Here is a 57,671-nt window from a genome sequence, read left to right as displayed (position 1 = left end):
AAGCGCTACTCAAATGCATAGTATAATAAGAAAAAATCTTAGTGTTAGTTTATTCTTTTCCTATAAATTAACTGCCTTAGTCACCCTACTAGTCTCTCTAGTTAACATACTCTTTTGGCTTAACCATGACTTTAAAAATATTTTTTCGGGCTATACTATAAATCCTAATGCGACAATGAAAGTTATAACCAGTATTAGCTTTCTAATACTTGGAACTATTTATTTCATTAAAAAAAGGTATCTAATAAAAATTCTAATTTTTTCAGGCCTATTTATCCAACTCATTCAACTTTCTTTGATATACTTTGATTTTGTAGATCCTATTGATTGGAAACTAAGCTCAACAATTACTGTTATAATGTTTGTCTTAGCCTTTTTAGCTTTATATTTCATAAAGGTCAGAAGGTTTAAAGTTGTGTTTTTAATGGTAAATGGATTGTTATATATACTTTCCTCTTTTGCCGTCTTTTATTATTTGTTAGACATGCAAGAGCTTAATGCTATTAGCGGTTTTGAAACTTTAAGTTGGAATACGGCTATGATATTTTTTATGAATTCCATATCACTTTTTGAATTAAAATTAATAAAGAGAATAAGCCCTATTAAGTTAGACCAAATTACATCTAAAAACACGCATCCTTATAATTATTTTCCATACTTCTTTTTAATACCAATACTATTTATAGTAATAACATCTGCATTAGCTTACCATAATATTATTACAGTAATACAAGCTGCCTTTTTTATAATATTATTTCTGAACACGTCCTCCTTTATAAATATGTTTTTTTACTCATATAATTTTATCATATTTTATATAGAAATAACAAAAAAATCCTCCAAATTAAGAAACAACAACAGAAAGTTAAATGCCATGAATGCAGAGCTTGTAGAGCTCAATCAAAAATTAAAGAAGAAAAACTCTTATCTAGAAGACTTTGCTACACTTACTTCTCATAATTTAAGAGAACCTATTATAGCTTTAGAAGAACTCCAAAAAGTATCGGAACAAATAACTTCAGACGAAGGTTTTACTAACGAAGAAGTACAAACTATGTTCAACACTTCTATCCAAAGACTTAATCAAGGTATAAACTCTTTGGTGCAATATCACAATTTTATTAAAAATGAAGATTTAATTGAAGACAAAAAGATATCCATAAAGGCTGGTATAGAATATATTTATTCCAATTTAGAAAAATCCATACCCAAAAATACATCCTTAACTATTTCCATAAAAGACGATGTTATTTTATCTAAAAATTGTATCGATACTGTGTTTAGAAATTTATTGAGCAATTCCTTTAAATACAAGCGAGAGAATGTTGATTTAAAAATCACAATTTCAGCCTACAAAGTAAATAACACATACAATATTCTATACAAGGACAACGGATCTGGTATTAACTTAATTTTCTTCAAAAAACATTTATTTAGAAAACGAAAAAGGTTTCATAAAAGAAGTCATAACTCGAATGGCTATGGACTTTACTTTACAGAGCTTTGTATTAAAAAGTTAAACGGTAAAATGGATATATTTAGCACACCTAGCAAAGGCACTGCTTTTAGAATTAAAATAAAACTTCCCCATTTATATGAATAAAACAGCAATCATTGATGACAACATGATTTTTAGGAAAGTAACAAAGGTGCTCTTACTAAAAACAGGTATTAAAGAAGAAAATATTCTACTATTTGATAATGGAAAAGAAATGTTTGATTTTATGGAAAATCAATCGGAAGACATACATTTTCTACCTGAAATAATTTTTTTAGACCTAAACATGCCTGTAATGGACGGATGGGATTTTTTGAGCGCTCTTAAAGCTTTTAGACAAAAATACAATTACAATCCTAAAATCTACATTTTAACTTCATCCGTTGATGATAAAGACTATCAAGAAGTGATTAAAATTACATCTGTTGAAGATTATCTTATAAAACCTATAGATCAAAATACCCTAACAAAAATCTATCATAAATAATTTTTCTTAAAAACTACCCTAACTCCCTATTTTATTTAACTTTATCTATTGAACCAACACTGTTTTCATGGATAAAATAACATTATTGATCCACTGTAAGGACCAACCTAATATTATCGCCTCAGTTTCTAATTTTATAGCTAATAATAGAGGAAACATCGTTTATTTAGATCAGCATGTAGATAGAGAACAAGACATCTTTTTTATGCGTTTGGAATGTGAATTTTCTTCAAGTTCATTCTCTTTAGAAGATTTTAAAATGGATTTCAAAAATGGTCTTGTAAAAACATTTCATCTAAAGTGGAGAATCTACTCTTCAGAAAAGAAACCAAAAATGGCTGTTTTTGTTTCTAAATATGACCATTGTCTGTATGACATTTTAGGTCGTTATAATTCTGGTGAATTAAATTTAGAAATTCCTTTCCTCCTCAGTAACCATAAGGATTTAAAACCGATTGCAGATAATTTTAAAATTCCGTTTTACCATGTCCCTGTAACTAGAAATAACAAAGCAGAAGCTGAAAAGAAACAACTAGCATTATTAGAATCTCATGATGTAGATTTTGTTGTTTTAGCTAGATACATGCAAATTGTGTCTAGCACAATTATTGATAAGTATCCTAATAAAATTATTAATATTCATCATTCTTTTTTACCTGTTTTTGTTGGCGCAAAACCATACCATTCAGCATTTAAGCGTGGTGTAAAAATTATAGGTGCTACAAGTCATTACATTACAGAAGAATTAGATGCTGGTCCAATTATAGCACAAGATGTTGCTCACATATCCCACACCTACACTATAAACGATCTAATAGCAAAAGGGCGTGATTTAGAAAAAATAGTACTTTCTAATGCTATAAAACTTCACGCTAATAGAAAGGTAATGGTTTTCAATAATAAGACTGTTATTTTTTCTTGATGCAGATTTTTAGCGTTTTAAAACTATACTTGTTTAATCAATTGAGTTATCTTTGATTACTCAAAAATCATTATATATCATGAAGAAAATATTCTTACTACTTACTGTTTTCTCACTTATTTCTTGTGCTGAATTGCAAGATGTTGTTAACCAATTACCACAATCTGGTGGAGTTTTAAGTAATGCTGATATTGCATCTGGACTGAGACAAGCTTTAGATCTTGGTATAGACAAACAAGTTACAAAACTGACACAAACCGATGGCTTTTATAAAAATGAACTCGTAAAAATCTTGCTTCCTGAAGAACTTCAAAAAGTAGACAAAGGACTTCGTGATATAGGACTTGGTAATCTTGCTGACGAAGGTTTAAAAGTATTAAATAGAGCTGCCGAAGATGCCGTAAAAGAAGCTACTCCTATTTTTGTTAACGCTGTTAAAGGTATCACTTTTGATGATGCAAAAAATATTCTCTTAGGTGAGGATAACGCAGCAACTCAATATTTAACCTCTAAAACGCAAACCGAACTTTACGACAAATTTCACCCTGTTATAAATAATTCATTTGCTAAAGTTGGTGCAGATCAAATTTGGTCTAACCTTATTAATAAATATAACGCCATACCTTTTACAAATGACGTTAACCCAGACTTAACGGATTATGTAACCCAAGAAGCTTTAAGTGGCGTATACACTATGATTGCTGTTGAAGAAAAGGAAATCAGAAATAAAGTGTCATCACGTACTACTGATTTGCTTAAAAAAGTATTCGCTTTACAAGACTAAGCAATTCTTAAAGCACTTATTTTACCTTTTTATACAAACCATCAAAAGCAACGGTTACTGAATTGTCATTGGTAATAGTTTCCCATAATTGCCTAACGGTTCCGTCGTCATTAGCAGTCCAAGTCACTCGATGGTAATAAGGTTGACCAGCTTTGTTTGTAGCAACATCCGATTTTAAAATCATTTGATTTCCTACCCTATTCCCTTTTAAGTGCAAACTCTGTCCTTGGTTATCAATCCAAAGTTGTTCCCATTGTTTGGTTGTAGTGTTATAAAAGTTATTGCTAGTACCTGTATACCCTTTTGTTGCACTTGTCCAGTTTTCTCGTAAAATACAATTGTCTTGTATTTTATCTATAACATTTGTGCCTGCAGGTGTTCCATCAGGTTTTATCACTTCCCAATTACCAATCCAAAAATCAAACTCTGTATGCTTTTCGGTACAGCAATTACACGCATTGTTTTGTGCGTTTATATAAACCGGAGAAAAGACAAGTATTAAAAAAAGCAGTAGTTGTTTCATAGTGAGAGTTTTAGTTCTTTTAAATTTATTAAATGATTCTTAATCCAAACCTAATATTAACATAACATTAGTCTTTAGATTAAGCCGCATCTTTGCAGTGTTAGCAAAAGAGAATATCCTTCACTAAAATTAAATTAGAAAAGTTAGTTTGAAAAATCGACCTGCTCCTAGGGTCGATTTTTTTTATTAACAATTTTAAGTTTTAAGTTGCCGAATAATTTTTTTTTGAATATATTTAACACTCTAAAGCTGTAGGAATGAAAGATTTATCCAAAATAAAAAAGCACCAGCTAAAGTTGCAAATTCGCTACAAGCAACTTATTGAACAAGCCTACAATTTACGTCAAACAGATTCTGCAACCAGTGACATTTCTGAATATAGAGCTATAAAATTACTTGATAAGCTCAATAAGTTGAAATATTTAAACAGATAATTCACTCCCACTTTTTACTATACTTATAAAAACATTAATTTTATAAGAACTCCCTATTTTATACTATCTATAATTAACAAATCAACTAATAAATAGTTAAAAAAATTACAGATACAAAAATCAATTATTATTTTTAGTTTTTATTTGGATTAATTCTAAATAGACTTAACTTTGCAGCGTTTTAACGCCTCAAACATAATAAATGACTCGTTTTTTTAGCTTTGTTTTCTTTTTATTTTCTGCTATAGTATACTCTCAAACCAGCACTATTACTGGCACAATAACTTTAAAAAATGGCGCTCCAGTAATTAATGCACATGTATATATAAAACAACTCAATAAGTTTAGCACCACAAATGATAATGGAGCTTTTGAATTTAGAAAAGTTCCTTATGGAGTTCATAAAATAGAAGTAACATCAATAGAGATTACAGACACAACATTTACAATTGAAGTAAACACCAAAAATAAAATTGTAAATTATACTGTAGAATCAAGTAAAGACGTAGAACTTTCAGAAGTTCTAGTTGTTGGTAAATCCAAAGAAAAAATTGTTGAGACACAAGGATTTGCTGTTGACGTAATTAAAACTAAAGAAGCTGGTATTAGAAACATACAAACAAACGAGCTTCTTAATCAAACCGTAGGTGTTAGAATACGACAAAATGGAGGTTTAGGTTCTGCTGTTAACTACAATATAAATGGATTGTCAGGTAATGCTGTACGTATTTTTATAGATGGTATTCCAATTTCAACCTACGGTTCTTCATTTGACTTAAATAGTATTCCTCCTTCTATCATTGAGCGAATTGAAGTTTATAAAGGTGTTGTACCAGGACATTTATCAAATGACGCATTAGGTGGAGCAATAAACGTTGTTCTAAAAAACAGTGTGAAAAATAGTTTGACCGCTTCAGCTTCTTATGGCTCGTTCAATACATCACAACTAAATTTCAACGGACTTTATCGTTTTAAAAATTCGGGCTTTACTATCAAAGCTTCTGGGTTTTTTAATTATTCAGATAATGATTATGAAGTTTGGGGATCAAATGTATACAACATACAACCCAATGGACAATTACAGTATGTTCGTGCCAAACGTTTTAATGATGCCTTTAGATCTTATGGCGGAATTATTGAAGCAGGTTTTACTGATGTTAAATGGGCTGATAAATTCTTAATTGGTTTTACAGGTTCAGACTCTTACAACGAAATACAACATGGTGCTTTTATGACCATTCCTTACAAAGGTCGTTTTACTGAAGCTGATGCAAGCATCGTAAGCTTAACATATTCTAAAAAAGACATCTTAACTAAAGGCTTAGACTTTAACTTACATGGACTTTATGGAGAACGAAATCGAGTTATCAATGACACCGTAAAATGGAACTATAATTGGTATGGCGAAAAAAGCTTAGACCTGAATGGTCAACCTATTTTAAGACCTCAAGGCGCTCAACAAGGCGAGCCAACTATTGCAAACATTAATAGAAAGGTTTCCTCTATACGAACTGGTCTTTCCTATAGTTTAAATAAAAACCATAAGTTTTTATTAAACCACCTATTCTCAGCTGTAGATAGAAAGGATGATGATGAAATACGCTCTGTTCTAGAAAGAAGGTTTATGGGTACTCGTTATTTACACAAAAATATAACCTCATTGAGTTATGAACTTAATGCATTCAACAACAAGCTAAAAGCTTCTGTTTTTGGAAAAAACTATCAACAACATATTGAAAGAACAAACCCAACAGTTGAAACTATTGATGACGAACCAACTTATGTTGAAGATGTTGTAAGTAACAACACCAGCATTCAAGGTTATGGTGTCGCTACATCCTACCAAATATCACCTTTAATTACAATTTTAGCTTCAGCAGAAAAGGCTGTACGACTCCCAACCGAAAACGAAGTATTTGGTGATGCTGGAGATAACATTATTGAAAACCCAAACATAAGACCTGAAACAAGCAACAATATTAACTTAGGCTTAAAACTTGGGACATTCACCATAAAAAAACACGACTTATCATTAGCTTCCAATGTATTTTACAGAAACATTAAAGATAGAATTGGCACACAAGTACAAACATCATTAAATAGCAATGTTCAAGTTTTACCTTTTGAAAATCAAGGTGATGTTATTTCAAAAGGAATAGATGCCGAGTTAAACTATATATACAACAACAATTTAAGAATAGTACTAAACGCTTCAAAATTAGATCTTACTTATAAGAATCAATTTAACGAACGAAAAGTACCAAACGAGCCAACATTTACAATTAACACAAACGCTCAGTACCAATTTAAAAACATTCTTCAAGAAAAAGCTGAGCTAAATGTATTTTACAATTTCATGTTTGTTGACACCTTTAATTACTTGCTAGAACCTTACGGAAACAATGCTGGAACAGATTTTTTTGATGTTCCTCAGCAATTTATTCATGATGCAGGAGTAAGCTACATGTTTCCAAGTAAAAAGGTAGTATTAAGCTTAGATATGAAAAACATATTCAACAAAAGAGCTTTTGACAATTTTGCAGTTCAAAAACCAGGAAGAGCCTTTTACATAAAATTAAATTATACAATCAATAACCTTTAATATATATACAATGAAAAGAAATAGCTTTAAACTTTTAACTTTTGCAGTAGCATTAAGTACGTTATTTTTCACGACTAGCTGTAGTAGTGACGATGATAATGGTGGCACTCCAGATGGTTCAGGTCAAACTGAAGACAGATGGATTACTGTTGCTGGAGCCATAATGGGAACAGATGATGGAACTCCAGGAGATGGTAATGGAGGTACTTTGGTATACTCTATAAGCAAACAAGATGCACAAGACCCAAATAAAACATTTGATGTTTTTGAAAACGGATATTTAGTTCAATCTGCTAGAACTGCACGTTTACAATCTTCAGTTGATGGTTCTACTTTTTTCAATATTGCTTATGGTGGTAGCAATGGTGGTGAGTTCCAAAAATATGTTGTTGGTGGCGGACAAGACTTTAGTCCTATTGGTGGTACTGTAAATATTTCACAATATGCAGGGACAAACCCAAGATGGGCAAAACTTTTTGATGGAGATCAAACAGGTGTTGCTGTTAATGTTACTTCACCACAAGTAAATTCAGACAATGATGGTAACTACCTATACACAAGAGGTACTGCAACTGTATTATCTTTAGATCTAGTTAACGCTTTAATCTCAGAAACTAAGTCTTATGAAATTCCTCTTTCTGCGGAAGAAGAAGCTTTAGGTCATTACATTTTTAGATTAGATTCACCAGTATTAAATGCAGCAGGCGACAAATTGATTATTGGTACTTGGATGCGTAAAACTAATCCTGAAACAGGAAATAGCGAATCAGATTATGAACGTTTAGGCTCTAAGTCAATTGTTGTTGATTATCCTTCTTTAGATAACCCAACAATTATTACTTCTACTGTAGGTTATGGAGATACTAGTGGGTACAGAAGTTTTAATGCTTTTGTTGCTGAAGATGGAAACGTTTACCAAGCGACTCAAAGAGATTCTGGAGGTTCTCACATTTTAAAAATAAACCAAAACAATGAGTATGATAACACATTTGTTTTCAGTCTTGACACTGCTTTAGGTGTAACTGGATCATATATTCAAAACTGGAGATATGCTGGAAATGGAATTGCTTTTGTTCATTATACTCATGATGGAGCACAAACATCATCACTTTCAAATCAACAACAAAGCTATTTAGCTCGTGTAGATTTGAACTCTGCAACCGCTCAACAAGTAGATTTACCTTACCATGTAGACTTATACGCTTTTCAATATCAAGGTTTTGTAGTTGATGGTAATGATGTGTATGTAACAGTTGCTCCTGTAGGTCAAGATGGAAACATCTACATCATCAATAGTATTACTGGTGAAGTAACTGAAGGTGCAAAACTAATTAACAAACCAGGAAATCACTTTATTGGTGCTTTCTAAAATTATTGCTTTTTAGCCTTAAAAAAATCCGTAGATAAATTTCTCTACGGATTTTTTTATTCAATAATTTTTCGTTCTTAATTTATATTTCACAATTATTTAACCTTTACCGCTAGTCTAAAAGGCTCATTGACTCGTATTTATATAAAAACAAGTTTATGAACACACATTTTTGTAAAGTAGGAAGAATTAGACCAAACCTTGGGAAGGTTTTGAATCTAAAAGAATTAGAAAGTACGTATTTAAACTTTATTGAGGAAGCGTATAACGTTACCCAAACCGACTCTGGCTTGAGCGACTTTTTATACCATGAAGCTTCTAAACTCAAGAAAAGAATATTGAGCTTAAAACGTTCTAATTCAAATACGCTTGATGCAGCTTTTTAAAGTAATCAAAAGCTTTAATGAGTCTTGAACCATACCACGAAAACAGTTCACCATCTACCAAAATCACTTTAATATTTGGGTACGATGCTTGGATAGCTATGGCATCACTTTCCTTAAAAGGATAAGGCTCTGTAGATAAAAAAACATATTCTACATCCTTAAACTTTTCATCTTTCAAATCCACTTCAGGATAACGCTGTAACGCGCCAAAAACATTATCAAAATTATTTATTGAAAGCATATAATCAATAAACGTTTGTTGTGCAGCTACCATCCAAGGGTTTTTCCAGATTAAATAAGCTACTTTAGGTTTAGGTTTATTATTTATAGTATTTAAAAAATCTGCTTTTTTTGTAGTTATCGTTTTAACCAATTCTTGTGCTTTTTGTTCTACAGCAAACAATTCACCATACATTATAATTAGCGCTAAGCAATCATCAATAGTGTAAATATCGCTTATGTGCACTTGAGCAACTATTGAACAGTTCTCAACAATATCTTGGGTATTTTCTTCTTTGTTACAAAGAATTATATCTGGTTTAAGCGCTTCTATTTTATCAATATGAACTTGTTTTGTTCCTCCTACTACAGCAACATTAGTTTTTATATGTTGAGGATGCACGCAAAACTTAGTAACACCTACAAGAGATGCTTCCAACCCTAAATCGCAAATTAACTCAGTAAGACTTGGCACCAAAGAAACTATTCGCTTTGGTACTGTATTAAACTGAAGTGCTCTATTGAGTTGGTCTTTATACATCATGATAAGATACTTAAATTAGAAATAAACTAACTTCTAATTTAAGATACTCTCCATTTGTTCTTGAAGTTCTTTAGCTTTTGCAGCAGAAGCCTGAGCAAAATCTTCTCCATTAGACGCATATATGATCCCTCGTGAAGAGTTTATAAGCAAACCTACATTGTTGGTCATTCCATAGTTACAAACCTCTTGTAAGCTTCCGCCTTGAGCACCAACTCCTGGCACTAAAAGAAAACTCTCAGGAATAATCTTGCGTATTTCAGCTAAATATTCAGCTTTTGTAGCACCAACCACATACATTAAGTTTTGGGAATTATTCCAAGTTTTTGAAGTTTCTAAAACATGTTTATATAACTCAACCTCATCAACCTTTTTGGTTTGAAAATCAAAAGCACCTGCATTAGAAGTTAACGCCAAAAGTATAGTGTGTTTATTTTCAAAAGCTAAAAATGGCTCCACAGAATCCTTTCCCATGTAAGGTGCTACGGTTACACTATCAAAAGCAAGGTCTTCAAAAAAAGCCTTAGCATACATGGTACTTGTATTACCAATATCACCACGTTTTGCATCAGCAATAGTAAAGATTTCAGGATGCTTTACGTTAAGATACATTATGGTTTTTTCAAGCGCTTTCCAACCTTTAAGTCCATAAGCCTCATAAAATGCTGTATTGGGTTTATAGGCAACACACAAATGGTGTGTAGCATCAATAATGGCTTTATTGAATGCAAAAATAGGATCTTCCTCTTGTAGTAAGTGTTGTGGTATTTTGTTTAAATCAACATCTAATCCTATACATAAAAAGGATTTCTTTTTTTTGATTTGCTCAGTGAGTTGGTGTGTTGTCATTTAAACTATTTTAATCATTATGCTCTTCAGCTCTAAATTTATTTTTAATGGATTCCGCATCGTAGTACGGAATGACAAAGCTATTTTAATTTTATAAAAAAAGCCTCAAAAAAAGAGGCTTGTTGTTATATGGTTTCGTCACTAGCTTTCAACTTTTCAGTGTTTTCAGCCAGCATTAATTCGTCTATTATTTTTTGGATATCTCCATTAACGATGTTCTGTAAATCGTAAAGTGTTAAACCAATTCTGTGGTCAGTAACACGTCCTTGTGGATAGTTGTAAGTTCTAATTTTAGCACTTCTATCTCCAGATGTTACCATACTACCACGTTTTGCTGCATCTTCTTCTTGCTTTTTCGCAAGCTCTAAGTCATACAAACGCGAACGTAATACTTTAAAGGCTTTTTCCTTGTTTTTGTGCTGTGACTTTTGGTCTTGACATTGCGCTACCAAGCCTGTTGGGATATGCGTTAAACGTACAGCTGAATAGGTAGTGTTTACCGATTGCCCTCCTGGTCCTGACGAACAGAAATAATCAATACGTACATCTTTTGGGTCTATCTCCACATCAAATTCTTCGGCTTCTGGGAATACCATAACCGTTGCAGCGCTTGTGTGTACTCTACCTTGTGTTTCGGTTTGTGGCACACGTTGCACACGATGTACACCTGCTTCAAATTTTAAAGTTCCGTAAACATCTTCACCAGACACTTCAAACTGGATTTCCTTAAACCCACCATTTGTTCCTTCGCTAAAATCAACAGTACTTACATTCCACCCTTTTCCTTCGCAGTATTTAGTATACATTCTAAATAAATCTCCTGCAAAAATACTAGCCTCATCTCCTCCAGTTCCTGCACGTAATTCAACCACAGCATTTTTAGCATCTTCAGGATCTTTTGGTATTAGTAAGAATTTAATTTCGTCTTCTAAAACAGGTATTCTTGCTTTAGCTTCATCATACTGCATTTTAGCCATTTCAACCATTTCTTGGTCACTTCCATCAGAAATGATTTCTTCAGCTTCAGTTATATTATTTACAAGCTCTTGATACTCATCACGCTTATCAACAAGCACTTTAAGATCTTTGTATTCTTTATTGAGAGCAACATAGCGTTTTTGGTCTGAAATAATATCAGGTTGAATGATTAGGTCACTAACCTCATCAAAACGCTGTTTTACTATTTGTAATTTATCTAACATTTATCTTCTTAAAATTGTGCCGCAAAAATACGATAATTTATGAATTTAAAATGTTTAAATCTGCTCGATATACATTGCTAGATAACTCTATCCTTTTCACTCACGCTTTTTGCTATATATTTTTTTGAATATATTATAGTAAAACAAAGTCCCATAGTATAGAAAAAACGCTCAAAGTAAGACAAATTATCATAACCAAGATAGTACCCAAAGGATGAAAATATGTCTGAAAAAAGAAACAAAGCTAAAAGAAATGCAAAATACTTAGCACCTTTAAAATCAGTACTATTATACCTAAAAGCTATAATCAGAACAATCATTAAACATAAACCATGAATATAAAACAATAGGCTTAGACCTGCTTCTAGATTTTGTTCAATAGAATCAATAAGTAATTTAATTATACCGAATCCTAAAAAAGACACAAATATATAAGACAACCAATCTAAGCGGGTTATTTTGACATTTCTCTGAAGCGGAATTACATGCCACATTAACACAACATAAAAGAGAAGTTTAAATATGTTAACCAAAAAAGAAAACACAATGTTTTCATAATATATAAGTGAAATATTGGCTAATAATGCCAATACAAATGCCAGAGATAGTTTAAAATTTAAGTAGCATTTGTTATACAAAAACACTACAAATAAAAGAAACACAACAATACAATTAGTTTCATCAAAATATTTTAATCCGAATTTATATATAGATAAAAAATTGAATAAAATTAAGATGATGGTAGCTATAAATACTCCTAAATTTGTTTTAAGCATTATAAAAATAGTATGAAAAAATTACTGTAACCTTTCTTACTTAAAAGAAACTTTAAACATACAACACTTACTCTTTTATCCAAGTGTTTTTTAATAAAAAAAATCTTTAAATTGTATTTACGCTGATTTATGAATCCTTAAATTTTAATATGCACTATTAGCTACGAATACTGCTTCAAAATATTTTTATTAAAAATACGTTTTCTTAGTATTATGCAGCAATTTGGAGCTATACTTTCTTTTTACAGACCTTATTTTATTTGGTCTTTTCTTGTTAATATTGGCATTACTATATTTAACCCACACATTGTTCCTGCTGTAATTACTAAACTCTTCCTTACTGTGTTTTTGTGGTATTTAGTTACCGAAACTAATGCTAGACGAAAGCTTATTTTCTTCAAAAACTTAGGTATTTCATCTTTTAAACTTTTCTCGTCCCTTTTTATAATAGACATATCTATAATGATTGTTTATATTATACTCATTAAAGAGTTTATATGACGTTAGAGGTAGATAATGTTGAGCTTTATTTTAAAAACAAATGCATTTTAAACGGTATTTACTTAAAAGCCGAAACTGGAAAAGTCACAGGTGTACTTGGTAGTAATGGTTCAGGAAAAAGTTGCTTGTTAAACATTATTTTTGGCTCTTTACAATCAAAATATAAACTTATAAGAATTGACGGAAAGCCAATTACATCTGCTTTATATAAAACAAAACTCACAAGCTTTTTACCTCAATTTAATTTTACTCCAGATCGTGCTAAATTAAAAACTGTTTTCAAACTTTTAAAGATAGACTGGAATGATTTCGTAGCAGAATTTGAATCGTTTTCGTCTTACAAAGACAAAAGGCTCAATAGACTTTCAGGTGGAGAACGTCGTGTAATTGAAACTTACCTAACACTAAAAGGAAAAAACAAAATTGCTTTATTGGACGAACCGTTTTCGCACTTATCGCCTTTACATATTCAAAAAATTATAGGCTTAATTTCTGAAGAAAAGCACGAAAAGATAATTATCATAACAGATCACATGTTTAAAAATGTAATTAACACAAGTGATAACTTGTATCTAATAAAAAACAGATGCAGCAAACCTATTAACGATCTCAAAGAACTTGAGACCTATAACTATGTTAATACAGGAAATCTAAATTAAAAGTCTACAACAACGCCAACGCCTAAAAGTTGTTTCCATTGTACTCTAGCTCCTTTTTCAACAAACTCATCTTCTACTTCGGTTGGTTCAATGATTTTTACATCATTATCATATTTTAGATGAGACCCTAAAGTTGCTCTCACATAATTGTTTACTTTAAAATCGAAGACAACTTCCCAATCGACATCTACATTTCCAAAACTATTGAGATAGTCTGTGTAAAAACTCACTAAATTCACTATTGATATATTTTCCAGCAATGTCGTTTCGTAGGCATTAGTTATTAAAACTCCCATTTCGGTTCGTACTCGTTGACCAGGAATAAGTACATTACCTTCGTCATCAAATTCAGCAGGTGTAACACCAAAAGAACCAGCATTAGCTAAATCTTCATCCAGAACAAATGTTGATTTAAAGGTTAATGGCGATAAATACAAATTAAGCTTCTCCATATTTTTACCATACTCTGCTCCAACACCAAAAAACAAATAACCAGGTGCCATAAACTGAGAAATAGGATTATTTCTGTCAGGATAGTTATATCCATTGGTAATTTGTGTTTTAAAATTAAACCTTGCAGAATAAAACCAGTTATTTAGGGTATCTTTTCTATAGCCTAAATTAGACGCTAACTCAATAACATCTTCTGTTTTTCTTACTTTTTGACTCTCTTGCTTATTAATTCCGTAACGTACAGAACCAATACTCTTCCAAACAAAATTTTTATGTCTATAAGTTAAATTAGAAGTTACACCTACAAGTGCAGATATTGAGTTACTACCACCAGCACTCCAGTTTACAAATGCCACTTCACTTAAATCTAAACCTGCCCTATTTACCAATTCCCATTTGGGAGCAATCTCTTTAATTTTCTTCTTGAAAAACAATGAATCTGGTTGTGAGTATGAAAATTGAAATACTAATAAAAAGATAAGGTAAAAAAGGTTTTTCATTATATCATAGGGTTTAAGCGGATGTGAAAAATTTAGTAATTAAAGGTTCCGTATTCACTCTCAATAGTTAGTTTTTTAGTTGAAGACGCTTCAACTCTTCCAATAATTTGAGCGTTTACGTTAAATGATTTTGAAATTGTAATAATGTCTTGTGCAACTTCAGGAGACACATATAACTCCATTCTATGCCCACAATTAAACACTTGGTACATTTCTTTCCAGTCTGTATTTGATTGCTCTTGAATTAACTTAAACAACGGAGGAATTTCAAACATATTATCCTTAATTATGTGAAGGCTGTCTACAAAATGAAGGATTTTAGTTTGTGCTCCACCAGAGCAATGTACCATTCCGTGAATGGAATCACTATTGTATTTTGACAAAATATTCTTAATAATTGGAGCGTAAGTACGTGTTGGTGACAGCACTAATTTACCTGCATCAATTGGCGAATTTTCAACCGCATCAGTCAACTTCACATTACCAGAATATACTAAGTCTTTAGGCACAGAAGCATCAAAACTTTCAGGATATTTTTCAGCTAAATAATTATTAAAAACATCATGTCTAGCCGATGTTAAACCATTACTTCCCATTCCTCCATTGTACTCTTTTTCATAAGTTGCTTGACCAAAAGACTCCAAACCAACAATAACATCACCTGCTTTAATATTGGCATTATCAATAACATCTTCACGCTTCATTCGAGCAGTAACAGTAGAATCTACAATAATAGTTCTTACCAAATCACCAACATCAGCAGTTTCTCCACCTGTAGAATGAATGGTTACTCCAAAGTTTTTTAATTCAGAAATCAACTCTTCAGTTCCATTAATAATTGCCGAAATAACTTCTCCAGGAATTAAGTTTTTATTTCTCCCTATAGTTGAAGACAGCATGATATTATCAGTAGCTCCAACACATAGCAAGTCATCAATATTCATGATAAGTGCATCTTGCGCGATACCTTTCCATACTGAAACATCTCCTGTTTCTTTCCAATACATATAAGCTAAAGACGATTTTGTACCAGCTCCATCTGCATGCATAATCAAGCAATGGTCCTCATCGTTTGTTAAATAGTCTGGTACAATTTTACAGAATGCTTTAGGAAACAAGCCTTTATCAATATTCTTGATAGCGTTATGCACGTCTTCTTTAGAAGCTGAAACGCCTCTTTGCGCATATCTTTTACTTATATTTTGACTCATGGATTTGTTTTGAGCCACAAAAATAAGGATTGTAATTTATTTTTTACCCCAATTTTGTTTCTCAATTATAGAATTGGTGTTAATAACTGTTGGCAATTTGGCTAAAACCTTTTCTCTTTTCTTAGTTCCACCTAAATAAAAGTTAATTCCGAACCCAATTCTCCAGTATACATCATCAGCATCACCAAACTCAAAACCGTCAAGTTCATCTGTAAAAACATGATTATAGTCAGCGTAAATTTTTAGCCCCAAACCTTCAATAGCTATGTATTCTACGCCAAGTCCTGCTTGTGCCTTCATATCTGTACGTTCAAAATAATTAGCCGCATTATAACCTGCTCCTGCAAACACATAAGGTGTGAATTTTTCATAAGGTAGCATTGTGTACTCTAAGTTCAAATCGAAAGACATAAACCCTTCATTAAAAATATCTTTATATGCAAGATTGAACTTGTTGTACCCGAAATTGATATTTAAATAAGGAAAGATATAACGCTTATAACCAACATGAAAAAACACTTCAAATAACGGATCGGTAAAATAATCTCCATTCATTACTGAAGTTCCTCCTGCAATATCAATAACATTATCACTTCTGTAGTCATAAAATTTTAGCTTTTTAAAAGCTTTACTGTTATCAAGGCTTTCGCTTTCCTGACCAAAAGATATAGTCGCGTAGAAAGTTAGGAATATTAAGACAAGCGTCTTAATACATTTGAATTTTGCTATCATCAATTTAGTATTAATTAAACGTTCTTTAATTAATAACAAAAGAGATTTAAAGTTCTAATTATGAGGCAATAAGGAGCGCAATATAACAAAATAAAATTCAAAGAATCAACTTATTAGGTATTTCTGAAACAAAAAAAGACAGATGATTTTAAAATCACCTGTCTTTTTCCTATTAAATGAGTGTGAAACCCATTTAATAAAACAGTTAAGTATTTACGAAAGAATATTATGACTCTTTCGTTATTTTCATTTCTGTCTTAACAACACTTGTGTCATGTGTTAATTCGTCATTCTCTACATTAGAATCATCTTGAGAAAATAATAATGTAGCAAACATCAAAGCAGCCACACTTAATAGTAACTTCTTCATTTTACAAATAATTGATTAATAGCGTCACAAACTTACTAAATTAAGTAGCTGACCTGACTATGTTTAACCAAATAATCGATTATTAGTAAAATTTAGCGTTGAAATGCTATTCTACTCATTTTCATGTACGTATACCTACTTATCAATTTTTACAGAAAAGAGCCACAAACACAGTATTTACTACTTAGTAAAAAGTAGCTCTCTGTATTTTGTAAGTGGCCAAAGCTCATCGTCAACAAGTAATTCTAACTTATCGCAATGGTATCTTATATCATCAAATAATGGTTTAACTTTATTACAGTAAGCATGTGCTTTCTTTTCTATATCTTCAATTTTATTTGAGGTTTTACGTTCCTCTGTCATTTTTGTAACATTAGAATTTATAGATGCAATGTGCCCAGAAATTTCTTCTATTAAATTCAACTGTTCTTGAGCTAACTTTTTATAGCTTGTTCCATAAATTTCTTTTAACCCTTTTACATTATCAATCAAGATATTTTGATATCTTACAGCAGTAGGAACCACATGATTTCGAGCTATATCTCCTAATACGCGACCTTCAATTTGAATACGCATAATATACTCTTCCATTTCAATTTCATATCGTGCTTCAGACTCTACTTTGTTCATAATACCTAACTCCTCAAAAAGGTCGATTGCCTTTTTGGTTACTTTAGCTTTTAATGCTTCAGGAGTGGTTTTATTATTACTTAAACCTCTTTTCTTAGCTTCCTTTTCCCATTCATCACTGTAACCATTACCTTCAAATAATATGTTTTTTGATTTTTTAATATACTCTCTAAGAATATTAAATACAGCCTCGTCTTTTTTAAGGTTTTTCTTATCTATAAGTGCGTCTACTTCTTTTTTAAACTCTATTAACTGTTTTGCCATAATAGCATTGAGCGTGGTCATTGGATTTGCACAATTCGCTTTAGAACCTACAGCTCTAAACTCAAACTTATTACCTGTAAAAGCAAATGATGAAGTTCTATTTCTATCAGTATTATCCAATAAAATCTCAGGAATTTTCCCAACCACGTTTAGTTTAAGGTCCGTTTTTTCTTCTGGAGACAATTTTCCATCGGTTACATTTTCTAGTTCACTAAGTACTTTAGTTAATTGCTCACCAATAAATACCGAAATAATTGCTGGTGGAGCTTCGTTTGCTCCTAACCTATGATCGTTACTTGCTGAAGCTATTGCTGCTCTTAACAACTCCTCATTATCATTAACTGCTTTTATAGTATTGATAAAAAAGGTTAAAAACTGAAGATTACTCATTGGTGTTTTTCCTGGACTTAATAAGTTAACTCCTGTATCTGTTCCTAAACTCCAGTTGTTATGTTTACCTGATCCATTCACTCCTGCAAAAGGTTTTTCATGCAGCAACACCTTAAAATTATGACGTTCGGCAATCTTACCCATTACATCCATTAATAATGAATTATGGTCTACTGCAAGATTAGCTTCATCATATATTGGTGCCAACTCAAACTGATTTGGTGCCACCTCATTATGTCTAGTTTTTACAGGAATTCCCAACAACATACACTCGTGTTCTAAATCGCGCATATACGCCATAGCTCTATTAGGTATTGTACCAAAATAATGATCGTCTAACTGCTGTCCTTTGGCCGAAGAGTGACCTAATAAAGTTCTTCCTGTTAAAACAATATCTGGTCTGGAAGCTGCCAAACCACTATCTATTAAAAAGTATTCCTGCTCCCAACCTAAAGACGCATTTACTTTTTTCACATTTTTATCAAAATACTTACACACATCTACAGCTGCATTATCAACTGCTTGAAGCGCTCTAAGCAATGGTGTTTTATAATCTAAAGCTTCACCTGTATATGCTACAAAAACTGTTGGAATACATAATGTAGTACCATAAATAAATGCTGGCGAAGTTGGATCCCAAGCGGTGTAACCTCTTGCTTCAAAAGTATTTCTTATTCCTCCATTAGGGAAACTAGATGCATCTGGTTCTTGCTGTACAAGTTGACCTCCTCCAAATTTTTCAATAGCTTGACCTCCTCCTAATGGCTCAAAAAAAGCATCGTGTTTCTCGGCTGTAGTTCCTGTTAAAGGCTGAAACCAATGTGTATAATGCGTTGCTCCTTTAGAAATTGCCCACTCTTTCATTCCTGTTGAAATATGGTCAGCAACAACCCTATCTATTTTTGTCCCTTTATTTATAGCATCCATAACGCTCATGTAAGCTTCTTTTGTAAGGTATTGTCGCATTGAAACCTCATTAAAAACATTAGCTCCAAAGATTTCAGAACGTCTTTCTGTTTCTTTAATCTCTAAAGGTTTTCTTGTTAATGATTCTTTTATCGCATGAAATCGTAATGTGGACATAACGTATGTTTTTGTTTGTTAATAAAGTACAAACTTATAGTTATGATGAATTTTAAAAAAGCGAATTAACATTAGATTATTAACAATTTAACAATTAAGACGCTTTAAAATGATTATTTATTAAAATCACCCCTTAAATTTAAGGGTGTAAATAAAAAAATATCGCTTGTTAATAAATTAACCCCTCAAAAATAACACTTAAAAACAAAAAAATTATATTTGTAGCTTAATTACAAAAACTATTTACACAATGGCAAAATCTAAACTTGAGTACATATGGCTGGATGGTTACTATCCTACTCAAAACATGAGAAGTAAAACAAAGATTGAAGAAGACTTTAGCGGTAAACTAGAAGACTGTCCTATTTGGTCTTTTGACGGAAGTTCAACACGACAAGCAGAAGGTGGATCTTCTGACTGCTTATTAAAGCCTGTTGCAATTTTTCCTGATCCTGAAAGAAAAAATGGATACTTAGTAATGACTGAAGTTTTAAATGCAGATGGTACTCCTCACGAATCTAACGGAAGAGCTACAATTGATGACGATGATAATGACTTTTGGTTTGGATTTGAGCAAGAATATTTCATTATGGACACTAAAACACAATTACCTTTAGGTTTCCCTGTAGGAGGTTATCCTGCGCCTCAAGGATTGTATTATTGTTCAGTTGGTGGAAAAAACACTCATGGTAGACAGCTTGTTGAAGAGCACGCTGATTTATGTATTGCTGCTGGTTTAAACTTTGAAGGTATCAACCAAGAAGTTGCTTGTGGTCAATGGGAATTCCAGTTATTTGCCAAAGGTGCCAAATTAGCTGGTGATGAATTATGGGTTGCGCGTTATCTTTTAGATAGATTAACTGAAAAATATGGTTACTATATAGAATACCACCCAAAACCATTAGGAAAAGATATGGACTGGAATGGATCTGGTATGCATGCCAATTTCTCTAATACCACTTTAAGAACTTGTGGCAGCAAGGAAACTTATGAAAAAATATGTGAAGCTTTCAGACCTGTTGTTAAAGAACACATTGAAGTTTATGGTGAATTTAACGACCAACGTTTAACAGGAAAGCACGAAACTGCAGCTATAACTGATTTTAGTTATGGAGTTTCTGATAGAGGAGCTTCAATTAGAATACCTATTATTACTGTTGAAAAAGGCTGGAAAGGCTGGTTAGAAGATAGACGTCCTGCTTCTAATGGAGACCCTTACAAAATTGCTGGTAGAATTGTAAAAACAGTTAAGTCGGCAAATGTTTAATTAGACATTATCTTGTTTTGTTCATAAAAACAATCACAAAAGCTTACATTAATTTGTAAGCTTTTGTTTTTTATACCACTGCGTAATAGATAAATATCAAATACGCACCAAACAACAAAAAGCCTTTTAAACGTCCTAGTTCGTAACGTTTAGGTAAAAACACTAATGGAATTAATACAGCTGCAAAACCTATCATCCAAAAGATATTGGTTGATAAAATTTCTGGCGTGTTTGGGTTAACAGCTATTGGTTTTATAATAGCTGTAAGCCCTAAAACCGATGCAATATTGAAAATATTTGAACCTATTAGGTTTCCTAAAGAAATTGCTTTTTCCTTTTTAAGTGCTGCGATAACTGATGCTGCTAGCTCAGGAACACTTGTACCAATTGCAATAACTGTAACCGAAATAGCATACTCGCTTACTCCAACTGCTGAAGCTAAATCTTTTGCACCTTTTACCAACCACTCACTACCAAAATACAATGCAGCAGCTCCTATTAATAACCAAAGTATGATTTTAAAATTGGATGTTTCTTTAAGCGAATCGTCGACCTCATCTAAATTAACTTTAGTTTTTCTTCTAGAATCTTTAATAAGCACAACAAGGAATATTGTAAGCATAACAATAAAAAGCACACCTTCCATCAAGCTTAAGTAATCATCATTTTTCAGAAAAACATAAAGCAACACAGACATTAGCATCATCATTGGCCAATTCAATCTGTAAAAGTCTTTATCTACTAATAATGGAGAAATAATTGCGGTTATACCCAAAACCAAACCAATGTTGGCAATATTTGAACCAATAACATTTCCTAAAGAAATATCTGAAGAACCATCTAAAGCAGCTTGCAAACTCACTAATAGCTCTGGAGCTGAAGTTGCGAAAGACACAACCGTCATACCTATTACAAGCTTGGATAATTTTAATTTAAATGAAAGTGCAACCGATGAGCGTACTAAAAACTCACCTCCTACCACTAAAAGTAATAACCCTAAAATAACCCAAATTACACTCATAAAAACTATTTTTTTGCGAAGATACTATTTAGTTTCAATCTGTGCTAAAAACTAAAAATTTCGTTAAAAAACTATATTTGTAGTTGTATAACTAGAAAAATAGTTATAAGTTTGAGTATTCAATCAAATTAAAGTCCATTATGCAAAAATTGACCAATAAGGAAGAAGAGATTATGCATGTACTTTGGAAACTTGAAAAAGCTTTCGTTAAAGATGTACTTGCTGAAATAAAAGACGATAAACCTCATTACAACACACTGTCAACCATAATTAGAAACCTTGAAGAAAAAGGCTATGTGAGCTATAATGCTTATGGTAAAACACATCAATACTACCCTATTATTTCTAAGGAAGCCTACAAGAAGCGTTTTATGAACACAGCAATTGAAAACTATTTCAACAACTCATACAAGAATGTTGTATCGTTTTTTGCTAAAGAAGAAAAAATAAGCGTTGATGAGCTTAAAGAGATTATTGCTTTAATTGAAAACAAGAGTTAATCATGGAATATCTATTAAAATCATCAGCCATTATTATACTTTTTTATTTGTGCTACAAACTATTCTTACAACGCGAAACCTTCTTTACATCTAACCGTTGGTTTTTAATTACAGGGTTATTTACAGCAATCGCTATTCCATTTATTGTTATTCCTGTTTATGTTGAATACACTCCTGTAGCTCAAAATTTTATTGCTGTTGGAAAAATTGTTGAAACGCAACAAACCGAACAAGCTTTTAACTACATGCAACTACTCCCATTAGCTTACAGCATTGGAGTTGTAGTATTGTTACTAAAGTTTGGAATAGAATTATTCTCTTTATTCTCTTTATTAAAAAAGAACAGCCTTGAAAAAATTGAAAATCATTATTACATAAAAACAAGTAAAAGCATCGCTCCTTTTTCATTTTTCAACTATATCGTTTACAACCCTTCTCATTTTAACCCTGAAGAGCTTAAACATATTATTAATCATGAAAAAGTGCATTCAAAACAATTTCATTCAATTGACATAATAATTACCCATCTTGCTACTATACTCTTTTGGTTCAACCCTTTTATGTGGTTGTACAAAAAAGCGCTACAGCAAAACCTAGAATTTATTGCAGACCAAGAAGCTCAGCATGTTTCATCATGTGAAAAAAGCTATCAAATGCTATTGGTAAAAGCAAGCACAAATAGTAATCAATTGGCATTAGCCAACAATTTTTATACTTCATTAATCAAAAAACGAATAGTTATGTTACACAAATCAAAATCGAACAAATTAAGAGCTTGGAAATACATATTGATACTTCCAGCATTAGCTTTATTTTTAATGAGCTTCAACACTAAAACAGTTTATATCGAAAAAGTAATTCCTATTGAAACACCAATAATTGATTACGCTACAGTTGAAGGATTAGGCAATATTGAACAACCTAAAATTGCTACAACACAAAAACAAACAAAAGCAATAACTACGACTGCTAAAGGCACATCAACTAAAAAAGCAGCTACTGTAAAATCAAAAACCGCTAAAAGCGCAACATCTATTTTAGCAGATACTGAAATATTTTTAATTACTAAAGATTTCACTGATGCTGATTTTGACAATTTAAAATCTAAGCTGGAAAGCAAAGGTGCTTCGGTAAAATTTAAAGGCATAAAACGCAACAAAAGCAATGAAATAACTGCCATTAAAATTGATATTGAATACAAAAATTCAAATGCTAACTATCATGTAAAAGGAGACGAACCAATAGCAGATATTAAAATTGCACTTGACGAAGACGGTAAAAGTGTTGCAATTGGCCATGTAGAAAACAGCTTAAAAAACATCCATTTTGTATCTGATGATGGTAAAGTAAAATTCAGCCAAAACAATGGCAACAATGTAGTTTTCATTTCAAAAGATGATGATAACGTACATGCTGACAAAAAAGTTATTGTAAAACAAAACGTTAAAACAACCACCAACGGAAAAAGCAATACTGTTATTGAAATTAAAACCGATGATGACAATGTTCAAGTTATAGAATTAAACGAAGACTCAGATAATGAAGAGAATGTTTTTGTTGTTAAAAACGATAAGGACAATGTTTGGGTAACAAAAGATGTAAAAACTATTGTATTAACTGATGAAGATGGTAAAGATGTTGAAATAATAGCTACTGAAAACGGTAACAACAATTCTTTTGTTTATAGTAATGGTAATCCTTTATTTATTTTGAACGGAAAGGAAATCTCTAAAAAAGAAATGAAAAACATTGATCCAAAAACAATAAAAGAGGTTGAAGTTCTTAAAGGCGAAAAGGCAGTAGAAAAATATGGAGACAAAGCCAAAGATGGTGTTGTCATTATCATTACAAAGAAAAACTAGACACCCTTATACAAACAAAAAAGCCCAAACTTAAGTTTGGGCTTTTTTGTTATTCCACTATAATTTTCTTGATAATTGTTCGTTCCTCTGAGACTATGTTAAGCAAATACATACCAGGAGAAACATTAATATTCAAATACGCATTCCCTCCTGAAATGCTTTCAGTATAAACCTTACGACCATCAACAGCAAACACCTCGACACTTGCAGGATTATTAATTCCTGAAAGATAAACACCTTTACTTGATGGATTAGGATACACCTTTATTTGAGTAACATCTACATCGTCAATTCCAAGTTCTTGATTCCAAACTTGCCCCACCATATTTCCCCAAATGTATTCCACTAAATCAGGTTGGTCTATAAATGGATTTCTATTAAATTGCCATTGATAAACCACATTGTTTCTGTTCATTTCAAAATCGTCAGGCGGATCATTTCTGTGCCAATCTAAAAGCGTAGCTAAGTCCCCAAATTGTCCTGTCAATCCTTCTGGAAAACCATTTACAATTTCTAAACCATTATATCTAACAGCCATATAAAATACGCTTCTTGCAACATCTCCTTTAAAACCGCCTAAAGTTCCTGAAGGTCCATTGTACTCTCCATAAAATTGGTTTCCTCTACTACTATTTTCTGGTCCATCAACTGCTCGTAGCGCATGAGCATCTGAGTTTCCATGACGAAGAGAATCTGCAGTGGTATTCCAAAATATATCAATTCCGTCACCAACTTCATCTTCTTCAATACTATCAAACCCTCCTCTAGACCTAGGAAAAGTATGTTCTCTATTCCAAGTTCCTACATTATTTGAAGTGGTTTGAAAATCTAATTTCGCTCTTCCTTGTTCCAAATACACCAACCAAACTTGGTTACTGTTTTCAGGGTTTTGGTCGGCTTCTTTTAAAATATCAATAACATCAGTATACGTTTGAGCTCTAACCACACCTTCTTCAGCAATAATATCTTGTAACGCTTGTCTTAACGCTGTATCAGACAACTCATCTAAACTATTGTAATATCCACTAGGCTGTGTACTTTCTACAACACCATAGGTTGGGTTTATTGGAGTCCCAAAAGGAGCAACAGTAAAATCATTATCAATAACTCTAATTTTTATAAAATTATTAAATGGAATATAAGGAGGCTCTAGACCTGAAAATCGAATTAAGAGTTCTTCATCACCTTCATCAATAGCATCGTCAACTATAGTTATTGTAGTAGTTACAGCGTTTTGTCCATTTGGAATAGTAACAGTTGTGGTTCCTGTAAAATCTGAAGTATCAAAAGTTCCATTGTTTAAAGTAAAGTCAAACTGAAAATCTTCAGTAACGTTTTCTTGCGCTGTAAAAGTGATATCAAACGTGTCTCCTTCTCCATACTGTGTTAGCGCAGTTGAAATACTAATCGCATTAAACACAACTCCTCCACCTTCATTTAAAGCTCTTGGAGTTGGTGTTGTTGCTGTATAAGAGCCATCATCATTTCTTTGAATAGAATTTGTATTGTTTGATGCGCCTTCGCTAATCTGTTCTGTTAAACCTAAAAGCGCCATTAAATTAGTATCATCACTATCATTAGTATCATAAGCCAACGCATCAATTAAATTGGTTTGAGTTGCTAGAGTACCTTCAGGAAAATCGGTATCGTCTCCTAAATAAATCGCAACTGCATCAGCTCCATTTTGAATAACATTAGGTGAAATTAAGAATTGAGGAAAAGGAGTTACAGTACTACTACCTATTAACAATAAGCCATTAACATCAGTAACTGCACCATCTAAATCAATAGTCATATAACTAGAATCTCCTCCAGAAGAAGAACCATTAAAAAACACCAAAACATAACCGTCTAAAGAAAAGTTTGGTGTATCAGACTTTAACTCAATAAACTCTTGGTCATCTATTCCTGGTGTATCACAGTCCAACTCATTAATCACAACTTGACTAAATAATGTTGTACATGCAAAAAAAAGTAAAATGACTGCTAGTAATTTTTTTTTCATATTAGGGAGTTTTTGCAAATGTACGCATCAATTTAACTAGAATACATTTTGAGGTTTACCAAATCATTAATTTTAACATAAAATGAGCTAAAAACTACATCTATCTTTATTGGTTCGTATTTATACTTTAACTAACTCAAAAAGATGAAAAGCTAAAAAAACAGCCTTTTTATAACCAAAATCCCCTTGGTTTTATTTTTCACCTTCAAAAAAGCCCTACAATTATTACAATTTAAAACAAAAAACTATTTAAAAATTACAATATAAAACTTCATTTAAGACAAGTCACATATAAATTGAAACATATATGATTTTTTTACTTATCAATTAGAAGTTAATTTCATCGATTTTCATTAAAACACTTGGAGGATAGATTTCTAAAAATATATATTGAAAACTCAATCAAAAAAACAAAGAATTTTTAACAACCAAAAACCAAGAAATTATGATGACAATTGCTAAAATTTTAATTGATATTATTTTCAGTTAAGTACAACCCTAACAAAAATATAAAACTTAGTTCTAGAATAAGTTTTACTATTTTTGCTAAATGAAAAAGCAAGTCTTCAAAAGCTTGGCAACAGTTAACAAAGCTTTACTACCAAGCTTCACTAAGCGAAAACTCGACATTACCAAAGCCAGTAAACTCCAATTAGCAATTATTGCTTGGAGAGCTTATGTTACAAAAAATGCTTTAGGGTAATTTTATTTCAGCTAATACATATACTGGTAAATGATCTGAAGGGTATTGCATATTCCAATTATCACTTAACACTGCGTATTTGTTTATTTTAACGTCAAATGAAACGAAAACATAATCAATTCTTCTCGTTACAGGTTGGTCAAAATGAAATCCATTAAATGTCCCTTCAGGTCCAAAATCTAATTCTGAAACTATTTTAGAATCTTTTAAAGTTTGCGTAATATAATCAACACTTTCGTGATTAGGTTCCATATTAAAATCGCCAGTTAAAAACACAGGGTGATTTTCTGTATTTAAGCTTTTAATTTTATCTAAAATTAAAACAGCGCTTTTTGAACGTGCTTCCTTACCTACATGATCAAAATGCGTATTAAATGCCCAAAATTTCTTCTTGGTAGTTTTATGTTGAAACAAGGCATAGGTACATACACGATTACAAACTGCATCCCAACCCATTCCTACTCTATCTGGTGTTTGCGACAACCAAAATGTTGAAGATTCTAAAACTTTTAAGTCATCCTTCCTGTAAAATATTGCTGAATATTCACCTTCATCTTTACCATCATCACGACCAACACCCACAAAACTATAATTGATCAATAAAGCATCTAAATCCTTCATTTGATTTGGCATTGCTTCTTGTACACCTAAAACATCTGGCTCATAAAACTTGATTTGATTCATCATAAAAGGCTTTCGGTTAGCCCAACTATTTTTACCTTCTTTCGGGTAATCTAATTTTATGTTGTAGCTCATAATTTTCAGCTCTTGAGATGTAGCCGAAAATGAAACAATTGCTACTAGAAGAATTAAAATATATTTCATTATTACTTAACAAGTATAATTTAAATCAGTAAAAAGCTAAAATTTATTAAATTATATAACCAAGATTTACTATTTAACATCCAATTTATAAATTTGGTCAGCAAACTGTTTTCCAAAATCTATATAACTATTGGTATCATACTGCCAAGGGTCTGAATATTTGTAATATCGAGTAGTCCTAACGATGGCAGCATTTTTATCTGTTTTGGCATATTTTTCTTGAGCATATTGCACCAATTCTCCATAGTCCCAAACTTTTCCGTCTTTGTCATCATTCCAAGAGTCTGAAATTTTACCAATAACCACTGGTAAATCATCTGTTAGCAAACTCGCTCTCAGCAAGTCCATCATACTCTAACAAACCATCATTATTAGCTACATAAAGTTTTCCATTTTCAGCTCTAGAAACATCCCAGTTTTGATTACCAGTATTATACTCTGAAAGGGAATAATTTTGAAAATAAGGTGAATATTGTGCAGAAACTAGTTGTGCTTGAAAACAAAGCACTAGAAGCAGTACATACTTTATTATTTGGGAAAAATTCATAGCAACAGATAAATCCTTTTACAAGGTACTAATTTACCTATTTATATGAATTGTAAAAAGTGCACAGTAAGTTTTTGTATTTACTTCGCTAGGTTTGAATAAAAGAAATAAGCTTCTCTACAAAACAAGAAAAACTAATTAAACTCAGAAAATGAAATTAAAACGTATATGAAACATAAAACAGAAGTTCCAATAATTAATTCATTATCACTAACTACAAATTCTATCTTCCAGTAACTGACATTCTATATTATAACTTTTAACTATTTTAATAATAGAGTTAATCTTAATAAGGTTACCTTCTACTCTTAAAACGGAGTGCCCACAAGGATATGGCTCATTAAAATCTTCTAAATCAAAATTAAACTTTAAGCTTGGAAATTTATCAACTAATATTTTTAAAATTTTGTTTGAGAAGGTTTCCGTTCTTACATTAGTTATTAACACCTCCACCATACTAAAAACTTTCTTTTGTAAGTTCACTATTAATAACTGCTCCAGTAATATTTCCTCCATAAACAGCTGTAGCTACAGAACGCATCATTGAGCTATTATCACCACAAGCAAAAATTCCATCTTTGGTTGTTTTATGCATAAAATCAACTTCAATATGTCCATGTTCAGTTAGCTTACAACCTAATTCTTCGGGTATTTTAGAGCTTTGTTCAAACGGAATAGAAGCATAAGCACATTCAAAATGTGCTTTACTACCATCTTTAAAAATGATAGTCTCTAATTGTCCTTCCTTGTGTTCAATCTCTAAAACCTCATTTTCTATAACTGTTATATTATGTGATTTGAGCTTAAGAAGTTGATTGTCATCAAAATCTTTTTTTCCAGAAGTTAATATCGTGATGTCTTTTGTTAAGTTATTGACCAAAGAAGCAATATGAAAAGCACGTTCACCATTAGCTATAATTGCTGTTTTTTTATTACGTATTTCGTACCCATGACAATAAGGACAATGTACTACAGATATTCCCCAACATTCTGAAAACCCTTTTATATTAGGCATTAAGTCTTTTATTCCTGAAGCAAAAACAAGTTTTTTTGCTCTAAAGACATCTTGATTAGAAGTAGTAACCTCATAACCTTCAGCTATTTTCTTGCCACTAATAGCCAATCCTTCATAAAACCTTATAGTGTCATAGCTTAAAACCTGTTGTTTAGCAATCGTAGAAATCTCTTGTGGTGTACTACCATCTTGTGTTAAGAAATTATGGGAGTGTGGTGTTTGCCTATTACAAGGTTTTCCAGAATCTATAATTAAGGTTTTTCTTAAAGAACGCCCTAAAGCCATTGCTGCCGAAAGCCCTGAATAGCTTCCACCAATTATAATTACTTCAAATTCATTTTTATCCATGTTGTTATATTTAGCAAAGAGTGATAAAGGTTTTGGTAACGCTAGCACCAAACCCGATACTCCAAATAGTTTAATTATTTCTCTTCTAGTCATTATTTACATTTAACTCACACCTACAATGCATATTGTAAAATGAAGCAAAACTATAATTAGAGTCAGTAACACTCATAGTTATTAATTTAACATAATAAGCTTAGTTGTGTTACAAAACTTTACAACAAAAATACGATTAAATTTTACTTAACGCAACTTAGTTGCATTAAATAATTAATATACTCAAGGTGAATTGCAAAACTCAAAAAGAAAAATAAAATCACTATTTTTTTAAAGCAACATGGTTGCGCTTATAAATAAATACTTAATTTTGCTACTAAGTAGCATTAAATAAATTTCAATTAAAAAATGTGTAAGCTTCAACTCAGCGACTTATCTACAAACTAGTTCTTTTCCTAGAACTATAACGAAGCCCAAACACAAATTATTAACACTTAATTACATAATGAAAAAAACTAAATTAATTCTTATTGCATTTTTAATTTCTTTACCTACTTCATTTTTTGCAAATGAAGGCATGTGGTTTTTAATGCATATCGACAGATTAAATCAACGCGATATGCAAAAAATGGGACTTCAGTTAACTGCCGAAGAAATTTATAGCATCAACAACCAAAGCCTTAAAGATGCCATTGTACAATTTAATGGTGGTTGTACTGCAAGTATTATTTCTGAAAACGGACTGGTTTTAACTAACCACCACTGTGGTTACAATGCAATTGCTGAATTATCAACTGCAGAACAAAACCACTTAAAAAATGGGTTTTGGGCAAAATCACTTTCAGAAGAATTAAAACCTGAACGCTTATACGTGAGGTTTTTTGTTAGAATGGATGACGTTTCAAACCGTATATTGTCTCAAGTTAACGATTCAATGACCGAAGAAGAGCGTGAAGCTGCCATTAACAAAGAAATTGCAAAAATTGAGCAAGAAAATAACGAAGGGGGCAAATACACCGTTTCTGTTCGTTCGTTTTTTCAAGGTAACGAATATTACTACTTCGTTTATGAAGATTATACTGACGTAAGACTAGTAGGAACACCATCTGACAAAATAGGAAAATTTGGTGGAGACACTGATAACTGGGAGTGGCCTCGTCATACAGGAGATTTCTCTATTTTTAGAGTATATGCTGATGCTAATGGTAATCCTGCTCAATATTCAACTAGTAACGTTCCTTTAAAATCAAAATATCACTTACCTGTAAATATTTCAGGTGTTGAAGAAAATGATTTTGCAATGATTTTAGGTTATCCAGGAAGAACTAACCGTTGGATGCCTGCAGAAGGTATTGAGCAAAATGTTAATTATGCTTATCCTGCTTGGGTTGAAGGTTCAAAGCTTAGTATGGACGTTATGAAAAAATATATGGATAAAGATGAGTCCATAAATTTAATGTACGCCTCTAAATATGCAGGCATAGCAAACTATTGGAAAAATAGACAAGGAATGATTGATGCCTTAACAGCTCATAAAACTGCTGAAACTAAACGAAAGGTAGAGAAAAAGTTTGATAAATGGGCTAACAAAAAACCTAATAAAGAAACCTATGGAGATGTAATTAGTAACATAAACAACTACTACAACTTAACAAACGAAAAAGCTAAACATGACAATTACCTTAGAATAATGTTACGTTCTAGTACGTTTTCAATGTTACCTTATCGTATAGGAAAAGGGTTTGAAGCTTATATTGAAGCTAATGAAGCAAAACGTAAAGAATTATTACCTGAATTAACTAAATTCATTGAGAATTCTTATAAAGATTTTCACCTTCCTTTAGAAAAAGAAATGTTAGCAGCTCAATTAGAACTTTATACTTCTAAATCTAATTACGACTTACCAGAAGTAGTATTAAATGTTTCTGAAAGCAATGATTTTAATTCGTTTATTGACACAATCTTTAAGTTAAGTTTATTTTCATCAAAAGAACGCGCAGAAGCGTTTTTAAAATATCCTGATGCTAATTTACTAGCTAACGATCCTCTTTATAAACTTTCATCAGGTTTATTAGAAAAATACAGAGAACAACCTGAACATATAAAACAACCACTAGAAGACTACCAAAAATCTTTTAGATTGTTGGTTGATGGGTTAAGAAAATCTGAATTAAGTAATATAAAATATCCAGATGCTAACTCTACATTACGTCTATCTTATGGTAAAGTAAGAGCCTTACCTAAAGATCCAAGAAACGATGCTGCTGTAAATAACTACACAACTTTTAAAGGCTTAATCAATAAATATAAGCCTAATGATGATGAGTTTGATTTACCTCAAGGCATACTAGATATTTACAATAAAAAAGACTACGGAAGATACGCAAACAGTAAAGGTGAATTGCCTGTAAACTTCTTATCAGATAATGATATTACAGGAGGAAACTCTGGTTCTCCAGTACTAAATGGAAAAGGAGAATTAATTGGTTTAGCCTTTGACGGAAACATTGAAGCTATGGCTGGAGATGTTATTTTTGATTCAAACCTACAAAGAACTATTAATGTTGATATAAGGTTTGTACTATGGTTAATAGACAAATACGCAAAATCAAGTCACATTGTTGATGAGTTAAGCATTGTTGAATAAAAGTAAACACTCATTGATAATATAAAAAAAGCAGCTATTTTATAGCTGCTTTTTATTTTTATAAATATTATATTATTTAACACAAGACTCACATTTTCCTTGAATTAAAACATGAGAGACAACTACTTCGCGCTTAGGTATTTTTGGAATAGAAACATCAACTGACAAGCATTCTACCTTACCACAATTTAAACATTGAAAATGAGGATGCGCATCATGGTGATGAGCTTCATCACAATCTTTACATTTGGCATACCACGTTAATCCATCTTTACCTATAAATGAGTGTAAATGCCCACTCTCTTCTAAACGGTCCAAAATACGATAAACAGTTGTTTTATTCATTTCTTTTTCTAGTTGTTTTACCAACTCTACAACTGACATTGCATTCTCAGCTTTATTAAATAAGGTTAAAAGCGCTTCTACTGATTTGGTCTTTCTTATTATTGCCATAACTCAAAGTTATCACAACTATGTTGTAAAACCAAATAATAAAATTACATTTGCAACCTAGTTGCATTAATAATTATATTAAGTGAAAATTATTTTACAAAAACCAGATACAGTTGGAGCGCTTGCAAGTACGCTATGTTTACTCCATTGTATTGCCACACCTTTGCTCTTCATAGTACACTCTTGTGCTGTTGGAGGTTGTGCTTCAAGTCCTTTTTGGTGGAAAAGTTTAGATTTTGTCTTTCTTGCTATTTCATTAATAGCAGTAAAACGTTCTACTCAAAACACATCAAAGCCTTTCATGAAGCCTTTGTTATGGATTAATTGGTCTTGTTTATTTTTTTTAATAATAAATGAAAGACTATTGTGGATTTCATTACCTGAAAGCTTAATGCATATCTCTTCTGTTTCTTTAGCAGTGTTACATATTTATAATTTAAAATACTGCCTGTGTAAAACCGATAAATGCTGTACAAACAGTATATAAATCTTAAGTAGATAATCTTATCTTATGTAAAAACTGTAAGATAAATTTGCTGTACTAATTAACAAACAAATAAAATTAATAAAGTAAAAACAAAAAATCCTAACTCATTATTTTCAAATGAATAAGGATTTTATCTAGTGACCTCGACAGGATTCAAACCTGTAACCTTCTGAGCCGTAATCAGATGCGCTATTCAGTTGCGCCACGAGGCCGTTTTAAAGTGGGTGCAAATATAATACTTTTATTAAAAAACTTCCAAACAATTATTTCAAAAATGTATTTCCTTATTTTTGATGTATGATACAAAAAGAAATTTTAGCGCCTTTTCATTACAATTTTGACGAACAATTGGTAAATAGCATAACCAAGAATGGTGTATTAAAAACGTTTGAAGCTAATGACATTATTATGGATATTGATCAAGAACTCACACACGTTCCTCTATTGCTTGAAGGCAACATTAAAGTATTTAGAGAGGACAACAATGGTAACGAACTTTTATTATACGTTCTCGAAACTGGAGATACCTGTGCAATGTCTCTTACCTGTTGTATGGCTAAATCAAAAAGTAAAATACGAGCTGTTGCTGACAAAACCTCTACAGTTATAATGATTCCTAATGAAAAAATGAGTGAATGGTTTAATAATAATACTAGCTGGAGAAACTTTATTCTTCAAAGCTATCAAATACGCTTTAATGAAATGCTGGAAACTATCGATACCCTTGCTTTTATGAAAATGGATGAGCGTTTATTTAAATACTTAATTGACCAAGTAAAACTAAATGCATCTACAACAATTAGCAAAACCCATCAAAATATTGCAGAAGACCTTCACACCTCTAGAGTTGTAATTTCTAGACTATTGAAACAACTAGAAAATGATAACAAAATAAAACTCAGTAGAAATAAAATAGAAGTTTTAGACTTCTAAGTAACATTTATCACACAACGATAATTGACTTAAAAGTAACTTTGCAAAAAATAAATTTATGATAGACTATATTTTACAACCTTGGCCTTGGTATGTTACTGGTCCTTTGATAGCATTAGTAATGTTTACACTTATTTACTTTGGAAAAACATTTGGGATGTCGTCAAACTTAAGAACATTTTGTGCCATTGGTGGTGCAAGAAAAAAAGTGTCTTTTTTTAATATAAACTGGAGAGACTACAAATGGAATCTTATTGTAGTATTAGGTGCTGTCATTGGTGGTTTTATCGCTCAATTTTATTTGTCAGAACCTACTAATATTGACCTAAACCCAAAAACTATTGAAAGCCTTAATGCTTTAGGGTTTAATAACGTTGGTAAATCACTGTTACCACCAGAACTCTATAGTTTAGACTCTATTTTCACCATTAAAAATTTAGCCATTTTAATTTTTGGTGGTTTTTTAGTTGGTTTTGGTACTCGCTATGCTGGAGGTTGTACCTCTGGTCATGCCATAACAGGTATAAGTAGCTTACAATTACCTTCTCTTATTGCAGTTATAGGCTTTTTTATTGGTGGCTTAGTAATGATTCACTTATTGTTTCCTTTAATTTTTGGTTAGTATGAAGTATTTAAAATTTTTATTAGTAGGTATCTTCTTCGGAATTGTTTTAGTAAAGTCTGAAGCTGTATCATGGTATCGCATTTATGAAATGTTCAAATTTGAATCGTTTCACATGTACGGAATTATAGGAAGCGCTGTAGTAACTGGTATTTTACTGCTACAACTAGCTAAGATTTTAAAACTAAAAAATATTGAAGGCACTCAAGTTAATGTCCCTAAAAAGGATATGGGATTAACACGTTACATTGTAGGTGGTTCAATATTTGGACTAGGTTGGGCACTTTCTGGAGCGTGCCCTGGACCAATGTATATTTTGGTTGGTACAGGTGTTTTTAGCATGCTTATAGTTATAGCTGCTGCTATATTTGGAACTTACATTTACGGTGTTTTAAAAGACAAATTGCCTCACTAAACAATTTCGGCACTTAAACCTGCTTCCAAGAGTTTAGAGCAGCGTGGTTTTAAATCGTCGTAATCACCAGTTTTTACAGTACACTTTCCTTTGTAATGCACTATAATAGAGCATTGCTCAGCTTGTTCTGGAGTATGATCACAAGCAAAAATTAAAGTTTCAATAACATGGTCAAAAGTATTGACATCGTCATTGTAAAGCACAATTTCGTTTTGTCTTAGGGTGTCTTCTTTAAAAAGAACTTCTTCTGATGTTTTTTCTATAGTTCCCATTCTTCTTCTTTTTTTAGACTAATTTAAAAATTTTAGAGCAACCCAATGGTTTTTCTCCAAAGTTTCAACGAGTTTTAACATATGCTTATTACATTCAGCCTCTAAAACTGGTATGTCATCTTTATAAAAACCACTTAAGAGCAACATACCATTTTTGTTCAAACAAGCTACATATTTGTCTAAATCGTTTAAAAGGATATTTCGATTTATATTAGCTATAATAACATCATAATGTTTATCTACCAATAAGCTTGCATCTCCTTCAAAAACTGTAATATGCTCACAATTATTACGTTCTACATTTTCTAAACTATTTAAATAACACCAGTTATCATAGTCTATGGCGTCAATTGGTTTTGCGCCTTTCATTTCAGCTAAAATCGCTAAAACTCCTGTTCCGCAACCCATATCTAAAACCGATTTATTTTTAAGATCATTATTAAGAATATACTGTATCATCATATGTGTGGTTTCATGATGACCAGTACCAAAACTCATTTTTGGTTCAATAATTATATCGTACTCTGTATTTGGTTTGTCATGAAAAGGCGCACGTACCGAACATTTCTCATCTACAACTATTGGTGTGAAGTTTTTTTCCCATTCTTCATTCCAATTGGTTTGCTCAATGTCTTCAAACGAAAAAGAAATTTCAAACTCATTAGAGTTTAAGATTTGTATATCATCAAGAATAGTTTCACTCCACTCCTCTTTTTGAATGTACGCTGTAACACCTTCTTCTGTTTCAACAAAACTTTCAAAACCAGCATAACCTAATTCAGCAATCAAAATTTCTACAGCTGGTTGCAACGGTTGTACTTTAAAGTAATAGCCTATGTATATTGTATTTGACATCTTTTTTTTTTGCAAATTTACTAATCCTTAATTTAGTTACTCTTACTTTTGTAGCTAAATTGATTTTAAAATGAACAAACTCATTATTGCTTTATGTTTTTTTTGCTTTTGTACAATAACAAATGCTCAAGACAATAACGATATTAAACTTTCTGCACTTCCTTATTATAGCTACGGAAAAGGACTAGGTATTACCTCTCCTGATAGTATTTTTAAGTTGAATATTAGATTTAGAATGCAAAATCGTTTAACGTATTTAAACAACGAAGACGAAGATCCTGCTTATGAAGCCATGATAAGACGTTTACGTTTACGTTTTGACGGTTATGTTGGTGACCCAAAAATAATTTATGTGATTCAGTTATCGTTTTCTCCAAACGATGTTGGAGCTATTGAAGATGGTGAAAACCTCAACATTATAAGAGATGCTATTGTGTTTTATAGACCAGATAATCACTGGAACATTGGTTTTGGTCAAACAAAATTACCTGGTAACAGACAACGTATTAACTCTTCGGGAGCTTTACAACTTACAGATCGTTCTATCAACAACGCTCGTTTTAATATTGATAGGGATTTTGGTTTACAAGTGTATTATTTAAACGAATTACAAAATCAGTTTTCATACAATGTTAAAACAGCAATTAGTACAGGTGAAGGTAGAAACTGGACCAAAAACCCTGACAATGGATTAGCATTTACAGGTCGATTAGAATTGTTTCCTTTTGGTGCATTTAAAAACAACGGAACTCTTTTTGAAGGTGATATCAAGCGAGAAGCTACACCTAAACTAATGTTATCTGGTGTGTATCATTATAATGAAAAAGCAAGACGAACCAGAGGCACTCTAGGTGACGATTTATTTGAGCAACGCGATATGCAATCTGTTCTTTTAGACGCGATTTTAAAGTATAATGGTTGGGCGTTTCAAACAGCTTATATGAATAGAACAACTAACAACCCTATAACGGTAAACCCTGAAGACAATACTGACACTAGATACGTTTTTGTTGGCCATGGATTTGATGCGCAATTGAGTTATGTTTTTGAAAACAACTACGAACTTATAGGTAGATATTCGTATCAAAAACCTCATGAAGATATTGAAGCCTTAACTCCACAAACCAATCAATACAGTTTGGGTGTAACTAAATACATTTGGGAACACGCTTTAAAACTGCAAGCCGAAGTTACCAATAGCGATTTAAGCTATTTCGATTCTAGCAGCGCTAATAATTGGTACTTGCGCTTTCAGGTTGAAATAGGAATATAAAAAAAACGGTCTTAAAATTTTAAGACCGTTTTTTTTATATTATTTCTTAATTAGAATGCATTAACTATCGCAAAAAAGTCTTCTGCTTTTAGTGATGCTCCACCTATTAACCCTCCATCAACATCTGGTTTCGAGAAAATTTCTTTAGCATTATTAGGCTTTACACTTCCTCCATATAATATTGGAACACTATCAGCTATTTCACTGCCATACTTATTAGCCAATGTTGTTCTAATAAATGCGTGCAAGTCTTGAGCTTGTTCTGGTGACGCAGTTTCTCCTGTACCAATAGCCCAAACAGGTTCGTAAGCTAATATTATATTACTAAATACAGACGCTTCTAAATGAAACAAAGCATTTTTAATTTGGCTTTCAACCACATGCTCATGATTACCAGATTTTCTATCATCTAGCTCTTCACCAAAACAAAAAATAACAGTCATTTCATTGTTTAAAGCAGCATCAACTTTTTTAGCCAAAAGCTCATCGGTTTCATTAAAATATGCACGACGCTCACTATGACCTAGTATTACTGTTTTAACTCCAACACTTTTTAGCATGCTTGCACTTATTTCTCCTGTGTAGGCACCATTTTCAGCAAAGTGCATGTTTTGCGCTACAACTTCAATATCGGTTTCTCTTAATGACTGAAAAGCAGGCCACAGATTGGTAAACGTAGGAGCAACCATCACTTGCGCATCAGATGTTTTTGATTGCGATTTTAAATCGGTTATTAATCCTTCTGTTAACGATAAATCGTTATTCATTTTCCAGTTACCTGCTACTATTTTTTTTCTCATTTTAATGCATTTATAAGTTTACTATCGTCGGCTTTCACTGCTTTAAAGAGTTTGATTGTTCCTGTTTCATCAACTACCATATATCTTGGAATCCAATCTAAGTCAATAAAAGTTCCAAAGTCACCTTTCCAACCTGATTGCATAAAATAATGGTCGCCTTCAACCTGATATTTATCTATTCCTCTCTTCCAGCTATCCATACTCTTGTCCAAAGATAAAAAGACATAGACAACATCAGTATTATTTTCTTGTAAAGTTTTAACTTTTGGCATGCCTTTTATACAATCTTTACACCAAGATGCCCAAACATCAATTAATATGGTTTTACCTTTGTGCTTGGTAAGTATTTCATTAAATAGTATTGTTTCTCCGCTTAAGGTTACAAATGTATCATTTAAGGCGTCTTGCGAAAATTGAGTTGGAGTGTCTTTACTACAGCTTAAAAAGCTAATTAGTGCTACTAATAGAATGTTCATTTTTTTCATTTTTATTGCAATTTTACTTTAGGATCTAACCATGTGTAGATTATGTCGACTAAAATATTAATACTTACAAATACAATTGCAATAACTAATACAGCTCCCATAATTACTGGTAAATCTAAAGTATTTAATGCATTCACGATTTCCTTTCCGAGTCCATTCCATCCAAAAATATATTCTACAAAAACAGCTCCTGCTAGCATAGATGCAAACCACCCTGAAATTGCAGTAACCACGGGATTTAATGCGTTTTTTATAGTATGACGTTTTATAACCTGAAATTCGTTTAGTCCTTTTGCTCTAGCTGTTCTTATGTAATCTTGATTAAAGACTTCTAATAGCGAGTTTCTCATAAGTTGTATTACTACTGCTAGTGGACGAATTCCTAATACAATAGCTGGTAGAATAAGGTTTTTCCATTTAATATGCATACGCTCACCAAAATCATCTAACTCATAAAGGCTGCCTGTCATTTCAAGATTAGTGTATTTATGAAGTACAAACCCAAATAACCACGCAAAGAGTATTGCGCTAAAAAAGGAAGGTACACTCATTCCTAATGTGCTTAGAATTTGAATAATTTTATCAATCCAGGTGTCTTTGTACAATGCTGATATAATCCCGAAAATAATCCCTAAAACTATTGCAATTACAATAGCAGAAACAGCCAACACAAAGGTATTAGGAAGCGTTTCTCCAATTACTTGTGTCACCTTTTTTCCTTGTTTGGTAAACGATTCTCTTAGGTAAGGAAATTTTAAAACCGTTGTAGTATTACCAATAGTGAATAGCTTTGAAGCTGTGTATTTTCCGTTTCTTAAATACGTGTAATCACTTTTTGAAGTTGAATGAAAAGACAAAGGTGACAAATCATTAAGGTAATACAAATACTGGGTTCCTATGGGTTTATCGAAACCATATTTTGCTTTAACAATTGCTAGCTGCTTGCTGTCTTCGTTTTGTCCTAACATCATTTGAGCAGGATCTCCTGGTAAGACATTAAACAGAAAAAAGATTACCGTAACTACTCCTAATAAGGTAAGTATTGCATAAAAGGCTTTATTTAGGAAATAGCTTATCAGATTATTCCTTTTTTAAAACAGCTTCAACAAATGATGTATAGTTGGTTTTATTTGCTGCATTGATTGAATCCAAAACATCGCCTTCGTTTCTTTCCTTTAGAACATACATTGCTTCAATATCATCTTTAGTTAAAGCTTCTACTTCTTCTTTGGTTGATATTTCGCCATCAATTAAGTATACTGTTCCATCATCTTTAATAACTTCCTGCTTACGCTCAACCTTTGGCAACTCAATATCTTCAATATCATTCCAATGTTCTTTTTGAAGTACAGTTCCTTTTTCTAATACCAATACTCCAGGATTAGAACGCACAATAGTTTTTAGCACTTTTTCATCACACAAATAGAAATCGAAATTTAAGTCGTAATCCTTTTTAATTTGTGCTTTTACATCGTTTCCAGATGCTGAAAGCCCGATAACAGTGTAACCGTTTTCAATAGCTTTATCTGACACTGCTTTAAGTTTTTTAAGTCCATCAACTTCAGCAGACTCTAAGCTATAACTCGTTATCATTACAAGGTGGTCTTCTTCAAGAAATTGAGTGGTTAAATCTTCGTCGTCAGACTCTATAGAGAAATCCAATATTGAAGGTTCATATCCTTTTTCAATAACCTTGGTTTCATAACTTATAAGTTTTCCTTCAACTGTTGGATAAGACCCATTAGTCACAAATTCTTTTTCTTCACCATTGACATCAAATAACCATGTCCATTCCATAACTGGTTTTTTAGCGCCTTCAGGAATTGTCATATTATCTTGTATGTTGCTTCCTATTTTGTAGGCTCTAAAATCAAATACAGGTAAATGCATTAACACATGGTAAGCAAACCATAAACATGCTATAAAACTTAATAGCGATGCAACGGTTAGTCCTAATTTTCCAAAAATTGGTTTGATATGTTTTACTCCAAAAAACAGGATTAAAATAAGCACTAGCAGAATAACATCTTTGGTAAACGATTCCCAAGGTGTAAGTTTTAAGAAATCACCAAAGCAACCACAGTCTTTTACTTTATCAAAATAGGCTGCATAAAAGGTTAAAAATGTGAAGAACACAATCATTGCCAGAAGGCTCCAAACTGTAAACTTAGGTTTGTAACCTATGAGTAAAAATATACCTAAAACTACTTCAAAAATGACCACAAAAATGGAAATCCCTAAAGCATAAGGCTCTAAAAAAGGAATATTAAGTACGTCATAACTAAAATACTCTTGGAGTTTATACGAAAACCCTAACGGATCGTTAAGTTTTATAAAACCTGAGAATATAAAAAGTGCTCCAACAAGCAATCTACTAACGTTTACTATAAATTTCATGTGTTATTCTTTTAAGTGAATCATTGCAAAAACAGCGTAGTTTATCATATCTTGATAATTAGCATCTATACCTTCGCTAACCAGTGTTTTTCCTGCGTTATCTTCAATTTGTTTTACGCGCAATAGTTTTTGTAAAATTAAATCGGTTAATGAACTTACGCGCATTTCTCTCCAAGCTTCACCATAATCGTGGTTTTTATCCATCATTAATTGCTTGGTAATGCCTATTTTTTCATCATACAATTCAGTAGCTTCTTCGACCGATAGATCTGGCTGTTCTACAACACCTTTGTCTAACTGTATAAGCGCCATAATGCAATAGTTTATTATACCTATAAACTCACTAGTTTCGCCTTCATCAACTTTTCGTATGTCTTTTTGCTGAAGACTTCTAATACGTTGCGCTTTTATAAAAATTTGGTCGGTTAACGACGGTAATCTTAATATTCTCCATGCACTTCCGTAGTCTTTCATTTTATTAACAAATAAGTCTCGGCATGTTTTTATAACGTCGTCGTACTGTTTTGAGGTATCTTGCATTTAAAACATTTAATTTTCCGTAAATTTCGCATAAAAAAGTTTAAAGTTCAAAGTTTAGCCTTTAAAGTTTGCTACTATTAACACTTCAAATTCTTATTTATGACTATTAATTGCAAAGGGCAACTTATAGATTTAAGCATACCTCAAGTAATGGGTATTTTAAATGTAACTCCAGATTCGTTTTATGATGGTGGAAAATACAAAAACGAAAGTGAGCTACTCTCTCAAATATATGTAATGCTTAAAGATGGAGCAAGGTTTATAGATATTGGTGCTTACAGCTCAAGACCTAATGCTGAACATGTTTCTGAAACCGAAGAGTTAAAACGCATACTTCCAATTATTGAACTAACTTTAAAAGAATTTCCTGATGTTTTAATTTCGGTTGACACCTTTAGAAGTGCCGTTGCTAAACATGCTATCAACTCTGGAGCTGCCTTGATAAACGATATTTCAGCAGGCTTATTGGATCAAGATATGCTTAAAACCATTGCCCAATTGCAAGTTCCATATATTATGATGCACATGAGAGGTACACCTCAAACTATGCAACAATATACAAGCTATGATGATTTGGTAAAAGATATTTTATTTTACTTTTCTGAAAGAATAACTGCCGCAAGAGCTCTTGGTATTATTGATATTATTGTAGATCCTGGTTTTGGTTTTGCCAAAACTACCGAACAAAACTTTGAGCTACTGAACAAACTCGACCTTTTTAAAATGCTTGAATTACCATTATTGGCTGGAGTGTCTAGAAAATCGATGATTTACAAAACCTTAAACAATACTCCAAAAGAAGCTTTAAATGGCACAACAGTTTTAAATACTGTTGCCTTACAAAAAGGAGCAACTATTTTAAGAGTACATGATGTTAAGGAAGCTATGGAATGTATAAAACTTACAAATCTATTACACTAATGAAAATCAAATTTTATATAGTAATACTAACTGCTTTATGCTTATCCTGCGGAAAAGACAAAGTTGTTTTGCTGCCGGAAATTAATAAGGCAAAAATTACAGAAGTAAATGATGTATCCTCAGCCTATTTATTTTACGATGAAACCCAACCAGATAGTCTAGAACTCAACCGAAAAAACTTAATTAGCACCACCAATTGGCTGGTTAATGTTGATAAGCGATTAACACTAGAACAAGCTATACCAAAAATAAAATTTTTACAAGACAAAAAAAGAAATGCTGAAATGCATAAAAATGAAAATGCTAAAAACTATTATAGTTGCAATGATACTAGCATTAAAAACTTAGGGTTTATAGAGTTTACTGATGTGGTCTATTGGGAAGAATCTTCAGTTGGCATACAAAAAAAGACGTCTCAACTTCCTAAAGACAATACTACAACTGTACATCTTAAGTTAGGTTTAGATAAAAAAATTCATATTACTAACACAAATGAAGAATTAAGTATTAAAACAATACATTATTCTGAGTTTGAAAATCATCTTACAAGCTTAAAACACCAATTCCCTAACAAGACAATTAGCATTAAGCTAAACTTTGATGAAAAATTAAGTATTCAAGACTACATCACTTTTAAATCGCTTGTTTCTAACATAAAGCTAGATTCAATAACAATAGATAACAACGAATTTATTTATTAATCATATTTTGTTACATTTACACAAACACCTTAACCTTGGATAAATTCAAATTTTGGGATTTTACGCTTATAGACTTTATCGACGTGTTTCTCGTCGCTATTTTACTCTACTATGTATATAAGCTAGTAAAAGGTACTGTTGCCATAAATATTTTTATAGGAATTATAGTAATTTATTCCGTTTGGAAACTTACCGATTTACTCAACATGAATATGCTTCATAATATTTTTGATGGGTTTATGAAAGTAGGAATTATAGCCTTAATAGTAGTATTTCAACCCGAAATACGGAAATTTCTGCTTATGGTTGGATCAACCAATTTAGGTGGTAAACGAAAATTCTTTAGTAAAATACGGTTCTTAAAAACCGAAGTTGAAACTGAAACAGATATTGATGCCATAATTGCTGCATGCAACAAAATGGGAACGACTCAAACTGGAGCTTTAATTGTTTTAGAACGCAATAATAATCTTGATTTTTTAACAGGAACTGGAGACAATATGAATATCTCGGTTACTCAAGCCATTATTGAAAGTATATTCTTTAAAAACAGTCCGCTGCACGATGGAGCCATAATTATTGAAAACAATGTGGTAAAAGCAACTCGTGTTATTTTACCTGTAAATAACGAGAAAAATATTCCGCAACGTTTTGGTTTAAGACATAGAGCAGCTATTGGAATTACCGAAAAAACCGATGCCTTAGCAATTGTTGTTAGTGAAGAAACTGGGCAAATTTCATATATTAAAAATGGTGAGTTTGTGATGTATAATGACACTGCAGACCTAACTGAAATGATTAAAAAAGATATGGTATAAAATGAATTGCAAAAACTGTAATACTAACCTTGCAGTAGAGCAAAATTATTGCTTTGAATGTGGTGCTAAAGTTATTAGAAACCGCCTCACTCTATCCAACATTTTTTCAGAAGTAAAAGAACATCTTTTTCAATACGACAATAAGCTTTTTCAAACGTTTATATTACTATTCAAAAAACCAGAGGCTGTTATAAATAGTTATATTAATGGCACTAGAAAAAAGTACATTAATGTTATACAGTATTTTGCTATTTCGCTTACGCTTATTGGTATTCAAGTGTTTTTACTCAATACTTTTTTTGAAGATGTTTTGTTTAAAGACATTTCATTTTTAAACAAGTTTGATAATGGTGTCACCAACTCATCCGATTTTTTAAAGGACCAAGCCACCATACAACAAAAAGTTTCAAACTATCAAAACATTATTTATATAATAACTGTTCCAATATCTGCTTTTGCTACTTGGGCTGCTCACTACCTTACCAACTATAGACAGTTTAATTTCACCGAACATATAGTTATTAACCTTTATTATTCGTCACAGGTTATTATTGTTACAGCATTGCTTAACATCATTTTTTTATGTGCTGGAGCTAATTATTACTTAGTAAGCTCTTTAATTTCTTTTCTCTCTGTTATTTATTACATCTATATATTTAAACGAGTTATTGGAGCTGGTTTTTGGCAAACTTTAGCCAATATGCTAGTTATGTTTTTTATATACGCTATCATTTCTTTAATCCTATTATCTCCTATAATAATTAATGGTATAAAAGAAGGAATTGATGCAGCTAACAAAGTAAAAGGCGCATAAGCATGAATTGTAAAAACTGTAATATTACTTTATCCGAAAACAGCGATTATTGCAATGCTTGTGGCGGAAAAGTAATAAGAAACAGACTTAATTTTAAGAATTTATTTGAACACATTAGCGAAACATTCTTTAATTACGACAACAAGCTACTACGTACTATTATCGACTTATTTAAAAAACCCGAAGCTGTTATTGTAAGTTATATTGAAGGTGTTAGAAAACGTTATGTAAACCCTATTAGTTTTTTTGGTGTCGCATTAACCCTTAGTGGTCTTTACGTTTTAGCTTTAAATAAGTTTTTTCCTGAAATCATGGATTTTTCTGCAATAACACCAAAAGGTCAAGAAGAAATGCAACAACGCAACATGAGTTTTTTACAAGAGTATCAATCTATTGTTATGATGCTATATGTACCTATCTATGCGTTAATTGCAAAACTGACTTTTATTGGACTAAAAAAATTCAACTACACCGAAATGGTTGTTGTGTTTATGTACATACAAGCACAAATATCTGTTGTTTCTGCAGCAATAGTAATTATAGGCGCTTTTTTTGGTATAACTTATGGCGTAATGAGCTTGTTTTTGCTTCCGTTAATGATATTATATTCAGCGTATTGCTTACAAAGAATTTATAGACTGAGTTTAAAACATTTACTACTAAGAGGCTTACTATTTATTTTTATTTTAATATTTTTCTTTATTGCCCTTAGTATTGGAATGTTTGTTATAATGTATTTAAATGGTGATTTTCAACAAATGATTGAAACTCAAAAAGCTGCTCAAGGTGCTTAAGCCAGTTCTTCTTTCATAAACTGCACTTCGTATAGGTTTTTGTAATATCCATTTTCTTTTTTAAGAAGCGTTTTATGTGTACCTTCTTCAACAATTTTACCAGCATCCATCACAATGATTTTGTCTGCTTTTTTAATGGTTGCTAACCTATGAGCAATAACTATTGATGTTCTACCTTTAGTAATTTTATCGGTTGCATCTTGTATTAATTGCTCAGAATAAGAATCTACCGAAGAAGTAGCTTCATCTAACACCAAAATACTTGGATTAGTAACATAAGCTCTTAAAAATGATATTAACTGACGTTGACCTGAAGATAACATCACACCTCTTTCTTTAACATTATAATGATAACCATTAGGCAAACTCATTATAAAATCATGAATTCCAATATCTTTTGCTGCTTGTTGCACTTCAGCTTCCGTAACGGTATCGTTATTAAGTGTAATGTTATTTAATATCGTATCAGCAAACAAAAACACATCTTGTAATACTACTGCAATTTGTGCGCGTAACGATTGCAAAGTCATGCTCTTTATATTGACACTATCAACACAAATTTCACCTTTTTGAATATCGTAAAACCGATTTAACAAATTAATAATTGTAGACTTTCCTGCTCCTGTAGCACCAACAATAGCTATGGTTTGTCCAGCTTCTACATTAAAAGATATACCTTTAAGAACTTCTTCATTTTCTATATAAGAAAAATGCACGTTTTTAAAAGTTATGTCTCCTTTAAATTGAGTTGCTACCACATTACCACTATCATCAATTTGAGATGTAGTATCCAATACCTTAAACACTCTATCAGCGGCTACCATTCCCATTTGTAGTGTATTGAACTTGTTAGCAATTTGGTTAAGCGGTCTAAACAACATAGGAATCATCATGATAAAAGCAGTAAGTTCACCAAGAGATGCTGTACTATCCATAATTACATTTAGTCCTCCATACCAAACAACCAATCCTAAGGTTATTGATGATAAAAATTCTGCAATAGGAAAGAAAATAGAGTTATACCATACGGTTTTTAACCAACCTTTTTTATGACGTTCATTAATTGCCATAAACTTTTTATATTCTGTATCTTCTCTTGTAAACAGCTGAAGTATTTTCATACCTGTAACACGTTCTTGAACAAAACTATTTAGGTTAGACACTTCAGTTCTTACATCCTGAAACGCTAATTTCATATACTTCTGAAAAATCTTGGTAGCAAACAATACAATTGGTAATGTAGTAAATACAATAAGGCTCAATTTCCAATTCATTGAAAACATCATAATAGCTACAGCTAACATTTTCAACACATCGCTAAAAATCATAAACAAGCCTTCACCAAAAATATCAGCAATACGCTCCATATCGGTAACTGCTCTGGTAATCAAAACACCTACTGAAGAGTTATCAAAATATTTCATTTTAAAACTCAACATGTGTTTAAACAACTTTACTCGTATATCCTTAACTACTGATTGCCCTAGCCAACTTGCATAATAAATAAAAAGGAGTTGAGAAATAACTTCTAAAACTAAAAGCGCAATCATGATAATGATGTAAAACAAAAAGCCATCATACTCTTGCAAAGCAATTTTTGTATCAATAGCTAATTGAAGCACTTTAGGTCTAAAAACTCCAAAAACAGACAGTCCAATAACAAAAATTAAGGTACCAAAAAACACAAGTTTGTAAGGTTTTACAAACTTTAGTAATCGTTTAAAAAGTTTTATATCAAAAACGTCTGCTCCTTTTTTAGACATATATAGTTTTTATTTCTTTATCGTATCAAGATACTTTACTTCGGTTAAATACAATCCATGAGCAGGAACCGAAAAACCAGCTTCACTCCTATTTTTTGATTTTATAATATCATGCAATTCCTCTACGGTAGTTTTACCTAATCCAATATTCACCATTGTACCAACTATGGCTCTTACCATATTTCTAAGAAAACGGTCAGCAGTAATTACAAAGGTTAATTCTCCTCCATCATTAATCCATTGTGCATGCTTTATAATGCAATTATACGTCTTTACATCTGTATTTGTTTTAGAAAAACATTGAAAATCTTTATACTGCAATAAGACATCGCAGGCTGCATTCATTTTTTCTACATCCAACGGAAGTTGTAACAAGTAAGCATAATCAAAAGTAAATACATTTTTACGATTGGAAACCTTGTAATGATATGTTCTCTCTGTAGCATCAAAACGCGCATGAGCATCGTTAGTCACCAAAAACATGTTGTGTATTGCCACATCTTTAGGCAAAAATGAGTTTAGCTTATAGGTTAAATCCTGAGTATTTAATTCTATTTCAGAATCAAAATGGGCAAACATTTGCGATGCATGCACACCTGCATCAGTTCTTCCAGCTCCAACAATATCTGTTTTTTGCTGCAATAACGTTGAAAGTGCTTTCTCTATAACTTCTTGTACAGAAATAGCATTAGGCTGATTTTGCCAACCATGATATGCTTTTCCGTTATATGACAATTCAATAAAATATCTCAATGGAAACTTCTACTTTTGTAAATGACAAAGATAATTAGTTTTCTGAGTTAACATTTTACATTAACATTATATGAAGAAAATTCTTCTACTTTCAGACACACATAGTCACATTGACGACACTATTTTAAAATATGTAAAACAAGCCGACGAGGTTTGGCATGCTGGTGATATTGGTGACTTAAGTGTTACTGATGCCATTAAAGCACTTAAACCTTTACGAGCTGTATATGGTAATATTGATGACGCTAAAGCTAGAGTTGAATTTCCTGAGCATAATAGGTTTATGTGTGAGGATGTTGATGTATGGATAACTCATATTGGTGGTTATCCTAGCAGATACAATCCACGAGTAAAACCTGAAATTTACAACAATCCGCCTAAACTATTTATTTGTGGTCATTCCCACATTTTAAAAGTAATGCCTGATAAAAAACTCAATATATTGCATATGAATCCTGGTGCAGTTGGTAAACATGGTTTTCATAAAGTACGAACAATGCTTCGTTTTACTATTGATGGAGAAAAAATTGATAACCTAGAAGTTATTGAGTTGAAGCGATAAAAAAAGCCCAAGATCTTCACCTTGGGCTTACGCACTAAATTAATTAAGATATAAGGTTTATCGTAATCTATCCACAGATTTTACAAGATCTTCATCCTTTTTGATGGCTTTATTGGCTAAAACCAAAAATACGATAGAAAAAATAGGTAGAAGAATCCCAATACCTTTCTCAGAAACATCTGCTTCTCCAGATAAGTTTAGCGATTGATATACAAATAATCCTAATAAAATAAAGTTTAATATGATGTTAAGTCGTCCCAAAACAAATTGCGACTTCCTATTTTTATATCTAAATATTGAAACCAAAGATAAAAAAGCTGAAGCCAAAAACAAACCTAAATAAAGATTGTTGTCTTTTACAAAAACCTGCACATCCGAAGCATTAGTCCATAAATGAAAAACAAATATTAGACCAGCTGAGATACCAGCAGAAATTAATAAATAAACAGTTTGAATACGTTGAAGCATCTACTTTTTTAAAATTTAAAGCACAAAATTAGTAGTTTCTTTTTAAAACATATACTTGTTTTTAAAATAAAATTGTATTATTGCAGTAGTAATTTGTTACGCACAACAGTTTCAGGTTATTAATCTTCAAGATTTTTTTCTAGTTTTTCCCTTTTATTTCAAAATAGAGAATATTCAGATTAAATCTATTCAATAAAAATTATTCAATAAACATACATGTTTGAAATTTCGCAATTAAAAGAAAAAAAGCTTTCTGAGTTACAGGAAATAGCTCAAAAACTGAACGTTCCTAAATACCGTTCATTAAAAAAATTGGATTTAGTATATCAAATACTAGATTATCAGGCTGCAAACCCTGATGCACTTAAAAATGAGGCTCCAGCATCTAACGACAGCAATAAAAGCAAAAAAACTACCGAAAGAAAACCTAGACAACCAAGGCAGAGAATTCAAAAAAAACCTGCCGATCAACAGTCTAAGGAGCAGCAAAAAATAGAGTTTTCTGAGTCTAAAAAAGAGAACAGCAATAACAATAACAGTAAAGACAACCAAAAACCTACTGCGAAAGACAATAAAAGACAGTCTCAAAAAGACAACTCGAACCAAAAACAGCAAACTCAAAAAGACAGCGCTAACAACAAACAACAAGCTCAAAAAGACAACACCAACAATAAGCAACAGCGCTCTAAAGACAATAACCAAAATAACAATTCCAATAACAATAATGGAAATAACGGTAATAAAGACAACCGTAACCGTTATAGAGAACCAGATTTTGAGTTTGATGCTATAATACAAAGTGAAGGTGTACTTGACATCATGCAAGATGGATATGGGTTTTTACGCTCTTCTGACTACAACTATTTATCATCTCCTGATGATATTTATGTATCGCAATCTCAAATTAGATTATTTGGATTAAAAACTGGAGATACTGTTTTAGGTCATGTAAGACCTCCTAAAGAAGGTGAAAAATATTTCCCACTTATTAAAGTGAGTAAAATTAATGGTCAAAAACCTGAAGTTGTTAGAGACAGAGTATCTTTTGAACACTTAACACCTTTATTCCCTCAGGAAAAATTTAATATCGCTGAAAAACAAAGTACTATTTCAACCAGAATTATGGATTTGTTCTCTCCTATTGGAAAAGGACAACGTGGTATGATTGTTTCACAACCTAAAACAGGTAAAACTATGCTTCTTAAAGATGTTGCAAATGCTATCGCTGCAAATCATCCTGAAGTATATCAAATGATTTTACTAATCGATGAACGTCCTGAAGAAGTAACAGACATGCAACGTAATGTTCGTGGCGAAGTTATTGCTTCAACTTTTGATAAAGAAGCTCACGAGCATGTAAAAATCGCTAACATAGTCCTTGAAAAAGCTAAACGATTAGTCGAGTGTGGACACGATGTTGTAATCCTTTTAGATTCGATTACTCGTTTAGCAAGAGCATACAACACTGTTCAACCTGCATCAGGTAAAATATTAAGTGGTGGTGTTGATGCTAATGCATTACATAGACCGAAAAGATTCTTTGGAGCTGCTAGAAATATTGAAAATGGAGGTTCATTAACAATTATAGCTACAGCACTTACCGAAACTGGTTCAAAAATGGATGAAGTAATTTTTGAAGAGTTTAAAGGTACAGGAAACATGGAACTACAATTAGATAGAAAAATATCTAACCGTAGAATTTTCCCTGCAATTGACCTTACATCTTCAAGTACACGTCGTGACGACTTATTACTGGACGACAATACCATACAAAGAATGTGGGTAATGCGAAAATACCTAGCAGACATGAATCCTGTTGAAGCTATGGAGTTTATTAACGAACGCTTTAAACAAACCAAAAACAATGAAGAGTTTTTAATCTCTATGAATGGTTAATAAATAAAAAACCTAATAATAAAATATTAAAAACCCATGGAAACTCCATGGGTTTTTTATTTGCTTTATAGCAACTGTAAGCTTAATCAATAAAAAAAGCCTTTTCAATGAAAAGGCTTTTTAAATATCTTTTAAAAGTAATTCTCTTATAGAGAAGCTACATGCTTAGCTAAACCTGATTTTAAGTTAGCTGCTTTGTTAGCATGAATAACATTTTTCTTAGCTAACTTATCAATCATAGAAACTACTGTAGGATAAAAATCCTGAGCATCTTTAGCTGTTTCCATTTCACGTAATTTCTTAATAGCATTACGTGTAGTTTTATGCTGATACCTGTTAGTTAAACGCTTTGCTTCGTTACTTCTTATTCTTTTTAATGCTGACTTATGATTTGCCATTTTACTTTTTCCTTATTAAAAAATTGTAGCCCGTAGGGGAATCGAACCCCTCTTACCAGGATGAAAACCTGGCGTCCTAGCCGATAGACGAACGGGCCATTAAATTTTGAAAGCACAAATTTAATTATAAAATTTAAATATGCAACAATCTTTAAATGAACATGCAATTTCCTCATTGCGGATGCAAAAATACAACTATTTTTAAATGTTGCAATAGCTAATCAATTTTTTTTCAAAAAAAATTAATATGCCTTTGCAAATAGCACTCTTCTTTTTGATGGATTACCAGTAAATACGCATACTCCAGCCTCCTCTTCTCCATCTTGAGGAATACATCTAATTGTTGCTTTTGTTAACTCCTTAATTTTTTGCTCTGTTTCAGGAGTTCCATCCCAATGCGCTGATATAAAACCTGTTTTATTCTCTAAAACGTCTTTAAACTCATCAAACGTCTCAACTTTTGTGATATGACTATTTCTAAAATTTAAGGCTTTATTAAATAATCCTTCTTGTATGGTAACTAGTAGTTTTGAGATTAAAGTAGGTAAACCATCAAGGTTTACAATTTCTTTTGTTAAAGTGTCTCTTCTAGCTAATTCAACAGTTCCATTTTCTAAATCTTTAGGTCCAATAGCAATTCGCAGAGGAACACCTTGTAATTCATGCTGAGCAAATTTTGCTCCTGGTCTGTGTGTTTCTCTTCCATCAAACTTGCAGCTTACTTCTAAAGCTTTTAAATCGTTTTTTATATTATTTGCTAGATCAGAAATCTGTTTTAACTGCTCATCATTTTTATATATAGGAACAATAACCACTTGTGTTGGTGCTAAATTAGGAGGTAAAACCAAACCTTTATCATCACTATGTGTCATTATTAAAGCTCCCATTAAACGTGTAGACACTCCCCATGAAGTAGCCCAAACATAATCTAGCTTTCCTTCATTATTTGTAAACTTTACATCAAATGCTTTTGCAAAGTTTTGCCCAAGAAAATGCGATGTTCCTGCTTGTAAAGCCTTACCATCTTGCATTAAAGCTTCAATACAATAAGTTTCTACTGCTCCAGCAAAACGTTCGCTTTCGGTCTTTAATCCTTTAATGACTGGAATAGCCATAAAGTTTTCAGCAAATTCAGCATACACATTGTTCATTTGTTCGGCTTCAGCTAATGCTTCTGCTTCTGTTGCGTGAGCTGTATGTCCTTCTTGCCACAAAAATTCTGCAGTACGCAAAAACAAACGTGTACGCATTTCCCAACGTACAACATTTGCCCATTGGTTAATAAGTATAGGTAAGTCTCTATAGCTTTGAATCCAACCTTTGTAGGTGTTCCATATTATTGCTTCACTAGTTGGACGCACAACTAATTCTTCTTCTAATCTCGCTTCTGGATCGACCCTTAATTTTCCTTCATTATCAGGGTCATTTTGTAATCTATAATGTGTTACAACAGCACATTCTTTTGCAAACCCTTCGGCATTCTTTTCTTCAGCTTCAAATAAACTTTTAGGTACAAATAGTGGAAAATATGCGTTTTGATGACCTGTTTCTTTAAACATTCTATCTAATTCAGCTTGCATTTTTTCCCATATTGCATATCCATATGGTTTTATAACCATGCATCCTCTAACTGCTGAATTCTCAGCCATATCAGCCTTTACGACCAATTCGTTATACCATTTTGAATAATCTTCTGCTCTACTTGTGAGATTTTTGCTCATTGTAAGTATTTTGGCACAAAAATTGTGCGTATGTTAAATAAAAAAATAGTTCAACAAAACTAACTATTTTTGTAATGTTCAACAATAAAATTATACAGTTATGCAATTTAAAAATTACATCATATCAAAATTGCCATTTTTTGTTGCACTAAGCTTTGCTTTTGTTTTAGCTTCTTGTGGTTCATACCAATATGTTGGTTATGACAATGATGGTATATACAATTCTGATGGAGTTGTTTATGAAGAAGACACTTATCAAGAAACTACAAGCGCTAGCGGCAGCTACTACAAAAATTATTTTGCTGAAAAATCTCAACAATACGAAAGCATTCCTGAGGAAAATATAATATTCACAGATATTGAATCTTACGAAGGTAATTACACTGAAGAAGAAGACACTACCGATGAGTACAATGGATATGCTGGTTGGGGACAAGATAGCGATAACATTACCATAAATGTGTATTCTAATTATGGATGGAATAATTGGGGTTACTACAATTATTGGGGTTGGAATAGACCTTTTTATTCATGGAATAGATGGAACACTTGGGGATGGAATTCTTGGGGTTGGAACAATTGGGCTTGGAACTCTGGTTGGGGATATTATGGCTACAATTCGTTTTGGGGTAACCCATATTACAATGGCTTCTATTATGGAGGTTATTACAATCGACCATACTACTACAATGGATACCTAAATGGGTATGCTTACAATCGTGTAAACTCAAGACGTGGTCAAATTAACAATGCTTACAATTCTAGACGTTCTAATTCTGTAATAAACAATAGTCGTATTGGGAGAACTAATCGTTCTACATTAACTAGACCTAGAAGTACTACTACAAGAACTAGAGTAAATTCTTCTACAACTAGAAGAAATAGTTCTATCACGCCAAATAGAACTAGAGTTAATACAAGATCTAACAATTCTGTAAGACCTAGATCAAATTCTACAAGAACAAGAGTTAACTCTTCATCGGCAAGAACTAGAGTAAATACTCCATCTAGAAGTTCTTCAGTAAGAAGCTCTTCTGGTTCTTCATCGCGTAGTAGTGGCAGCAGAGGTTCATCTGGAAGAAGACGATAATATTCCCTAAAATATTAAATTAAAAATTGATATGAAAAAGTTAAGTTTACTATTCATAGGCATACTATCTATGTCTAATGTTATGGCTCAAGATATATCTGATGCGTTGAGATATTCTTCAGACGAAATTCAAGGAACAGCTCGATTTAGAGCTATGAGTGGAGCTTTTGGAGCTCTTGGTGGAGATATGTCTGCCGTTAGTTTAAATCCTGCAGGAGCAGCTGTATTTACTAGAAGTCATGCTTCGGCTTCTGTTTCCATTTTAAGCATCAACAATGATGTTAATTATTTTGGAGAAATGCGATCTTCATCTGACTCTAAATTTGATCTTCATCAAACTGGAGCTGCTTTTGTTTTTAATAACACTAATCAAAGTTCACCATGGAGAAAGTTTGTATTTAGTATTGCTTATGATAAAGTTGCTAATTATGATAACGATTGGTTTGCAACTGGAACAAGTACAAACTCAATAGATTCTTACTTTTTGTCTTATGCACAAGGTTTGAGGCTCGATGAAATCTCTGCCTTTGCAGGTGAAAGCTATACTGACGCTTATGCTGATATTGGCTCTGCTTATGGTTTTGAAAACCAACAAGCTTTTTTAGGTTATGAATCCTATATTCTTGAACCAAATAGTGATACTGATGACAACATTTCGTACGATTCTAATATAGCTCCTGGAAGTTTTGAGCACGATTACAGCTATCTTGCGACTGGATATAATGGTAAGTTTACATTTAACTTTGCTTCACAGTTTAAAGACAAATTATATATAGGTCTTAACCTAAATACTCACTTTATCAATTATGAGCGATACACTTATTTGAATGAATTTAATTCAAACGAAGGATCTTTGGTTAACGAAGTTGGGTTTGAAAATTCGCTATTCACCACAGGAACTGGTTTTTCTTTTCAGTTAGGAGCAATTACAAAGCTTACAGAAGAACTTAGAGTAGGATTAACCTATAACTCTCCTACTTGGTTTAGTATTGAAGAAGAAACTACTCAATATCTTGCTACAGTTAGAAATGATGGAGGTTCAAACATTACTCAAGTAATTAACCCAGCTATTATTAATGTTTTTCCAAGATACAGATTACAATCTCCTGGTAAATTAACAGGAAGTTTAGCTTATGTTTTTGGAGAGCAAGGTTTAATTAGTTTTGATTACTCTAGAAAAGATTACTCAAACACTAAATTCAAGCCAACTTCTGACTCTCATTTTTCTGCTCAAAATGATATCATTGGTAATACACTTAAAGCTGCTTCTACATATAGATTTGGTGGAGAATACAGATATAAGCAAATAAGTTTTAGAGGTGGTTATCGTTTTGAAGAAAGCCCTTACGAAGATGATTCTTTTTATGGTGATCTTACTGGATATTCTCTAGGTTTAGGATATAATTTTGGTGATATAAAATTAGATTTAGCTTTTGATCAATCTGACAGAGAGATTAACCATCAATTCTATAGTGTTGGTCTTACAAATGCAGCTCTTTTAGATTCTAAAAACTCTAACGTAACTTTATCTTTAGCTTTCAATTTATAGAAAGAATACAACACATAAAAAAAAGAAAAGGCTGAATAAAAATTTAGCCTTTTCTTTTTATAAACTTCTTTGGTTTATCGTTTCAAAGTAAAGTGAGCTTTAAACTCTTTTCTCTGCCCACCAATTGGTTCGTCGTACTCTACTACAAACCAGTAATCACTTGATGGCATTGGGTTTCCATTGTAGGTTCCATCCCATCCTTGTCCCGAAGGAGATATCTGCTTCAACAGTTTTCCAAACCTGTCAAAGATATAAATTTTTACGTCAGCTCTACCTGCAAATCCTATTATGTTCCATGTATCATGATATCCATCTCCATTTGGTGTAAAGTACTTTGGATAATCCAACACTGTTATCTCCAACGCTGTCAATCCACATCCATTCTTGTCTCTTGCCACTACTACATGTTCTCCTGAGGTAACGTCTTCAAACAAACCACTGTCTTGCCATGGACCGTTATCTAAACTGTATTCATACTCTCCTGGTCCTGTTGCTTCTGCTTCTATAACGTGATTTTCTGAAAAAGCTTGTGTAGTCACTTCGGCTACCAAGGTTGGAGGTGCACTTTCTATAACTAAAGTCTCATCGGTATTCTCACAGTTGGTCTCTGTTGATGTTACTTCATCTACAACGGTTACACTATAAGTTCCGCCTTCTGTTGGCATATAACTACCTTCTGTAGCGCCTGCGATTTCTGTTCCGTTAAGATACCATGTAAAACTGTAATCTGGTGTGGTCAGGCCTGTATCTAATACTAAAGGATCTAATACTTCTGTCCCATTAGTATCCACACATAGTATATAACTGTCTTCTAAATCAAATACTGGTAACGGATTCACCTGAAGGGTCAGATCTGTCACATCATAACAGATAGAATCTGGTGTGGTATCATTATCTACTCTTACATAAATAACCTGTGGGTTAGTGATGTTCTCATAAAGTGTAGGTAATGGGTTTACTCCTGCGTCTGCATCATCAAAACTCGCATAGTACGTTACTGTATAATTTAATGGGTCTTGACCATCTAGTACGTCTTCATCTAATGTTGATAGATCAAATTGTACACTGTCGTTAGTTGGGTCTCCATCTATCTCCATATTGTCATCACATAGCTCATATAGAATTGGCTCCATATCACTATTGGCTTCTGCTGCTTCCTGAACTTCTATGTTAAAGCTTTGTGTGCTTATCGAACATCCTGTTACTGTATTGGTAATGGCTACATAGATTGGTTGTGGATTGATCACATTGGTATATGGACTTACCAATCCGTTCATTAGATCATCAGCATCTGCTTGTGTAGCATGATAGCTTACTGTAAATAGGGTTGGATCTTGACCATTAAGTACTTCTGCATCTTTACTGGTTAAATCAAACTGTGCAAAGCCATCGGTATTGTCTTCACATATGATAAAGTCCGTTACTGCTACTACATCTGGTAATGGGTTTACGGTTATCGTAAAGGTTACTATGGTATAACATCCTGTTACGTCATTAGTCACACGCACATAGATGGTTTGTGCTGTGTAATCGGTTGGGATGTTAGTGTACATTGTTGGGTCTGCTATAGCATTGGCTCCTGCTTCTGCATCTTCTTCTGTTTCATGGTAGCTTGCTGTTACTCCTGCTTCTCCATTGATGATGTATACTTCGTTTTCGGTAAGATCAAATACCTCTTGTCCATCTCCTGTATTGATGTCATCACATAACTCTAGGTTATCTGGATCTGTACTTGGAGTTGGGTTTGGTAATACTCTAATGGTTAACGTTGT

At 32.2% G+C, this 57,671-nt stretch carries 59 protein-coding genes and 2 tRNA genes; 28 read left to right on the top strand and 33 right to left on the bottom strand.

The genetic code is table 11. The annotated features are described in order from the left end of the window. Positions 1 to 295 precede the first annotated feature (295 nt). The 4 genes from ACQ0RB_RS06510 (at position 296) to ACQ0RB_RS06495 (ending at position 3,691) form a co-directional block, all read left to right on the top strand. Positions 296 to 1,603, top strand: coding sequence for an ATP-binding protein (locus ACQ0RB_RS06510; protein WP_430497338.1), 1,308 nt, complete (start codon positions 296 to 298; stop codon positions 1,601 to 1,603). Further along, on the top strand, positions 1,596 to 1,985 hold the full coding sequence (locus ACQ0RB_RS06505; RefSeq protein ID WP_129761587.1) for a response regulator: 390 nt from the start codon (positions 1,596 to 1,598) through the stop codon (positions 1,983 to 1,985). Before ACQ0RB_RS06510 ends, ACQ0RB_RS06505 begins: the two co-directional genes overlap by 8 nt. A gap of 67 nt (positions 1,986 to 2,052) precedes the next feature. Then, on the top strand, positions 2,053 to 2,907 hold the full coding sequence (gene purU / locus ACQ0RB_RS06500; RefSeq protein WP_430497335.1) for a formyltetrahydrofolate deformylase: 855 nt from the start codon (positions 2,053 to 2,055) through the stop codon (positions 2,905 to 2,907). Positions 2,908 to 2,986: 79 nt separating this feature from the next. Next, positions 2,987 to 3,691, top strand: coding sequence for a DUF4197 domain-containing protein (locus tag ACQ0RB_RS06495; RefSeq protein WP_430497334.1), 705 nt, complete (start codon positions 2,987 to 2,989; stop codon positions 3,689 to 3,691). Positions 3,692 to 3,707: 16 nt separating this feature from the next. Here the strand turns inward: ACQ0RB_RS06495 and ACQ0RB_RS06490 are convergent, their stop codons facing one another. After that, complete coding sequence (locus tag ACQ0RB_RS06490) at positions 3,708 to 4,214, bottom strand: hypothetical protein (protein WP_129761584.1); 507 nt, start codon at positions 4,212 to 4,214, stop codon at positions 3,708 to 3,710. Between the two features lie 257 nt (positions 4,215 to 4,471). On the opposite strand from ACQ0RB_RS06490, the gene ACQ0RB_RS06485 reads away from it, so the two are divergent. From ACQ0RB_RS06485 to ACQ0RB_RS06470, 4 genes are all read left to right on the top strand, one after another. After that, positions 4,472 to 4,648: a Lacal_2735 family protein gene (locus ACQ0RB_RS06485; protein ID WP_129761583.1), complete on the top strand. Its 177-nt coding sequence runs from the start codon at positions 4,472 to 4,474 to the stop codon at positions 4,646 to 4,648. 202 nt (positions 4,649 to 4,850) lie between these two features. Beyond that, positions 4,851 to 7,250 (top strand): TonB-dependent receptor, encoded by a 2,400-nt coding sequence (locus ACQ0RB_RS06480; RefSeq protein WP_430497331.1) that lies wholly within the window; start codon positions 4,851 to 4,853, stop codon positions 7,248 to 7,250. A 10-nt stretch (positions 7,251 to 7,260) separates the two neighbouring features. After that, positions 7,261 to 8,619: a hypothetical protein gene (locus tag ACQ0RB_RS06475; protein ID WP_430497329.1), complete on the top strand. Its 1,359-nt coding sequence runs from the start codon at positions 7,261 to 7,263 to the stop codon at positions 8,617 to 8,619. A gap of 158 nt (positions 8,620 to 8,777) precedes the next feature. After that, on the top strand, positions 8,778 to 9,005 hold the full coding sequence (locus ACQ0RB_RS06470; protein WP_129761580.1) for a Lacal_2735 family protein: 228 nt from the start codon (positions 8,778 to 8,780) through the stop codon (positions 9,003 to 9,005). Here ACQ0RB_RS06470 and ACQ0RB_RS06465 read toward each other — a convergent pair. The 5 genes from ACQ0RB_RS06465 to ACQ0RB_RS06445 all read right to left on the bottom strand — a co-directional run bounded on the left by ACQ0RB_RS06465 (position 8,974) and on the right by ACQ0RB_RS06445 (position 13,047). Further along, positions 8,974 to 9,768 carry an ABC transporter substrate-binding protein gene (locus ACQ0RB_RS06465; protein ID WP_430497327.1) on the bottom strand — a complete coding sequence of 265 codons (795 nt, stop codon included), beginning with the start codon at positions 9,766 to 9,768 and terminating at the stop codon, positions 8,974 to 8,976. The genes ACQ0RB_RS06470 and ACQ0RB_RS06465 overlap by 32 nt on opposite strands. A gap of 33 nt (positions 9,769 to 9,801) precedes the next feature. Then, the gene (pyrF, locus tag ACQ0RB_RS06460) at positions 9,802 to 10,614 is read right to left on the bottom strand and encodes an orotidine-5'-phosphate decarboxylase (protein ID WP_335974602.1); all 813 of its coding nucleotides are present in this window, start codon (positions 10,612 to 10,614) and stop codon (positions 9,802 to 9,804) included. Positions 10,615 to 10,739: 125 nt separating this feature from the next. After that, a complete protein-coding gene (gene prfA / locus ACQ0RB_RS06455) occupies positions 10,740 to 11,816 on the bottom strand; it encodes a peptide chain release factor 1 (protein ID WP_134201093.1) in 1,077 nt (358 codons plus the stop codon). Positions 11,817 to 11,893: 77 nt separating this feature from the next. After that, a complete protein-coding gene (locus ACQ0RB_RS06450; RefSeq protein WP_430497325.1) occupies positions 11,894 to 12,592 on the bottom strand; it encodes a hypothetical protein in 699 nt (232 codons plus the stop codon). Positions 12,593 to 12,843: 251 nt separating this feature from the next. Then, on the bottom strand, positions 12,844 to 13,047 hold the full coding sequence (locus ACQ0RB_RS06445; protein ID WP_430497323.1) for a hypothetical protein: 204 nt from the start codon (positions 13,045 to 13,047) through the stop codon (positions 12,844 to 12,846). Between the two features lie 42 nt (positions 13,048 to 13,089). Between ACQ0RB_RS06445 and ACQ0RB_RS06440 the strand changes: the two genes are divergently transcribed. Continuing rightward, positions 13,090 to 13,752: an ATP-binding cassette domain-containing protein gene (locus ACQ0RB_RS06440; protein WP_430497321.1), complete on the top strand. Its 663-nt coding sequence runs from the start codon at positions 13,090 to 13,092 to the stop codon at positions 13,750 to 13,752. Here ACQ0RB_RS06440 and ACQ0RB_RS06435 read toward each other — a convergent pair. The 5 genes from ACQ0RB_RS06435 to ACQ0RB_RS06415 all read right to left on the bottom strand — a co-directional run bounded on the left by ACQ0RB_RS06435 (position 13,749) and on the right by ACQ0RB_RS06415 (position 19,385). Then, entirely contained in the window at positions 13,749 to 14,705 is a 957-nt protein-coding gene (locus tag ACQ0RB_RS06435) for a DUF3078 domain-containing protein (RefSeq protein WP_129761573.1), read from the bottom strand. The two genes, ACQ0RB_RS06440 and ACQ0RB_RS06435, sit on opposite strands and share 4 nt — an antisense overlap. 32 nt (positions 14,706 to 14,737) lie before the next feature. After that, positions 14,738 to 15,916, bottom strand: a complete 1,179-nt coding sequence (locus ACQ0RB_RS06430; protein ID WP_430497319.1) for an AIR synthase related protein — start codon at positions 15,914 to 15,916, stop codon at positions 14,738 to 14,740. Positions 15,917 to 15,952: 36 nt separating this feature from the next. After that, complete coding sequence (locus ACQ0RB_RS06425; protein ID WP_430497317.1) at positions 15,953 to 16,648, bottom strand: Curli production assembly/transport component CsgG; 696 nt, start codon at positions 16,646 to 16,648, stop codon at positions 15,953 to 15,955. Between the two features lie 226 nt (positions 16,649 to 16,874). Continuing rightward, positions 16,875 to 17,018, bottom strand: coding sequence for a hypothetical protein (locus ACQ0RB_RS06420; RefSeq protein ID WP_161566749.1), 144 nt, complete (start codon positions 17,016 to 17,018; stop codon positions 16,875 to 16,877). A gap of 180 nt (positions 17,019 to 17,198) precedes the next feature. Then, positions 17,199 to 19,385 (bottom strand): glutamine synthetase III, encoded by a 2,187-nt coding sequence (locus tag ACQ0RB_RS06415; RefSeq protein ID WP_131507872.1) that lies wholly within the window; start codon positions 19,383 to 19,385, stop codon positions 17,199 to 17,201. 250 nt (positions 19,386 to 19,635) lie between these two features. Here ACQ0RB_RS06415 and ACQ0RB_RS06410 point away from each other — a divergent pair, with 250 nt between their 5' ends. After that, entirely contained in the window at positions 19,636 to 20,652 is a 1,017-nt protein-coding gene (locus ACQ0RB_RS06410) for a glutamine synthetase beta-grasp domain-containing protein (RefSeq protein ID WP_129761570.1), read from the top strand. A gap of 70 nt (positions 20,653 to 20,722) precedes the next feature. Here the strand turns inward: ACQ0RB_RS06410 and ACQ0RB_RS06405 are convergent, their stop codons facing one another. Then, positions 20,723 to 21,673: a calcium/sodium antiporter gene (locus ACQ0RB_RS06405; protein ID WP_131507876.1), complete on the bottom strand. Its 951-nt coding sequence runs from the start codon at positions 21,671 to 21,673 to the stop codon at positions 20,723 to 20,725. A gap of 140 nt (positions 21,674 to 21,813) precedes the next feature. Between ACQ0RB_RS06405 and ACQ0RB_RS06400 the strand changes: the two genes are divergently transcribed. After that, positions 21,814 to 22,173, top strand: coding sequence for a BlaI/MecI/CopY family transcriptional regulator (locus ACQ0RB_RS06400; protein ID WP_129761568.1), 360 nt, complete (start codon positions 21,814 to 21,816; stop codon positions 22,171 to 22,173). 2 nt (positions 22,174 to 22,175) lie between these two features. After that, entirely contained in the window at positions 22,176 to 24,035 is a 1,860-nt protein-coding gene (locus ACQ0RB_RS06395; protein WP_430497313.1) for a M56 family metallopeptidase, read from the top strand. Positions 24,036 to 24,084: 49 nt separating this feature from the next. Here the strand turns inward: ACQ0RB_RS06395 and ACQ0RB_RS06390 are convergent, their stop codons facing one another. Then, positions 24,085 to 26,040, bottom strand: coding sequence for an endonuclease (locus ACQ0RB_RS06390; protein WP_430497311.1), 1,956 nt, complete (start codon positions 26,038 to 26,040; stop codon positions 24,085 to 24,087). A gap of 550 nt (positions 26,041 to 26,590) precedes the next feature. Here ACQ0RB_RS06390 and ACQ0RB_RS06385 point away from each other — a divergent pair. Then, positions 26,591 to 26,743 carry an SsrA-binding protein gene (locus tag ACQ0RB_RS06385; protein ID WP_430497309.1) on the top strand — a complete coding sequence of 51 codons (153 nt, stop codon included), beginning with the start codon at positions 26,591 to 26,593 and terminating at the stop codon, positions 26,741 to 26,743. Here ACQ0RB_RS06385 and ACQ0RB_RS06380 read toward each other — a convergent pair. The 4 genes from ACQ0RB_RS06380 to ACQ0RB_RS06365 form a co-directional block, all read right to left on the bottom strand. Next, positions 26,735 to 27,568, bottom strand: a complete 834-nt coding sequence (locus ACQ0RB_RS06380) for an endonuclease/exonuclease/phosphatase family protein (protein ID WP_430497307.1) — start codon at positions 27,566 to 27,568, stop codon at positions 26,735 to 26,737. The two genes, ACQ0RB_RS06385 and ACQ0RB_RS06380, sit on opposite strands and share 9 nt — an antisense overlap. Positions 27,569 to 27,637: 69 nt before the next feature. Further along, positions 27,638 to 27,919, bottom strand: a complete 282-nt coding sequence (locus ACQ0RB_RS06375) for a hypothetical protein (RefSeq protein ID WP_430497305.1) — start codon at positions 27,917 to 27,919, stop codon at positions 27,638 to 27,640. Beyond that, positions 27,882 to 28,115: a hypothetical protein gene (locus ACQ0RB_RS06370; protein ID WP_430497303.1), complete on the bottom strand. Its 234-nt coding sequence runs from the start codon at positions 28,113 to 28,115 to the stop codon at positions 27,882 to 27,884. Before ACQ0RB_RS06370 ends, ACQ0RB_RS06375 begins: the two co-directional genes overlap by 38 nt. A 457-nt stretch (positions 28,116 to 28,572) precedes the next feature. Beyond that, positions 28,573 to 29,478, bottom strand: a complete 906-nt coding sequence (locus ACQ0RB_RS06365) for an NAD(P)/FAD-dependent oxidoreductase (RefSeq protein WP_430497514.1) — start codon at positions 29,476 to 29,478, stop codon at positions 28,573 to 28,575. A 499-nt stretch (positions 29,479 to 29,977) separates the two neighbouring features. Between ACQ0RB_RS06365 and ACQ0RB_RS06360 the strand changes: the two genes are divergently transcribed. Continuing rightward, positions 29,978 to 32,119, top strand: a complete 2,142-nt coding sequence (locus ACQ0RB_RS06360; protein WP_129761564.1) for a S46 family peptidase — start codon at positions 29,978 to 29,980, stop codon at positions 32,117 to 32,119. A 72-nt stretch (positions 32,120 to 32,191) separates the two neighbouring features. Here ACQ0RB_RS06360 and ACQ0RB_RS06355 read toward each other — a convergent pair whose 3' ends face one another. Continuing rightward, entirely contained in the window at positions 32,192 to 32,572 is a 381-nt protein-coding gene (locus ACQ0RB_RS06355; RefSeq protein WP_335974524.1) for a Fur family transcriptional regulator, read from the bottom strand. 82 nt (positions 32,573 to 32,654) lie between these two features. On the opposite strand from ACQ0RB_RS06355, the gene ACQ0RB_RS06350 reads away from it, so the two are divergent. Beyond that, positions 32,655 to 33,059, top strand: a complete 405-nt coding sequence (locus ACQ0RB_RS06350; protein WP_262732546.1) for a MerC domain-containing protein — start codon at positions 32,655 to 32,657, stop codon at positions 33,057 to 33,059. A gap of 138 nt (positions 33,060 to 33,197) precedes the next feature. Here the strand turns inward: ACQ0RB_RS06350 and ACQ0RB_RS06345 are convergent. Then, a tRNA-Arg gene (locus tag ACQ0RB_RS06345) sits at positions 33,198 to 33,271 on the bottom strand. Between the two features lie 85 nt (positions 33,272 to 33,356). Here ACQ0RB_RS06345 and ACQ0RB_RS06340 point away from each other — a divergent pair. The 3 genes from ACQ0RB_RS06340 to ACQ0RB_RS06330 all read left to right on the top strand — a co-directional run bounded on the left by ACQ0RB_RS06340 (position 33,357) and on the right by ACQ0RB_RS06330 (position 35,029). Further along, positions 33,357 to 33,992: a Crp/Fnr family transcriptional regulator gene (locus tag ACQ0RB_RS06340; protein WP_262732545.1), complete on the top strand. Its 636-nt coding sequence runs from the start codon at positions 33,357 to 33,359 to the stop codon at positions 33,990 to 33,992. Between the two features lie 61 nt (positions 33,993 to 34,053). Then, positions 34,054 to 34,614: a YeeE/YedE family protein gene (locus ACQ0RB_RS06335; RefSeq protein WP_430497513.1), complete on the top strand. Its 561-nt coding sequence runs from the start codon at positions 34,054 to 34,056 to the stop codon at positions 34,612 to 34,614. A gap of 1 nt (position 34,615) precedes the next feature. Beyond that, positions 34,616 to 35,029: a DUF6691 family protein gene (locus tag ACQ0RB_RS06330; RefSeq protein WP_430497300.1), complete on the top strand. Its 414-nt coding sequence runs from the start codon at positions 34,616 to 34,618 to the stop codon at positions 35,027 to 35,029. On the opposite strand, the gene ACQ0RB_RS06325 is transcribed toward ACQ0RB_RS06330, so the two are convergent. Together ACQ0RB_RS06325 and prmA are read right to left on the bottom strand one after the other, a co-directional pair. Beyond that, positions 35,026 to 35,301: an ATP-dependent Clp protease adaptor ClpS gene (locus ACQ0RB_RS06325; protein WP_131507951.1), complete on the bottom strand. Its 276-nt coding sequence runs from the start codon at positions 35,299 to 35,301 to the stop codon at positions 35,026 to 35,028. The two genes, ACQ0RB_RS06330 and ACQ0RB_RS06325, sit on opposite strands and share 4 nt — an antisense overlap. 18 nt (positions 35,302 to 35,319) lie before the next feature. Continuing rightward, entirely contained in the window at positions 35,320 to 36,156 is an 837-nt protein-coding gene (gene prmA, locus ACQ0RB_RS06320; RefSeq protein WP_430497298.1) for a 50S ribosomal protein L11 methyltransferase, read from the bottom strand. Positions 36,157 to 36,226: 70 nt separating this feature from the next. Between prmA and ACQ0RB_RS06315 the strand changes: the two genes are divergently transcribed. Then, positions 36,227 to 37,429, top strand: a complete 1,203-nt coding sequence (locus ACQ0RB_RS06315) for a porin (protein ID WP_430497296.1) — start codon at positions 36,227 to 36,229, stop codon at positions 37,427 to 37,429. Between the two features lie 50 nt (positions 37,430 to 37,479). On the opposite strand, the gene tpiA is transcribed toward ACQ0RB_RS06315, so the two are convergent. Genes tpiA through ACQ0RB_RS06290 form a run of 5 tightly spaced genes read right to left on the bottom strand, consistent with a single transcriptional unit; the run spans position 37,480 to position 41,651 of the window. Beyond that, positions 37,480 to 38,229 carry a triose-phosphate isomerase gene (gene tpiA, locus ACQ0RB_RS06310; RefSeq protein ID WP_430497294.1) on the bottom strand — a complete coding sequence of 250 codons (750 nt, stop codon included), beginning with the start codon at positions 38,227 to 38,229 and terminating at the stop codon, positions 37,480 to 37,482. Continuing rightward, positions 38,226 to 38,705, bottom strand: coding sequence for a TlpA family protein disulfide reductase (locus tag ACQ0RB_RS06305; RefSeq protein WP_430497292.1), 480 nt, complete (start codon positions 38,703 to 38,705; stop codon positions 38,226 to 38,228). Before ACQ0RB_RS06305 ends, tpiA begins: the two co-directional genes overlap by 4 nt. Before the next feature lie 11 nt (positions 38,706 to 38,716). Further along, the gene (locus ACQ0RB_RS06300) at positions 38,717 to 39,793 is read right to left on the bottom strand and encodes an ABC transporter permease (protein ID WP_430497511.1); all 1,077 of its coding nucleotides are present in this window, start codon (positions 39,791 to 39,793) and stop codon (positions 38,717 to 38,719) included. Position 39,794: 1 nt separating this feature from the next. Beyond that, entirely contained in the window at positions 39,795 to 41,111 is a 1,317-nt protein-coding gene (locus tag ACQ0RB_RS06295) for a BT_3928 family protein (RefSeq protein ID WP_134201182.1), read from the bottom strand. Positions 41,112 to 41,114: 3 nt separating this feature from the next. Continuing rightward, positions 41,115 to 41,651 (bottom strand): DUF1599 domain-containing protein, encoded by a 537-nt coding sequence (locus tag ACQ0RB_RS06290; RefSeq protein WP_430497290.1) that lies wholly within the window; start codon positions 41,649 to 41,651, stop codon positions 41,115 to 41,117. Between the two features lie 99 nt (positions 41,652 to 41,750). Here ACQ0RB_RS06290 and folP point away from each other — a divergent pair, with 99 nt between their 5' ends. Genes folP through ACQ0RB_RS06265 form a run of 5 tightly spaced genes read left to right on the top strand, consistent with a single transcriptional unit; the run spans position 41,751 to position 45,699 of the window. Further along, entirely contained in the window at positions 41,751 to 42,572 is an 822-nt protein-coding gene (gene folP, locus ACQ0RB_RS06285) for a dihydropteroate synthase (protein WP_430497289.1), read from the top strand. After that, entirely contained in the window at positions 42,572 to 43,273 is a 702-nt protein-coding gene (locus ACQ0RB_RS06280; protein WP_430497287.1) for a hypothetical protein, read from the top strand. The genes folP and ACQ0RB_RS06280 overlap by 1 nt, the downstream gene beginning before the upstream one ends. A 35-nt stretch (positions 43,274 to 43,308) precedes the next feature. Then, positions 43,309 to 44,091 (top strand): diadenylate cyclase CdaA, encoded by a 783-nt coding sequence (gene cdaA, locus ACQ0RB_RS06275; RefSeq protein ID WP_129761528.1) that lies wholly within the window; start codon positions 43,309 to 43,311, stop codon positions 44,089 to 44,091. A 1-nt stretch (position 44,092) separates the two neighbouring features. Continuing rightward, positions 44,093 to 44,905 carry a DUF3667 domain-containing protein gene (locus ACQ0RB_RS06270; RefSeq protein ID WP_430497284.1) on the top strand — a complete coding sequence of 271 codons (813 nt, stop codon included), beginning with the start codon at positions 44,093 to 44,095 and terminating at the stop codon, positions 44,903 to 44,905. 2 nt (positions 44,906 to 44,907) lie between these two features. Beyond that, the gene (locus tag ACQ0RB_RS06265; protein ID WP_262732538.1) at positions 44,908 to 45,699 is read left to right on the top strand and encodes a DUF3667 domain-containing protein; all 792 of its coding nucleotides are present in this window, start codon (positions 44,908 to 44,910) and stop codon (positions 45,697 to 45,699) included. On the opposite strand, the gene ACQ0RB_RS06260 is transcribed toward ACQ0RB_RS06265, so the two are convergent. Further along, entirely contained in the window at positions 45,696 to 47,462 is a 1,767-nt protein-coding gene (locus ACQ0RB_RS06260; RefSeq protein WP_131507977.1) for an ABC transporter ATP-binding protein, read from the bottom strand. The two genes, ACQ0RB_RS06265 and ACQ0RB_RS06260, sit on opposite strands and share 4 nt — an antisense overlap. Before the next feature lie 9 nt (positions 47,463 to 47,471). Next, complete coding sequence (gene truA / locus ACQ0RB_RS06255) at positions 47,472 to 48,215, bottom strand: tRNA pseudouridine(38-40) synthase TruA (protein WP_430497281.1); 744 nt, start codon at positions 48,213 to 48,215, stop codon at positions 47,472 to 47,474. A gap of 70 nt (positions 48,216 to 48,285) precedes the next feature. Here truA and ACQ0RB_RS06250 point away from each other — a divergent pair, with 70 nt between their 5' ends. Next, on the top strand, positions 48,286 to 48,777 hold the full coding sequence (locus ACQ0RB_RS06250) for a metallophosphoesterase family protein (protein WP_262732536.1): 492 nt from the start codon (positions 48,286 to 48,288) through the stop codon (positions 48,775 to 48,777). Between the two features lie 57 nt (positions 48,778 to 48,834). Here ACQ0RB_RS06250 and ACQ0RB_RS06245 read toward each other — a convergent pair whose 3' ends face one another. After that, a complete protein-coding gene (locus ACQ0RB_RS06245) occupies positions 48,835 to 49,245 on the bottom strand; it encodes a DUF4293 domain-containing protein (protein ID WP_131507983.1) in 411 nt (136 codons plus the stop codon). Positions 49,246 to 49,461: 216 nt separating this feature from the next. On the opposite strand from ACQ0RB_RS06245, the gene rho reads away from it, so the two are divergent. Beyond that, positions 49,462 to 51,141, top strand: a complete 1,680-nt coding sequence (gene rho / locus ACQ0RB_RS06240; protein ID WP_430497279.1) for a transcription termination factor Rho — start codon at positions 49,462 to 49,464, stop codon at positions 51,139 to 51,141. A 146-nt stretch (positions 51,142 to 51,287) separates the two neighbouring features. Here rho and rpsT read toward each other — a convergent pair whose 3' ends face one another. From rpsT to proS, 3 genes are all read right to left on the bottom strand, one after another. Continuing rightward, positions 51,288 to 51,539, bottom strand: coding sequence for a 30S ribosomal protein S20 (gene rpsT, locus ACQ0RB_RS06235; RefSeq protein ID WP_129761520.1), 252 nt, complete (start codon positions 51,537 to 51,539; stop codon positions 51,288 to 51,290). A 26-nt stretch (positions 51,540 to 51,565) separates the two neighbouring features. Beyond that, positions 51,566 to 51,637 (bottom strand) — tRNA-Glu (locus ACQ0RB_RS06230). A gap of 144 nt (positions 51,638 to 51,781) precedes the next feature. Next, a complete protein-coding gene (proS, locus tag ACQ0RB_RS06225) occupies positions 51,782 to 53,260 on the bottom strand; it encodes a proline--tRNA ligase (protein WP_430497277.1) in 1,479 nt (492 codons plus the stop codon). 100 nt (positions 53,261 to 53,360) lie between these two features. Here proS and ACQ0RB_RS06220 point away from each other — a divergent pair, with 100 nt between their 5' ends. Together ACQ0RB_RS06220 and ACQ0RB_RS06215 are read left to right on the top strand one after the other, a co-directional pair. Next, positions 53,361 to 54,350, top strand: a complete 990-nt coding sequence (locus tag ACQ0RB_RS06220; protein WP_430497275.1) for a hypothetical protein — start codon at positions 53,361 to 53,363, stop codon at positions 54,348 to 54,350. Between the two features lie 31 nt (positions 54,351 to 54,381). Further along, on the top strand, positions 54,382 to 55,899 hold the full coding sequence (locus ACQ0RB_RS06215) for an OmpP1/FadL family transporter (protein ID WP_430497274.1): 1,518 nt from the start codon (positions 54,382 to 54,384) through the stop codon (positions 55,897 to 55,899). 74 nt (positions 55,900 to 55,973) lie between these two features. Here ACQ0RB_RS06215 and ACQ0RB_RS06210 read toward each other — a convergent pair. Then, on the bottom strand, positions 55,974 to 57,671 hold a 1,698-nt coding region (locus ACQ0RB_RS06210), incomplete at its 5' end, for a T9SS type B sorting domain-containing protein (RefSeq protein ID WP_430497272.1).

The organism is Gaetbulibacter sp. PBL-D1 (assembly GCF_050509525.1).
Lineage (GTDB): Bacteria > Bacteroidota > Bacteroidia > Flavobacteriales > Flavobacteriaceae > Gaetbulibacter_B > Gaetbulibacter_B jejuensis.
This window is presented reverse-complemented; position numbering and strand designations above follow the sequence as displayed.

Excerpts from the sequence above, each read along its gene's own strand:
- ACQ0RB_RS06430 (WP_430497319.1), bottom strand. The coding sequence starts at position 15,916 with ATGAGTCAAAATATAAGTAAAAGATATGCGCAAAGAGGCGTTTCAGCT.
- ACQ0RB_RS06220 (WP_430497275.1), top strand. The coding sequence starts at position 53,361 with ATGCAATTTAAAAATTACATCATATCAAAATTGCCATTTTTTGTTGCA.
- purU (WP_430497335.1), top strand. The coding sequence starts at position 2,053 with ATGGATAAAATAACATTATTGATCCACTGTAAGGACCAACCTAATATT.
- ACQ0RB_RS06485 (WP_129761583.1), top strand. The coding sequence starts at position 4,472 with ATGAAAGATTTATCCAAAATAAAAAAGCACCAGCTAAAGTTGCAAATT.
- ACQ0RB_RS06250 (WP_262732536.1), top strand. The coding sequence starts at position 48,286 with ATGAAGAAAATTCTTCTACTTTCAGACACACATAGTCACATTGACGAC.
- ACQ0RB_RS06410 (WP_129761570.1), top strand. The coding sequence starts at position 19,636 with ATGGCAAAATCTAAACTTGAGTACATATGGCTGGATGGTTACTATCCT.
- ACQ0RB_RS06215 (WP_430497274.1), top strand. The coding sequence starts at position 54,382 with ATGAAAAAGTTAAGTTTACTATTCATAGGCATACTATCTATGTCTAAT.
- ACQ0RB_RS06490 (WP_129761584.1), bottom strand. The coding sequence starts at position 4,214 with ATGAAACAACTACTGCTTTTTTTAATACTTGTCTTTTCTCCGGTTTAT.
- rpsT (WP_129761520.1), bottom strand. The coding sequence starts at position 51,539 with ATGGCAAATCATAAGTCAGCATTAAAAAGAATAAGAAGTAACGAAGCA.
- ACQ0RB_RS06505 (WP_129761587.1), top strand. The coding sequence starts at position 1,596 with ATGAATAAAACAGCAATCATTGATGACAACATGATTTTTAGGAAAGTA.
- ACQ0RB_RS06265 (WP_262732538.1), top strand. The coding sequence starts at position 44,908 with ATGAATTGTAAAAACTGTAATATTACTTTATCCGAAAACAGCGATTAT.
- ACQ0RB_RS06355 (WP_335974524.1), bottom strand. The coding sequence starts at position 32,572 with ATGGCAATAATAAGAAAGACCAAATCAGTAGAAGCGCTTTTAACCTTA.
- ACQ0RB_RS06325 (WP_131507951.1), bottom strand. The coding sequence starts at position 35,301 with ATGGGAACTATAGAAAAAACATCAGAAGAAGTTCTTTTTAAAGAAGAC.
- ACQ0RB_RS06415 (WP_131507872.1), bottom strand. The coding sequence starts at position 19,385 with ATGTCCACATTACGATTTCATGCGATAAAAGAATCATTAACAAGAAAA.
- ACQ0RB_RS06465 (WP_430497327.1), bottom strand. The coding sequence starts at position 9,768 with ATGATGTATAAAGACCAACTCAATAGAGCACTTCAGTTTAATACAGTA.
- ACQ0RB_RS06425 (WP_430497317.1), bottom strand. The coding sequence starts at position 16,648 with ATGATAGCAAAATTCAAATGTATTAAGACGCTTGTCTTAATATTCCTA.
- ACQ0RB_RS06390 (WP_430497311.1), bottom strand. The coding sequence starts at position 26,040 with ATGAAAAAAAAATTACTAGCAGTCATTTTACTTTTTTTTGCATGTACA.
- rho (WP_430497279.1), top strand. The coding sequence starts at position 49,462 with ATGTTTGAAATTTCGCAATTAAAAGAAAAAAAGCTTTCTGAGTTACAG.
- prmA (WP_430497298.1), bottom strand. The coding sequence starts at position 36,156 with ATGTCAAATACAATATACATAGGCTATTACTTTAAAGTACAACCGTTG.
- ACQ0RB_RS06340 (WP_262732545.1), top strand. The coding sequence starts at position 33,357 with ATGATACAAAAAGAAATTTTAGCGCCTTTTCATTACAATTTTGACGAA.
- ACQ0RB_RS06365 (WP_430497514.1), bottom strand. The coding sequence starts at position 29,478 with ATGGATAAAAATGAATTTGAAGTAATTATAATTGGTGGAAGCTATTCA.
- ACQ0RB_RS06405 (WP_131507876.1), bottom strand. The coding sequence starts at position 21,673 with ATGAGTGTAATTTGGGTTATTTTAGGGTTATTACTTTTAGTGGTAGGA.
- ACQ0RB_RS06305 (WP_430497292.1), bottom strand. The coding sequence starts at position 38,705 with ATGAACATTCTATTAGTAGCACTAATTAGCTTTTTAAGCTGTAGTAAA.
- ACQ0RB_RS06330 (WP_430497300.1), top strand. The coding sequence starts at position 34,616 with ATGAAGTATTTAAAATTTTTATTAGTAGGTATCTTCTTCGGAATTGTT.
- ACQ0RB_RS06395 (WP_430497313.1), top strand. The coding sequence starts at position 22,176 with ATGGAATATCTATTAAAATCATCAGCCATTATTATACTTTTTTATTTG.
- ACQ0RB_RS06450 (WP_430497325.1), bottom strand. The coding sequence starts at position 12,592 with ATGCTTAAAACAAATTTAGGAGTATTTATAGCTACCATCATCTTAATT.
- ACQ0RB_RS06245 (WP_131507983.1), bottom strand. The coding sequence starts at position 49,245 with ATGCTTCAACGTATTCAAACTGTTTATTTATTAATTTCTGCTGGTATC.
- tpiA (WP_430497294.1), bottom strand. The coding sequence starts at position 38,229 with ATGAGAAAAAAAATAGTAGCAGGTAACTGGAAAATGAATAACGATTTA.
- ACQ0RB_RS06380 (WP_430497307.1), bottom strand. The coding sequence starts at position 27,568 with ATGAAATATATTTTAATTCTTCTAGTAGCAATTGTTTCATTTTCGGCT.
- ACQ0RB_RS06290 (WP_430497290.1), bottom strand. The coding sequence starts at position 41,651 with ATGCAAGATACCTCAAAACAGTACGACGACGTTATAAAAACATGCCGA.
- ACQ0RB_RS06440 (WP_430497321.1), top strand. The coding sequence starts at position 13,090 with ATGACGTTAGAGGTAGATAATGTTGAGCTTTATTTTAAAAACAAATGC.
- ACQ0RB_RS06385 (WP_430497309.1), top strand. The coding sequence starts at position 26,591 with ATGAAAAAGCAAGTCTTCAAAAGCTTGGCAACAGTTAACAAAGCTTTA.
- ACQ0RB_RS06480 (WP_430497331.1), top strand. The coding sequence starts at position 4,851 with ATGACTCGTTTTTTTAGCTTTGTTTTCTTTTTATTTTCTGCTATAGTA.
- ACQ0RB_RS06420 (WP_161566749.1), bottom strand. The coding sequence starts at position 17,018 with ATGAAGAAGTTACTATTAAGTGTGGCTGCTTTGATGTTTGCTACATTA.
- ACQ0RB_RS06495 (WP_430497334.1), top strand. The coding sequence starts at position 2,987 with ATGAAGAAAATATTCTTACTACTTACTGTTTTCTCACTTATTTCTTGT.
- ACQ0RB_RS06470 (WP_129761580.1), top strand. The coding sequence starts at position 8,778 with ATGAACACACATTTTTGTAAAGTAGGAAGAATTAGACCAAACCTTGGG.
- ACQ0RB_RS06295 (WP_134201182.1), bottom strand. The coding sequence starts at position 41,111 with ATGAAATTTATAGTAAACGTTAGTAGATTGCTTGTTGGAGCACTTTTT.
- ACQ0RB_RS06445 (WP_430497323.1), bottom strand. The coding sequence starts at position 13,047 with ATGTCTATTATAAAAAGGGACGAGAAAAGTTTAAAAGATGAAATACCT.
- ACQ0RB_RS06280 (WP_430497287.1), top strand. The coding sequence starts at position 42,572 with ATGAAAATCAAATTTTATATAGTAATACTAACTGCTTTATGCTTATCC.
- ACQ0RB_RS06375 (WP_430497305.1), bottom strand. The coding sequence starts at position 27,919 with ATGATGGACTTGCTGAGAGCGAGTTTGCTAACAGATGATTTACCAGTG.
- folP (WP_430497289.1), top strand. The coding sequence starts at position 41,751 with ATGACTATTAATTGCAAAGGGCAACTTATAGATTTAAGCATACCTCAA.
- ACQ0RB_RS06475 (WP_430497329.1), top strand. The coding sequence starts at position 7,261 with ATGAAAAGAAATAGCTTTAAACTTTTAACTTTTGCAGTAGCATTAAGT.
- prfA (WP_134201093.1), bottom strand. The coding sequence starts at position 11,816 with ATGTTAGATAAATTACAAATAGTAAAACAGCGTTTTGATGAGGTTAGT.
- ACQ0RB_RS06360 (WP_129761564.1), top strand. The coding sequence starts at position 29,978 with ATGAAAAAAACTAAATTAATTCTTATTGCATTTTTAATTTCTTTACCT.
- ACQ0RB_RS06315 (WP_430497296.1), top strand. The coding sequence starts at position 36,227 with ATGAACAAACTCATTATTGCTTTATGTTTTTTTTGCTTTTGTACAATA.
- ACQ0RB_RS06270 (WP_430497284.1), top strand. The coding sequence starts at position 44,093 with ATGAATTGCAAAAACTGTAATACTAACCTTGCAGTAGAGCAAAATTAT.
- ACQ0RB_RS06435 (WP_129761573.1), bottom strand. The coding sequence starts at position 14,705 with ATGAAAAACCTTTTTTACCTTATCTTTTTATTAGTATTTCAATTTTCA.
- pyrF (WP_335974602.1), bottom strand. The coding sequence starts at position 10,614 with ATGACAACACACCAACTCACTGAGCAAATCAAAAAAAAGAAATCCTTT.
- proS (WP_430497277.1), bottom strand. The coding sequence starts at position 53,260 with ATGAGCAAAAATCTCACAAGTAGAGCAGAAGATTATTCAAAATGGTAT.
- ACQ0RB_RS06260 (WP_131507977.1), bottom strand. The coding sequence starts at position 47,462 with ATGTCTAAAAAAGGAGCAGACGTTTTTGATATAAAACTTTTTAAACGA.
- ACQ0RB_RS06370 (WP_430497303.1), bottom strand. The coding sequence starts at position 28,115 with ATGAATTTTTCCCAAATAATAAAGTATGTACTGCTTCTAGTGCTTTGT.
- ACQ0RB_RS06400 (WP_129761568.1), top strand. The coding sequence starts at position 21,814 with ATGCAAAAATTGACCAATAAGGAAGAAGAGATTATGCATGTACTTTGG.